This window comes from Pseudonocardia sp. 73-21, assembly GCF_001899645.1.
In the GTDB taxonomy this organism is placed as follows: Bacteria; Actinomycetota; Actinomycetes; order Mycobacteriales; family Pseudonocardiaceae; genus Pseudonocardia.
In genome coordinates this window covers 16,849-74,519 of record NZ_MKVV01000053.1, presented here as the reverse complement: position 1 = coordinate 74,519, position 57,671 = coordinate 16,849, and the positions used below count along the sequence as shown (strand labels likewise).

Genomic DNA, 57,671 nt, shown 5'->3' with positions numbered 1-57,671 from the left:
CGCAACATCGCCATCGACAGCGCCACTGTGCCACCCGTGGTGTCGACGTAGCACGACCGCTCGGCCAGACCTCGCAGTTGCAACTGTCCGACCAGCATCTCCTCCGCATCACGTACGGCGACCTCCGGATCGTGCACCGCACTGAGACACACGGTCTCGAACGCGATCCCGTCGACGGCCAGCTCCGCGCGCAACTGCTCCACCTGCTGGGCGGGAATCTGCGGGTTGGTCACGCCGATGACGACGGACGGGCGTGCGGCGTCGAGCAACCAGTTCGCCACGCTCATCGACCCGGTCCGGCGCCCGCGTGCGTCGTACCGGGTGCGGAAACCGATCGGCAACACGACGACCTCACGTGACTCGACGCCGGCGAGCCGGTATCCACGACGCCGTGCGCGACGACGAGCCGCGTGCAACCGCCATCGGTAGGCCGACAGGCACAGGGCGAACACCGCGAGAACGGCGAGCAGGCGCAGCAGCGGGTTGCGCCACGACGGGAGCGTCGCGCCGAAAAGGTCCACGGCGACATCGGGAGCGACCGGGGCCAGCAGGACACCGATCAACAGCGTGTTCAGGTAGCGGGTCGCGCCCTCGGCGAGCTCACGGGCCGGCCGCAGCCGCGAGGTGAGCCGGGCCAGCGCTGTCGACGCCTCAGCCGCTTCCGCCGCACCGGTGTCCATCGTCCTCATCGCTCCACCGGACACTCGTCGCTGCGTCGGGACACGTCGTTACCCCCGCTCGCGACCATGCCACGATCTGGCGGCGCAGGGCCACAGCCGCACCGGTCGGGGCACGCCGGGTGTGCAGGCCTGCCACCAGCATCGCCAGCAACCGTGCGCGTTCCGACGCGGTCAGCGGATCCGCTCCGTCGCCCCTCGTCAGCACGAGAACGCCGCCAACGTGACGGCCGGGGGGTCAGTAGTCGGTTCCACACCGCACACTGACGGACAGCCCGGGACCGGCTACACGTCCACAACTGCCTCGGCGCGGCTCGTCGCCCCGTACCGCAGTTGGGCCAGTTCGACGTAGCGGGCGAGCGCGATCCGCCCGTCAGGCATGCGCAGCCGGGGCGCCGGGGCGATGGGCCGTGCCGCGCCGGGCAGCAGCCGCCCCGCACCCGAGTCGAGGATCTGTGGGCCGCCGAGCAGCGGACGCGGGCGCGCAGCCGGGAGCGTCGGTGCGGTCGGGAGAGCGTGGACGCCGGCGGCGATGCTGGCCTCGACCAGCTCGGCGACCAGCGCGGCCTCCCCGAGCCGCGCCGCGAGCTCGAACGCCTTTTCCGTGCCGAGCGCGATGCTCGCCGCCCACGCAGCGCGCTCGGCCGTGCGGGGGAAACGAAACCGAACGGCGTCCAGCGCAAGGACGGCCGGCAGGATGTCGTCCAGCGCAGCAGCGACGGCTTCGTGGCCCGCAGCGGCGGGGGCGGCCTGCAGGCGCGCGAGCGAGCGGTTGATGTCGCACCGCGCGGTCTCGGCGACGAGGCCGCTGCGCTGGAACAGCTCGCGCGCGGTCGTGTAGCTGCGCTCAGCGCGCTCGTGGCGCCCGGAGTCGGCGTAGACGTTCGCGAGGTTCATCTCGCAGTCGGCGGCCTGCGGTTCCAGGCCCAGTTCGCGGTAGCGGTCGCGGGCGAGCGTGAAGAGCTCCTCGGCCTCGCCCAGGCGTCGCTCGTCGGCGTGCAGGGCAGCGAGGTTCACCTCGCAGTGCGCGACCTCCCGCGGATGCCCCAGACGGGCGAACTCCGACCGCGCATGCTGCAGGGCCTGCTGCGCGGCGACGGCGCGACCGGCGGCGCGGTGCACGACTCCGAGGCTCAGGTCGCACCCGGCGACGTCGCGGTCCTCGTCGAGCCCGGACAGCGCTTCCCGTGCGACCCCCAGCGCCTCCGCCGCCTCCGGAAGACGACCGGCTCGCAACCGCAGGTTGCCCAGTGCCAGGTCGCAGCGAGCCGCCTCGGCGGGTTCTTCGCCGTCGTGGAAGGCGTCGCGCGCGCGCACGAGATGGACCTCGGCCTCATCGAACCGGCCGGTGACGTCGCACAGGTCGGCCAGGTTGAACCGGCAGCGCGCGGCGTTACCCGACCGGCCCAGACGGTCGAACGCCACCAGCGCATCGACGTAGGACCGCTCGGCCAGCTGGTAACGACCGGTGTTGTCGTAGATGTTGCCCAGCATGTTGTCACAGTCAGCCACCTCGTCCCGGGCGCCCAACAGCACGAATGTGGCCCTCGCGCCGGTGTAGGCCCGCTCGGCGGCGTCGAGCCGTTCGGTCTCCCAGAACACCCGGCCGAGGTGCAGGTCGCAGTCGGCCAGCTCGGCGTCCATCCGCGCGGCGGCGAAGTACGCCCGGGCGGCCAACAGGGAGGTCTCGGCGTCAACCCAGCGCTGCCCGGCCACCCGCACCTTGCCGGTGCCCAGCAGGCTACCGGCGGCCTCGGCCGCCGCCCCCAGCCATTCGAACGTGCCGTGCGCGGTGTCGTAGGCCAGTTCGGCCTCGGCCAGGCGGTCGGTGACGAAGTAGACGTCGGCCAGGAAGACCGCGGCCATTGCGGACTCGTAGGGCAGCTCGTGTTCGTGGAAGGTGCGCAGGGCGTCGGAGAAGGCGCTCTCGGCCGCGTCGAAATCGCCGGACTCCCGGTGGCGCATGCCGATCATCATGTCGAGGCGCGCGGTCCGGAGCGGGTCGCCGGCCAGCTCGGCCTCGAGGCGCTCCCAAGTCAGCCGGGAGATCTCAGGATCGGTCACGGTGCCACCGCCAGAGCACGGGAGGGTGCGACGTGCGTGCCCAACGCGGCCCACAGCAGCGGTGTGTCGACGACGTCCCCGCCCGCCTGCCAGGCCGCGAGTCGCTCCCGCTGCCAGTCCCCCAGCGCGCCGACCGGGTCGTCGTGGTCGTGGCAGCGGTCGACCGCCTGCATCAGCCCGGCCGTCGGTCGCTGCGCCGTCGCGGCCAGTTCCGGTCGCACGAGCCGGAACGCCTCGAAGGACGGCAGTGACCACCGGGTGGCGGTGACGAGCTCGGCGCCGGCGTCGAGGCAGGCGAGCACGAGGCCGAACGGCTCGGCGAAGCGGTGGTCCCCGCCGCTGCTGCACCCGATGATCGCCACCCGCTGCGGCATCGGCCAGATGCGATGTCCGGCCGCCCGGGTGTCGACCGGCCACCCGGACTCCGCTGCGCCGGCGGTCGCGGTGCCGTGCAGCAGGTCCAGCGCCGTGAACGGGCGGTGGTTGCCGATCGCGCGGGCCAGCCCGTAGACCGCGGACGAGTCGGCGAGATACAGCGCGGCCGAACCCGGTTCGTCGTCGGCCGCCCCGGCGTGGCCGAAGTAGACCAGCCGCGACGCGGGATGCTCGCGCAGTCGACGACCCAGGGCCGCTCGCCCGGTCGCGCCGTGCAGTGCGTCCGGCCGGTCGTCGGCACGCAGTCGTCCGTCGACGACGCGCTGGTCGCACCATCGCGCGAGCGCAGCCACGCCCGCCGGATCGGCTCGTTCGTCGAGCACCGGGCGGTAGCGTGGCTCGGGTGGGCGCGGCTCGAGCAGGTACACCACGGGCTGGTGCGCAACATCGGCCCAGCGCCCCGGCGAACGTCCACGGCCCGCGAACAGGGTCGCGGGCGGGTCGTGGCACACGTCGGCGACCTCCACCAGCCGCCGACCGTCCGGCAGCACCAGCAGCTCCCACGGGACCTGCGCCAGCCGCGGGCTGGGGATCACCCGCAGCCGGACATGGGCGGCGGTATCAGCGGCGGTCAGCCGGCGGGCCAGCCGCCCGGGCAGCACGGCAGCCGAGAGCGCCGTCGACAGCACGGCCTCTCGTGCCGGGTCGGCGAACGCGCCCGTGCCGAGTGCCCGCTCGGCGGCGGCCCGGCCGTCCTCACCCGGACGCCGCCCAGGCAGCGCCGCGTGCAGCTCGTCGAGGACCGCACCGAGATCGTCGCGATCGAGCGCGGCGAAGTCGGCGACCCGGGGGTCGTCGGGACAACGCCACGTCAGGTAGGTCGTACCGTGGTCGGCGGCGCGGAGGACGAGCTCCACCGGCCCTGCTAGCGGCTGGCCCGGCGGATGGATTCCTCGGCCTCGGCGCGGCTGTCGAAGGCGGCGATCAGCGTGCGGTCCATGGCCGCACTCCAGTCCATGGGGCGCACCCCGACGGTGTAGTTCTCGACGTGGGGCATCTCGGCTCCGATCAGCGGGACTGGGTGGCGATCCGGATGATCCATATGATGAGGAAGAAGATCGCGAAGAACAGGTAGAGGAAGGCAAGGCCGATCGCCGCACCGCTGGCCGCTACCACCTTCTTCGGGCTGCTCAGCTCCGGCCATGGAGTGGCCCCGAAGGCCGTGACGCCCCAGGTGGCGACGCCCAGCAGTGCGAGCAGCGCCCCTACGACCAACCCGCCGGCTCCGTTGAACATCGCAAGGACACCCAGGACGACGGCCCCGCCGCCGCCCCAGCGCAGTCGGATCGGGTCGACGGGCGACCGACCCGCGACGGTCAGAGGTAGCGACATGGCGATCCCTCGGTCCGATGTGGATAAACACGAAGCGTCCTGTGCTCGTCGTCACATCCGGGCGCGGTGTTACGCCGACGCGAGTCATGCCGACGCCAGCACCCACGCCTGCTCCGCGGCCGCCCGCACCCGGGCCGGATCAGCCGTGAACAGACCGGCGGCACCAGCAGACATCAGTTGCAGCCGCACCAGTTCGGCGACCGCTCCATGCAACCGGGCTGCCACCCCCGAGCGTCCAGGCCCCGAAACCGCCCGCACCACGATCCCCAGCACGAGCTCGTCGCATCCACCGTCCGGCATCGCGGATTCGACGTCGTCGAGCTCGTCCAGCGGCTGCGTGTCGATCCGGTCGCGGCGCCCGAGCGGCTCCTCGATGTAGCGCTCCCACCAGGTGACCGGACCGGAGCCGTCCCGCGCCGGCACGCGGCGACCCGCCCGACAGGCCTCCTCCACCAGCGGCAAGGCCGCGACCACCCGACCCAGGTGGTCCGCGACTTCGCCGCCGAACTGGTTCGCGGCCAGCGCCGCGAGCCGCTGCAGCAGACCCCGCTCGTCACCGAGCAACGCCAGTGATCCGGCTTCGTCGGCGAGGTTGCGCAGCAGGGCGCGGTGGTACGCGTCGGGCAGGCGGCGCCCCTGCTCGCTCGCGTCGAGCCGGTCGGTGCGGGCCTGGGCGCCCGCGTCGGCCCGCCGGCGACGCGTCCACTCCTGGGCACGCCTGCGGACGTGGGCCCGCACGGCCCCGGGCGGGTTGCGCAGACCGGACGGCTCGTGCCGCGCGAGGAACCGGTCGGCCTCGACGAGCATGTCGAGTACGAAGTCGCGGCACGGGCACTCGCCACCCACGAACAGCGACCCGCAGCCCGCGACCCGCACGACGACGTCACACGCGCGGACGCGACGCAGCCGGTGCAACGACGCACGCATTCGCCCCGACTCGAACCACACTGCGTCGACCACCTCCCGCATGAGTCCGTCGGGCAGGCCGGCCAGCCCCGGATAGGGGTCGGGGGACGGCCGAGAGGGTGAGCTCATGCCGAAAATAGTCGTGTCTAGGTATTCGGCGTGTCAAGAAGATAGTCGGTTCGATCGATGGCGGGCATCGCATCGTTCGTCTACGGTGATCACATGCCGCTGCTGCCCGCGGTCGTGCCCGACATCCCGGAGAGCCGTGCCGAGGTCGCCGCGGCACGGCTGGCCCGCAAGATCGCACCGCTGTTCGGCGTGCCGTGGCCCGACGGGCCGTTCGGCCGCCGCACCTGGGTGTCCGACTACGCCCGCGTCACCCTGTCGGAGATCAGCCGGGGGGCGCCGCTACCCACCCGCGCCGACGCCCAGCGGTTGACGACACCGCATGCAGGCGCGTGGCAGGTCGTCGAGCGGATCGGGCTGGCCGGGCCGCGCGCCAGCCTGCCCAACGAGATCGCCAATGCGACGCTCAACCGGTTCGGACCCGACACCCGTGCAGCCGTGGTGCTCACCGCGGTCAACCGGCTGCTCGATCCGGTCACCGACGCGATCGGCACCGCGCTGGCCCTGCTGGTCGATCCGAACGGGTCACCGCTGCCGACCCGGCTGCGCCTCGCCGCCTGGACCGGCCTGGTCGTCGAGACCTTCCGCTCGCAGCCCGCGTTGCTCGCGGCGGGGATTCACGCCCGCGCCATTCAGCACGAGCTCGTGCAGTCCTGGCAACTCCCGTTGGCCGCAGGGCTCGGCGACCTCCCGCTGACCCGCTGCGAGGTCGGTGCCCCCCTGGCCCGTGGCGCCACCACCACCCAGCCGTTCCTGCTCGACGTGGCCGACCACACCTTCGCCGCGTGTCAGCCGGCAGAGCCCCCCGACGGCGACGATGAGCTGTCCGCGGAGCTCGCCGGTCGGCTGCGCGATGCCGAGGCCGTGGACCTGCTGCTGCGCCGGCTGCTCGCTGCGGGCACCCCCGCCGACGCCAGCCATTTGTGGCTCAGCGAACGCGAGCCGGGCCAGCTGGCCGTGGAGGCGCTGCTCTTCCCATCCGGGCTGGTCGACCAGTTCGTCCGGCACGCGACTCGCGCGCAGGGCGCCCCCGGGCCCGGGTCGGAGCCGCCGCAGGTCCTGCCCGCGATCCCGCACGCCTCCGACGTCCAGGGCCTGCCGCTGCTCACGCGGCGGGCGCTGGTGCTCGGGTTGTACACCGTCCTGGCTCACCTGCAGGTCTCCCCGCGCGGTCGTGATGCCTCCCGCCAGACGATCGGACCGGTCCTCGAACAGCTCGCCGCATTGGCCGATGCGGTGCTCGACCCCGACGACCCGGTCGCCGCCCTCACGGCCTGCCGCACAGCTGACATGCGCGTGCAGACGTTGCGGCCCGACCAGCGCAACGACCTGCGGGCACCGCTGACGGACCTGCTCGCAGGATTGGATCGCTGCGAGAACCTGCTGGCGCGCGGGCTGCTCGACCGCGGCGCGGCAGCCGAGGTGATCTCCTCGGCGTGTGTCGAGTTGCTCGCCGTGCGGCGCACCAACGCCCAGCGACCCGACGCCGGTCTCCCGTCGCCCGCGGCGTTGGACCGGCGGCTGCACCGGGCGTGGGCGGCCTTCCACGAAGCCCTGGAGGTCCCGAGGTTCCACCTCGACTCGCCGCTTCCCCGGCTTCCCGGCCTCGCGGGCTACCACCTGCAGAACTACGCTGCCTTCCTCGCCGCCTCGACCGACGAGGCCGACCTGCGCACCGCCATCGGGCTCTTCACGTCGGTGGTGATCCCAGCCCGGTCCGAGTTCGCGATCCGCACCGGGCACTCCGCACCGTTGCGCAACGCCCTGCAGGTCGCCACCCGCGCCTCGACCGGCCTCGCCGAGGCGGCACGCGCCCGCGGGGAGATCGCCCAGGCGATGCGATGGGCCCAGCAGGGACGGGCCTGGATCTGCCGGGCCCTCACCGCCACCGAGACCGGCAGGCTGCTCGACGGCGAACCGCCGACCGAGAACGCGTGCCGGTTCGCGCTACTGGCCGCGCCGGCGTTGCTGCTGGCCGCCGAACTGCGGGTACCGGATATCGACCCGGCAGACCTGACCACGGCCGCCCAGCTCGTCGAGCTGGTGCGGCGTTGGGAGGAGGCCACCGTCGGCGGCGGCGAGCATCACACCCGCCACGCCGAAGTCGTCACACTCGCTGCCCGGCTGGCGGCCCTTGGCGTCTCACACCCGTGAGCTGACGAGCCAGACCACGTCCGCCCACGGCCCGTTGTAGGTCCGCCAGGTGCGTGCCGCCGACCCCGCGTCGTCACGGCCGTCGCGCTGGGCCAGGGTGCGGTGGCTCTCGACCAGCCCGTCCTCCGGCCACGGTCGGGCCGGGCAGACGAGCGCCGGCGGCAGCGCCGCCGCGTCCGTCCGCGCGACACACCTTCCCGACTCCTCGGAGCGGACACAGGCCGTGCCCGGTTCGTGTGCGGCGACGTCGCCGGCCACGGCGGCCTGCCCGGGCCCGCAGGCCACCACCGCCGCGACCAGGCGCGCGACCGGTGGTCTGTTCCCTGCGGCCCGCAGGTGCGCGGTCAGCAGCCGGATCGCCGGATCGCGCCGGCTCCACAGTGGCGGTAATGCCGCCGTGAGCCGCCGGACCGGGCCGACGACGCCGTCGCCGAGGCGCGCCTCGACCACCGCGACGAGCGCGGGGTCGACCGGGCCCGGGTCGTCATCCACGGGCCGGGTCGCGAGCTCGGCGCGCAGCCGCCAGATGCCGTTCAGCAACTCGTCCAGATCATCCTGCTCGTCGACCGGACGGACGCCACGCAACCACGCTGCCGCCGCAGCTGCGGCAGGCGCCCGTACCAGCGACGCGACGATCCGGCCGGCCAACTCGGTGACGTTCGGCTCCGACGGCTCCACCTCGACGACCCCGACCGCACGCCGGGTCCGCGGATCGAGCGCCGTGGACGGCTGCGGCCGCCACCGCGCGCGGCGCAGCCCCCGGTCCAGCGCCGTGACGCAGCGGCGGGCGCTGTGCCCGCCAAGGTACTCCGCGATCTGTTCGAGGAACCACGCGCTGTCGGGCTCGTCCACACCGCCGCGGTCCAGCTCCCGTGAGGGGCGGGTCAAGCCCAGCCGCAGTAGTCGGGCCAGCTCCGGCAACGCGGCGCCGACCTCGGCGACCGGCTCCACGACGGATCGGCCCCCGGCCTCGTCCAGCGCCACCCGGTAGCCGGCGACGGCCACCAGGAAGTCGGCGCTGCCGAACACGGGCATCGGCGGCACCTCCCCGCCTACCGCGCGGTGGCCGGCAGCGAAGGCCGCACCCCGGTCCAGCACCGCACACGCCCGCCGCCCCACATCCGGCACCCCGGCTGCGGCCAGGGCCGCCACGACCATGCGCTGGAAGATCCGCGGCTCCGCCGGTCGCTGTGCTGCGACCTCGGCAAGACCCCGATACGTGCGCCCCATCAGGGTGACGGTCTCGGCGTCGTGGGCGCGGCCGACGAGCACGGCGACCTCGACCGGCAGGTCCGGATCGGCCGTGATCTTCGCATAGCGCTGAGCGGCGTGCTCGACGTTCTGCTGGACGCCCGGAGCGTCGGACAGGGTCGCCGCTGCGAGATGTTCGGCTCGCCAGGACGGTACCGACACCCGACGCGCTGCCAGCCTGACCTGGAGCGCCACGATCTGCGTGGCCATCTGCTCGACCAGTTCACCGCGAGAACCGACCTGGTCGATCAGACGCTCGAGGACCTCCGGGTCGAGCATGGCCAGGACCGCCGCCGCCGCGTCCGCCGGCTCGCGTTCGGGCCGGCCGGGCACCTCCTGAGCGGCACTCACGGCTGCTCTCCGACCCGCACCCGGACCGCGGGCAGCACCGTCGGATCGGCGGAGCTGGCGATGGCGGCCCGGAGCACACCCTCCCCAGCAGGCTCGAGCACGGTCCAACGACCGCGGCCGTCATCGAACATGACGGCCAGCGGTGCGCCCGGAGCCGCCACGCGGCGCGCGGTCACGGTGACCAGGCCACCCGCCGCGGACCACTGCAGCCGGGCCTCGACACCGGCGGCCTGCGCCAACGATGCGGGCAGCTCCCACGATCCGAGCACTTCCGGTTCCTCCGGCTCGCCTCCGAACGGGTCGTCATGGTCGTAGCGCACATCGCCCATGGCAGGGGTGGGAGGACCGAGCGCGGCGATACCGGCCACGATGTCCTCGACCCCCAGCCGGGCCCACAGACCACCTGCCCAGGCTCCGACAGCGCGCATCCGGCTCGGCTGCTCCACCCCGGCCAGGACCACCGCGCGGTAGGGCGCCCACGTCTCGGCCAGGTCATCGACCTCGCTGAGGCCGAGCCGCAACCAGCGCACCTGAGGCTCGTCCCCGATGACCAGCCGGGCCTCCGGGGCCAGGCGCGGGCCCAGCAGCTCCCCCAGGTCGGCGGGCAGGAAGGCCGCGGGCAGGTCGGCGGCCACGAACGCCGGGGGGCCGTCGGGGTCGTCGATCACGAACCCGGCTCGCAACCCCCGTCGCAGCTGGGCCTCGCGGGTGGGCTCCACCGTGATCAGCGTGACCTGCAGTCGGCGGCTGTCCGGCAGGTAGTCGAGCCGGACGTGACCGTCCCAGGTGGTCGGTCCCACATCTGCCTCCTCCCGCAGTGCGGGCCGGACTGTAGCGCGCCGCGTGGGCGGTCCGTCAGCCCCTCGACGACATCTGGCGGTCGCGGCGCGACGCACCGGCCTGCGGGTGTCGGGCCGGTGCACGGGGTGATCCCGCGCACCGCGCCGGCCCGGCCCGACCCGAGGAGGCAGCCGTGCGTGGTGACGACGACGACAACGTCCTGTAGCTGACGGCCCCGTCCGTCAGTGGACGGCGCGGGAGGGTGGTGCCCCACCCTCCCGCGTAACCCCACCGGAGCCGGGGACGACGACCCGGGCAACGGACCAGGGACAGGAGCACGATGGAGCAGCTGGATGTGAGCGCGCTCGGCACGCGCGCCTGGGGACGGCTGGCCGACGCCCTGGACGGCCGGGATCCGGCGGGCCTCGACGACGCCGCGGAGCTGTTCGGCGACGCGCTGGCAGCGGGAACGGGGCACCCGGACGAGGTGTGCTGGCACTACGGTCTCGGGCTCGCCGCCGCGGCCGCGGCCGAACAGACCGCCGATCTCCGCCGGTGGGACCAGGCCCGCGACGAGATCCATCAGGCGTGGCGGGCACCGGCACACCTCGACATCGACCGAGACGAGGTGGCGGCGGACCTGGCCTGGGTCCTGGTTTCCCGGTTCGACGCCGCCGGTCACGATCCCAGCGACCTCGGCACGCTCGTCGCCGACCTCGACGCGATCCGCGCCGACGTCCCGGGCGTCGTCATGCTGCGGGGGATGGCCCGCCTGCACCGAGCCTGGGCCGAGGAGAGCGTTCCGGATCACGAGGCCGGGCGCGAGCTGCTGGCTGCGGCGCTGCCTGCCGTCGACGACGGCGCGCCGCTGCTCCTCCAGGCCCTCGCCGACTACGCATCGGCGTGCGACGACATCGGTGACGTCGATCCAGGCCTCGACGCGCTACGTCGCGCCCGAAGCTTGATCGACCCCGGGCAACCCGCGATCGAGCTGGATCTCATCGAGGGCCATCTGAGCTACACCCGATGGGTACTGGCCGATGACGAGACCGCCGGCGACGTCGCGCGGGAGTGCCTGGAGCGGGTGTGCGAAGGCGAGGATCCGCCCCCAACAGCGCTGCTGCGCTGCGCCGAGCTGTGGTCCGACCGGGGCAACCGCACCGGGTCACTGCCTGATCTCGATACCGCCGTGCGCCGCCTGGACGCGGCGGTACTCGCCGTGGACGACAGCGATGCCGGTATGGCCTGGCTGACCCTGGGCATGACCCACCAGCGGCGCGGGGAGCTCGGGGCAGACGTCGACCACGCCCGGGCCGCGTCGTGCTTCGATGCGGCGCTGCGACACGGCCTCGACGACGCTGACCTGGTCCTCGATGCGCACCGCTGGCGCCTGGAGATGCTCGACGAGGTGCTGCGCGCGGGGCCGTCGGACGAGATGGTGGCGGCGGCGATCACGGCACACGAGGAAGGGATCGAGGCCCTCGACACCGCCGGCTCCGCGGGCGAGGGCCTGCGGGCCGAGCTGGCGATGGCGATCTTGCGCACGGAGATCGACCTGTTCAATCCGGCGCCCCACACCTTCGATCGTGACCGCATGCACCGGCTGCTCGCGACCGCCCGGCGCCATCCCGAACCGCACGAGGAATGGCAGTCCCTGGTCGGCATCGCCAAAGGATTCCTGCAGATGGTCGACGACCTCATGGCCGGACGGGCGGGCGGGCACGGCGACTTCGGCGTCGGCGCCTTCGCCAGAACGGCCCGCGAAAGCGGGCACCCCGATGTACTCGGACCCGACCTCGCGCGAATGGCGGCGCTCGGGTCGGTACTGGACGCGAGCCGGACCGGTGACCTCGGCAAGCTCGACGCGGCGGCTCTGCTGGACGGGAGCGACGGCGACACGACCGGCGGCTTCCTCGCCGCGTTCGCCGAACTGGGAAAGCTGAACCGCAGGGGCGCCCCCGCGGCCGAGCAGCTCGCCGCCCACGACCGGCTCATGGAGGCGGTCCACGCCATGGCCGCGGCCGACCCGCAGGACCGCTGGATCAGCGAGTACCAGCTCCCGTTCTTCCAGGCCATGCGCGAGATGATCGCCCCGTCCGGAAAGCCGCTTCCGGTGCAGCCGCCGCGCACGCTGCGCGGTCCTCTCGCCGACCTGCTCGACAGCGTCACCGGCACCGCCGCCGCCGGTGCGGCGATCGCCGCCGCCGCCGACGATCCCGGGCGACAACGCGACGAGCTGCTCGCCCTGGAGTCCCGGGTCGCCGGCCTGCCGACCGGAAGTCCGCAGCACGGCATGGCCGCACACACCCTCGCCATCTGGTGGCTGCACCGGGCCGAACGCACTCACCGCCCCGACGACATCGAGCACGCCGTGCGGTGGTGCGAGGCGGCGTCCGCGTTCGACGCCGGCCCGGAGAACCCGCTGTGGGTGCAGTCGGCGATGCAGGCCGCCCAGGCCCGCCGGCTGCGGGGCACCGCCGAGGACCGGGCGCGAAGCCGCGAGCTCGGGCTGGCGGCGCTGCGCGGCCACGCCTGGATGGTGCTGCTGCAGTCCGGTACCGAACACGCCGTCACGATGGCCCGCAGCGCCGCCGCCGACGCGCTGCGCATCGCCCGCTGGTGCGTGCACGACCGGGTCGCCGACGACCTCGTGGCGGCCCTCGACGCCGGCCGCGGGCTCGTCCTGCACGCCGCGGTGACCACCCGCGGCGTCGGCGAGCGGCTGCGTCTGGTCGGCCGGGACGACCTGGCTGACGAGTGGACCCTCGCCGGCGGGGACGATTCCGTCGAGCTGCTCACCACGCCCGACGCCGCCCTGCGCGGTGACCTGCGCCGGCGCGTCCTGACCGCGCTCACCGCCACCGACTCGGGGCTGTTGGACCCACCGTCGACGCCGCAGATCCGCGCGGCTCTCCAGGCTCAGGGCAGTGCGGCACTGGTGTACCTCGTCCCGGCCGACGGTCCCGAACCCGGACTCGCCGTTGTCGTGCCGGCGGCCGAGCCCGTCGAGGTGCTGGAGCTTCCCGACCTGGGGACCGGCCCCGAACTGCGGCACTACGGCGAGGCCTACACCGCGTGGCACCACCCCGAGGAGCCGCAGCCCGCCGAGGACCGCCGCGCATGCTTCGAGACGTGGCGGGCCCGGCTGACCGACCTGACCCGCTGGGCCTGGCGGGTCGCGGGCGCCGAGCTCGCCGAGCTCGCCCACCGGCTGCCACCGGGGACCGGCGAGGACCCCCCGCATCTGGTCCTGGCGCCGTTCGGCACGCTCGCACTCGTCCCCTGGCATGCGGCGGCCGGGCCCGAGGGCAGCGGCGACCTCGCGGACGCAGCCGTCGTGTCGACGACGCCGTCGGCCAGGTTGCTGTGCCAAGCGGTGACCCGACACACAGGCGTCGACGGCGCCCAGCTCGTCATCGGCAACCCGTCGGGCGATCTCAGGGCGGCCGGCGCCGAAGCACGCGCCTTGGTCGCAGCGTTCTATCCGGAGGCGACCTACCTCGGGCAACCCGGCGACGGGGTTCCCGACCCGGACGGGACGGGCTCGGCCGTCGAGGTGCTCGACCGGCTGCGCGACGGCTCTCCGTCGCTGTCGGTCCTGCACCTGGCCTGCCACGCCCGCGCGGAACCGGCTGCACCCGGCCGCTCGAGCCTGCGGCTCGCCGACCGGTGGCTCGAGGTCGACGAGATCCTGGCGGTGCGTCCCACGCAGCCCTTCGAGCTCGACACCGTGCAGTTGGCGGCCTGCTCGACCATTGTCTCGGGCGCCGATTACGACGAGGCGTTCAGTCTGGCCACTGCCTTCCTGGCGGCCGGAGCGCGCACCGCCTACGGCTCGATGTGGACGGTGCCCGACCGCTACACCTCACGCCTGATGTTCATGGTGCACCACTACCGCCGCGTCGAAGGCTGTACACCCGCGGTGGCCCTGCACCGGGCGCGGCGCTGGTCGCGTGACCCGCACCGGGTGCCGCCGGACGGAATGCCGCCCGCCCTGGCCGCGAGTTGGCGCAGCGCGCTCCCCTCCGACGACCCGGTCGCCTGGGCCGGCTGCCTGCATGTCGGGGCGTAACGCGGCATGTGCTGCGACCGAAGGGCGCAGTACGTCGACGACGCGGGGAGGCCGGCCGATGACTGAACAGTGCCGGACGTGCGCCACCCCGCTCGGGAGCGGCGACCGTTCCTGCCCGGCGTGCGGCGCGCCGGCCGGCGGACGCATCGCCGGCGGACAGGGCCGGCGGGTCCTGCTCGACAGCCCCGTCGGTGCCGTCGATCCGCCGCCACTCCGGAGGCCGTCCCAGCAGCCCCGGCGGCCGGCTTCGGTCGCAGCGACGACCTCCCGGCGCGCCGGTGGCGGTCCAGTCGCGACCGGCACCGTCACCGGCCCGGTCGACCGCACCGAGGTGTACGCGGTCGGGCCGGTGCAGCGCGGTTGCGCCGCCGGTGCTGCCGCAGTCGCGGCGCTGGCCCTGCTGGCGTTGCTCGTACTGGGTGGCTCGCACCGCGGCTCCGGGCTGTGGTTGCTGCTACCGACCCTGGTCGCGGCGGTCGTGCTGTCGGCGGTGCCATTTGTGCTGCCTTCACAGCGGACCGTGACCGAGATGCACCGCTTCCGGCTCACGGCGGTGTCGGGCACCGTGACCGCCTGCGAACTGCTCGGCTCGGCCACCGGCGAACCGCTCGGCTCCGGCGACGCGGTCGAGATCTTCGGACGCGCAGGTACCCCGGTCCGTGCAGCAGAGATCGTTCGAGGCGCCGAACGGATGCACGGCCGAGCCCCCCTGGCCTACCACGTCGCACGGCACGCTCCTGCCACCGCACTTGCCCTGTCGGTGATCTCCGCGCTCATCACGGGGGCGCTGGTGCTGACGGCATGACCATCGAGACCGCTGACCGAGGAGACGCGATGCCCCGCCCCCTGATGGGCCCACAACAGCAGATCGGCCGGTTGGCCCCCACTGCAGCGGCTCGACACCGTCCCGCATCGGGTGGACGGCTGCTGACATCTCCCCGTTCGGCGCGCTACCTGGCCGCGATCGCGCGGCTGGACGCCTCCGCGACCCTGCTGCCCCTCGACCTCCAGGAGATCATCGACGAGCTGCACCGCGAGTTCGACGAGACGTGGTCGGCCGTGCCGCAGGGCTTCGTCGCGCACTGCTACCTCGGAGCGCCCTACGAGGCACATACCGTGACGGTCGACGGCGCCATCATCGAGCACTACCGGGCCGGCGAGCCGCTGCCCGGGCCGCTGGAAGGGGCGCGCGCCCTGGCCCGCACCGAGCACTACCGCGTGATCGAGGTCTATCCCGACAAGCTCGTCTGTGTCCGCGCTGACGGTGCCGTCGTGACGGTGGGTGAGTAGTCATGGCCGAAGCAACCAGTGGGGACGTCGCCCGCGTCCACAATGCCGTTCTCCAACTGGGTCGGGAACTCGGTCGCGTCCAGCAGCTGCAGGTAGGCCTATCCCAGACCGTCGATCAGGTCGCCAGCACACAGGACATGACCCGCTCCGAGCTGACGCAGTTGCGTGCGCTGTTCGACGAGTATGTGCGCCGCGACGAGCTGGCCAAGAACCTGCAGCTCGCGCAGACCCGGATCATCGCGGTCCGCGGCGAGCTGGAGACCTCCTACGGCCACTACGCCACCGTGCGTCGCCTGGCCACCGGCACGCTACAGGCGATGGACACCGGCACCGTCACCCAGGACGCGATGCAGGCCGCGTCCGAGGAGTTGATGATCACCACACCGCGGTACTGGCTCGCACCCGCGCTGGTCGGGCTGGCGGCCTGGATCCGCGACGACCGGACGCTGGCCGAGCGGGCCCTGGCCGAGGCGCTGCGGCGCGACAACGACAAGACCTCCTTGTTCTTCGCACTCGTGCTGCGCCGCCACGGCCGCGACGACGCCACCGCCCGCTGGCTGCGCCAGTACGTCGCCCGCCAGGATCCGGCCGCCCTGTCGCACGAGTTCACCGTCGTGCTCGACGCGGTCGCCACCGGGACCCTCGGCCCGGTCGCGAAGCCGTCGGTGATGGAGCACATGTCGGGCTGGTACCAGCGGCTGACCGCCGACCCGGAGACCGTCGCCGCCCAGGTCACCCGCTGGCGCCAGCTGATCGACGGGATGCGTACCCCGGTCGATCCCCGCTTCACCGTGCTTCCCGCCGTCAGCCCCACATGGCCGGTCCTCAAGGCCGTCTACGAGGGGGCCACCGTCCACGGCCGGGCCGAGGCGCACTTCCGCGGCATCTTCGAACGGCCGCTGCGGCCCGCTCCGGGTCTGCAGGAACGCGTCGACGCGATCCTCGACAACCTGGTGCGCAGCTACGACGAGGAGGAGACGCCACACCGCAAGCGGGAAGCCGAACTTCAGGCGATCATCGACGCCGACGGTGATCGGACCGCGGCCACCGCGGCGGTCGCAGCCGAGGCAGCGGTGCACGAGGAGTCGGTCGACTTCCTCACGTTGCTGACCAACGCCGGATTCTTCCCCGACCGGGTAGGGGCGTCGGACGGCACCCAGCGGATGGCGATCGCACTGGCCAAGGACTGGGTCGTCGCAGCGGACGGGCAACTGGAAGCACAGAACGTCGCGGCATTCCCGACCTCCGTGGAGCTCACCGTCGAGGGCTGGACCGGCCGGATCGACGGGGACGCCACCGAGCAGTCCCTGGTCGACTCGCTCACCATCCACATCGACGCAGAGACCGACAATGCCCTTTCGAAGATCAAACTCGACGGCGGGCCGCTGCTCGGACTGATCGTCGGCGGCGTGGCCCTCCTGCTCGCTGTCATCACCTTCGTCCAGGGCGGGTCGGGATTCGGGGTGTTCCTCCTACTCGTCGCGCTCGGCCTCGGCGGCTTCGGTGCCTACAGCTACAGCCAGCTGGAGCCGCGCCGGGAGCACGTCCGCCGGCTCGGCGAGCAGCGCAAGGCCACCGGGGCCGCACAGGTTCGTGGCGCGGTCGCCGAGGTGCTGGACTGGCGAACGGCATGGGATCGCGAGGTCGACCGGGCCGAGGCCTTCCGCCGGTACATGAACGCACTGGTGCGTGACTCGTTCATCGCCTCCGCACCCGACCGCAGCAGAGAGGTGGTGGCGTGATGCCCCGACCGATGACCGGTGGTGACGACGCCGCAGTCCCGGAACGTCCCGCACTGGGAGACCCGGAGCGCGGTGAGGAGCGCGACAGGTCCGGCCGCGAGCTCGCGATGCGGCTGCCGGAGTGGGACCTGGTGCCTCCGACCGAGTTCCTCGACCGGTCGCGACCACGCCCCCGGCCCCGATGACGGCCCTCGGCGCACCGGGTGACTACGCGGTGTGGGCGAGCTGGCTCGACGCCTTCGGCCGCGGCGAGGACCTGCCCGACATCCACCTGACACCGGTCGACGAGCGCATGGGTCCGCACATGCAGGAGCGGTTGCTGCGCCGCGTCGTCGCCGCGTTCGAAGCCCGGGCGCAACGGTGGAGCGACACCCTCGGCCGCCATCTCGCCTCCGGTGCCGTCGGAAGGCCTGCCGAGCTGGCCGCCGCCCTGGTCGCGGCGCGTGGGCGGCTGCGTCCGCTGCACCGGCTGGCCGCCGACCCGCGGCTGCCCGACGCCGTGCGTACGTCACTGGCCGGCGCGCTGGCGCAGTTGCTGAACAGTACCCAGGACAGCCTCGAACGCTCCGCCCGAGACCACCCGGCCACCGCGCAGCAGCTGCTGTCCATCGTGCGCGCCAACACCCTGCTCGCGGGGCATCCCGTCCCGTCCCGTCCGGCCGGGCAGGCGCTGCCGCCCGTCGGTCGGCGGGTCATCCTCTAAGGAGATCGCACCCGTGCCCAACGGCGCCGAGACCACGACCAAACTCGAGTCCTACCTGCTCGCTCGCATCCCGTTCGTGTCGGTGCGCACCGTCGAGCGGGCCCGGGTGCAGGAGATACTCACCTCACTCGCGACCGACCGGCAACTACCGATGCTCGTGCACACCCTCAGCCAGGGGCTCCGCGACCTGCGCACGGGCAACGAGGTCTTCGACGACAAGTCGCTGTTCGGTGCCCTGGAGTTCACCGGCGCCCAGTTCCAGTCACGGCAGAACCTCACCGTCGTGTTCACCGATGTCCAGAGCCTCGGCGACGACAACGAGACCAGCCGCCGGTTCGCCGACCTGGCCGACCTCGCCGAGCAGCGCGGCGGGTCGATCGTCGTGATCACCGCCGACCCGATCTGGCCGCGCCTGCAACGCCTGGGCATGTCGGTCGCGCTCGATGTGCCCGACCTCGACGAAATGCGCGCTGAGATCGGCAGCTTCCTCGACGGCTATCGCGGTCAGATCGACATCGCCTGGGGCGAGGCCGACTACGCCCAGGCCGCATCCATCCTGTCGGGTGTCACCAAGATCGAGGCCACCAACATCCTGGCCACGCTGGTCGTCAAGCGCTCGGTTACCAAGGCCGATCTCGCCGAGCTCTCGCGGGCCAAGGACTCCATCTTCAGCGACCTGTCCGGTCTGGAACGGGTGTCGCTGCGCGGCACCGACCACGAGGTCGGTGGCCTCGCCGGGCTGCGGACGTGGCTGGATCGCCGACGGCCACTGCTGACGATGGACCTGCGCGACCGCGGCATGCGTCCACCCAGGGGGGTCCTGCTGATCGGCGTGCCCGGTTGCGGCAAGTCGCTCTCGGCCAAGGCGGTCGCGGTGGACTGGGAGCTGCCGCTCTACCGGCTGGACATGGCGGCGATCTTCGGGCAGTTCGTCGGCCAGTCGGAGAACCGTCTCAAGGAGGCGCTGGCCACGGCGGACACCGTCGCGCCCTGTGTGTTGTGGATCGACGAGATCGAGAAGGGACTGGCCGGTAGCGGCAGCGACTCCACGGGAGTGACCACCCGGCTGGTGGGGCAGTTCCTGTACTGGCTCCAGGAGTCCGCGGCCCGGGTGTTCGTCGTGGCCACGGCCAACGACGTGCGTGCGCTACCGCAGGAGCTGCTTCGCAGCGGGCGGTTCGATGACATGTTCTTCGTCGACCTGCCCGATCCGGACGAGCGACGCGACATCATCGGGATCTACCTCCGCAAGTACTTCCGCGCGCCGGTGGCAGATGGTCTCGTCGACGAGCTGGTCGCCCTCAGCGACGGGTTCGCCGGGTCCGACGTGCAGGCAGCCGTGGCCGAGATCGGGCACGAGGCCCTTCGGGTCGGAGACCACAACGTGGCCGAGGACTACCTGCGCGAGGCGTTCCGCAACGTGCTGCCACTTTCACGTTCAGCACCCGAACGGATCGACGAGGTTCGCCAGCTCGGCGACCGGGCGCTGCCGGCGTCCGGCCGGCCGAGCAAGCCCGGGGGTGTCGAGCCGCAGCGTGCGCGCCGCATCGTGCTCGGCTGACAGCGTGCGCACGGCAGCTCTACTCGTTGTTGCCGGTCTTGTCGTTGCCGGCCTCCTCGGCGCCTGCACAGCTGCGCCCGTCGCCGGCCACCCGGCTCCCGTTGGTGGATCCGGTCCGCCCGCTGCCGTCGCGACGTCTCCGGCAGGTGCACCTGCACCGTCGTGCGTGGATGAGGTCGTGGGACACCTGGACATGCGCGCTCTCGCCGCGCAGCTGCTCGTCGTGGGATCACCGTTGGCCGATCCGGTGGATCCCACCCTCGCCGCGGTGCGCCGGCTCGGCGTCGGCGGAGTCATCCTCACCGGCCGGAGCGCGGCGGGCGTGCGGGTCGTGGCGGATCGCTCCGCCGCACTGCAGGGCTCGGTCCCGAACGGACGCCCCGGCCTGCTGGTGAGCGTGGACCAGGAGGGCGGCCAGGTGCAGACGCTGTCGGGGCCCGGCTTCGGAACGATCCCGAGCGCCGTCGTCCAGGGTGGCTGGGCGGCCGACCGGCTCACCGGTGCCGCCGAGAGATGGGGCAGCCAACTACGGGCGGCCGGAATCAATGTCGATCTCGCGCCGGTCTCGGACGTCCTGTCTCCGCGGCTGGGTGCACGCAACCTGTCGGTCGGCATCAGCGACCGGACGTTCGGCACCGCTCCTGACGACGTGGCCTCCGGCGTGGTCGCGTTCGTCGACGGGCTGGACCGAGCCCGGGTCGCGGCGACCGTCAAGCACTTCCCCGGACTCGGACAGGTCGCGCCCAACACCGACACCAGCCGCGATGTCCGCGACACGGTCACCACCTCGGACAGCATGTCGCTGGAACCGTTCCGGCGCGCCATCGCCGCCGGGGTACCGGCTGTGATGGTGTCCTCGGCCATCTACGCCCGCATCGACGGCGCCGCACCCGCCGCGTTCTCCCGGGCGGTCATCACCGACCTGCTCCGTGACCGGCTGGGCTTCACCGGGCTCGTCGTCTCCGATGACCTCGGACGCGCCGTCGCGGTCGCGGGCGTCGCCGTCAACCAACGCTCGGTCCGGTTCGTCGCGGCCGGAGGTGATGTGGTGCTGACGGTCGATCCGCGCGCCGCAGCACCAATGATCGACGGGCTCTCGCGTCGCGCTGCCGGCGACCCGGCGTTCGCGGCGACCGTCGTGGCCGCTGCCCGCCGGGTCCTCGCGGTCAAACAGCGCCTCGGCCTGCTGCGGTGCTGACCCGAGATCGTCCTCAGCAGGCTGACTTCGTCGTCGTCCCCGACGGCGGCGAGTTGATGCGGCCCCCGGAGCTGAGATCGACCACCGGCCAGGCGGACCGCCAGCAGATCCGACCGACCTGCAGGTCGGAGGGGGCATCGGCGATGTCCTGGGTACTGGTGAAGGACAGCTCGACGGTGACGGCGTCGCCCCCGGACGGCGTGATCGCCGAGACCTCCACCGCTTGGTCGTTGGTGCTGCGGTAGGCCTGCAACCATGAGCTGAGCGGCTGGTGCTGGGCCCGCTTCGGATCAACGGACGAGGCCCACGTCGGATAGTCCCTGGCGTTGATAGCGGTGAAGTACCGGTCGAGCAGCGCCATCACGGTCGGGGCCGACGGTGCCGCGGCGGCCCCCGGATCGAGGGTGACGATCCCGGACGCGGAGAGGACCGTTGACGCGGCTGTCGTCGGAGTCATGTCGGACGTGGTGTCGGGCACGACGGTTCGGGCGGCCGTCGGCGGTGCGGCGAAGGCCGCGGTGTTCGCCGCACCGGTCCCCGGAGGCGTCGACGTGCGGGCGCCACCCACTGCCGCCCAGATGACCCCACCAACGAGTACCAGCACCGCGACGGCGACGCCGGCTACCACCGCGGGCCGCGTCAGCGATGTCGCGCGCGACGGTGCCGGCCGTGGCGGTGGGGTCGGCGACACGGGCCGGGGTGGCGGTAGGTAGGACGGAGGTGAGTTCTGCTGGGTGACCAGGTCCCGGTCCCCGGCCGGGGGCGGGAGCCAGCCCGCCGGCTCGCGCGGCGGCGGATCGACGACCGGCGGCGGGAAGGAGGGGGGCGGCAGCCAGGCCGGAGACCCCGTGCTCCCGCCTCCGGGGCTCGGCGGCGCTCCGGTGCGGTCGGCCTCGGGACGCGGATCGACGACCGGCGCGCCCGGTCCACCGGTAGGCGGATCATCCGACACACCCGGCGTCGAGGGGACGGGGTCAGCGGCCACGCGACGCGGCGGGCCCCACAGGGGTCGCGAGGTCCCGCGTTGTTGGCCTGCCGGTTCGGGCTCGACGCTCACGTCGTGGGTCCTTCCGCCGTGTGAGGACTGGCCTTGCTCGACCCTCCGGCCGGTCCCGTCGAGACTGTCGTTCCAGGACCGGCCGTCATTAGCAGAAGCCACACGTCAGTGTCTGACGGACGGCGGTGGCACCGGGGTCAGGACGACCGGTGGACCGTCGGGATCGTGGTCCTCGGTCACCGCGACGAGATGGTGTCGCGGCAGGGTCGGGAGGACCCGGACGGTCGACATCCCCGCCCGGTCGACCAGCAGGCCGGCCTGCGAGGTCGGCAGCCGGCCGAGCAGATGCGTCTGGGTGTTGGTCAGAACCTCCTCCAGATGGTGCCCGAGCATGGACGGGGCCTGCACGGCGACGTGGACGGCCGTGCCGAACTTGCGGGCCTGCGCGAACAGCCCGGCCAGCGAGTTCCCGGTCATGAGATGCGCCTCATCGCAGAACACGGAGACGGGTCTGCGTCGTGCGGGCGGAAGAACCCCCTGTGCCGCGACCGCCGCGGTGAGCCGCGACAGGAACATGCGGGTGACCAGGCGGGCCGTCTCAGTTCCCAGCGTCCCGAGCGGCAACGCGACGATCACGACCGCGCCGCGGGCCAACTCGGCCTCCAGCGCACGCTTCGGGGCCGTCGCGAACAACGCTCCGGCCGGACCGTGCGTCAGCGGTGCGAACTTGCCGGCGATGTACTGCACGTGGCTGGGCCCGCCTCCGCTGCCGCGGCTGTCGCCCCGCCACACAGCGTCCTCGTGTTCGAGATCCGCGCGCAGCTCGGGATCCGAGACAGCCCGCATGAGCCCGGCGCGCCATCCCGCCTGCGTGACGAACCGCTCGACGTCTACCAGCGTGGGCCGCTCGGGCAGGGCTGCGTGCAGGCCGCGCAGGGTCAGCGCGATGGCGCGATGAAATGTGGGCCCGGCGAAGTCGGCCGGCCAGACCTCCCGCACGGCCGAGAGGACGTGGGCGGCGGAGCGAGCCGGGTCAGGGTCGAGCAGGTCGAGCGCGGCGGAGCCGGAAAGCCGGGGGTCGATGTGCACCAGCAGCTCGGGCGGCACAGCGGCGGCCAGCTCGGTGGCGACGTCCCCGTGCGGGTCGACGAGGACGACCGATCGGCCGGCCGCGACGTCGTCGAGCGCAAGCCGCAGGATTGCGGTCGTCTTGCCGCACCCGCTGGAGCCCGCCAGCAGGACATGGCGGCCTCGCTGTGCCCAGTCCAGCCGCCACGGGGCCCGGCCGCCACCGGGGCGGGCCACCCGGCCCATGACCGCGCCCGTGGACGGGAGCGGTCCGGCCACCGGGCGGCCCTGAATCCTGCGCGGGTGCGCCGCCGTCGCGACGAGGCTCATCGTGAGCGCCGCGATGAGGGGATGCACGGCGGACGGCGGGGCCGCGGTCGTCCAGGCGTCGGTGGTGCTGTGCGTCACCGCGTGCCGTGCGGCGTCGAGCTCGCCGCGGTTCAACGGGATGCGCCAGCTCGACACGGCGGGGCTGCGGGCCAGGCACAGGGCCTCGGCCCGGGCCAGCAGCGTCGCGCGGAGCGGTTCCGCAGTGATCAGCCGAAGCCGGAACTCGACCCGACGCTCCCGCCGCGGGGAGCCCTCGTGGTCGAGCGCGGGCGGCGCCAACCCGAGGTCCGGGCCCACGTCGCGGGCCGGCGCCACCAGCATCGACAGCGCCACCGACCCGGACATGGCGCTCAGCCCCTCGACGAGGCCGGCGAAGAGCCCGTCGAAGGCGTCCCCGCCCTCGGGCAGGACCGGATCGGCGTCGGCCAGCTCCGCAATGTGACCGGCGGCCACTGAACGGTAGGCCCGCAGCCGCACCGCGGGCAGTGCGGCGAGCGGCCGCCTGCGGCTGATCGGACGAACCAGCTCGGCGATCTCGGCGGCGGCACCGGCCTCATCGAGCTGCCCGAACGGATCGTGCAGGACCACCGCCACGGTGTGCTGCAGTGGGCCGCGGGCGCCGGGCCGCCACAACCGTTGCTCGACCACCGGCCGGAACGCGGCCGCGGGACTCCATGCGCCGACGGTGGCGACGACCTCCTTCCAGGCCACCGTGCTGATCGCGTGGCGATCGGACCCGGGCGCGACGGCCCACACCCGTTCGACCCGGTCGTTCGGGCGGAACGTCTCGCCCACCGTCGTCCGCGTACTCGCTGTGTTCACGGCGCGGTCTGACGGACGTGTCACACGTCGTGTCCTCGGCGCGCCGACGCACCGCCCCGGGAGTGAAGCCATCCACCACTCCCGAGGAGACGCCATGACCATCGACGTGACCGACGCCCAGCAGCTGCTGCGGACGGCCGCCGCGCGTGGGGAGCTCGCCGCCCCCCGCGACGAGCTGGACACCCGGACGTTGCGGGACGCTGCGTTTGCTCTGGCGTACCCGCTGGTGTTCGAGCGCCACACCCGCTCGCTGGAGCGCCGCAAGGGCCACGGCCGCTGCGCGAGCTCGATCGATCGACTGTCGTCCGACTGCCTCGACGGGTTTCACGACGACGTCGCGGCCGTCGTGCGACGGCTGTTGGGCCAGGCGGTGCCCATCCGGAACCTGGAGGGCTGGCTCGTCGCGAACATCGGCGGAGCGTCGATCGACGCCCACCGACGCCGCCGGGGCGCCACGGGTGCGCTGCAGCGGGTGCGCGTGCCGGGGTGGCTGGCGACCGCCCTCGGGAACGATCCGTGGTCGGTCGAGCTGGCCGCCCGGATCATCGAGTGGGTCGGCCTGCCGGCGAGCGCGGGCGGACAGACATGGCCGGTCGGCGCCTGGACGCTGCTGCGCCGCTCGTTCCGCGGTGACTCGGCGGGCGACAGCTCCACCGGTCGCGTCGACGCGGAGATCCGCGAGGTGCTCGGCGTCATGCGGCGCACCAAGCCTGCCTGGTTCGCCGACCGGATCGAGGGCCCGCTCGGGCACAAGCAGGCCCCAGTGGCTGCCGGCGACCCGGCGTTCCACGTCGCGCTGCCCGGCGCCGATCTCACCGACCGCGACGACCGGCAGCTCGCCGCGCTGGCGATCGAAGCCATCGAGGCCGGGCTGATGGCGGGCGGCGACCCAGTGGCCGTCGTCCGGGAGATCGTCGCCACGGTCTTCCTGGGCCACCGGGCGTGCGCGGCCGAGCTGGCCGAGGTGCCGCAGGCGGGCGCCGACCGAGACGAGATCATCGCCTCGCTGCTCGCGGACGACGCTCAAGCCCGGCGGATCGCGACCGACGTCGTGGCCGCCCTCGGGTTGCAGTGACGCCATCGGCCGGGGATCACGCCCGGGGCGCGCGCTGCAGCTCCTTCAGGACGCGGCTCTCGACACCGCACTGGAAGCGCTTGAGCCGGGCCGCGCTGGGGGTGATCCCGAGCAGCTTGAAGATGTTGTGCGTCATGACCGCGCCGATGGCCATCAGGCCGCTGCTGAAGTGCGAGGACGGGTGGCTTCCCACGTACAGCTCGTTCGTCCGGGCCGTGACGAGGCTGGCGCCACCGCCGTTGTCGCTCACCACGATCTCGGCGTTGTCGCCGAGCTTGGTGTCGATCCGGAAGGCGTATCCGCCCGTCTCGGCAACCGTGATCCCCGAAACCATGCTCCGGGCAAGGCTCTTCGCCCCGCTGCGGCAGTAGGCGTTGCGCAGCGCACCGGTCACCACGTCCGCCGTGGCGGGCACGGAGAACTGGACGCCGCTCATCGCCGCACCGGCGTTGCGCTTGTTCCAGATGACCCCCCCGACCAGGGCCGCAATGATCAACAGAACGACGAGAACACTCACGTGGAACTCCAGGGGGTGGATTCGATGGTTCGGAGGAGGAGGTGAACCGAAGGCTCGGCTCCCGGGCGCACTGACGGACCGTTGGGGATCCGGCGTCGGCGGCGTGCCAGGTGGTTCCTCGCTCGTGATCGTCCGAATGTCACCGCGGATCCGGGATCTCGTACAACTCCGTACACCCGCCGTCACCGGTCGACTCAGCTGCGTAACACCGACTGAGCACGGCGCGACGTCCGTACCAGTCCAGCTCCCCACTGCGGCGCCAGACCGGCCGCGACGATTCCGCGGTGCTGTCCGTCAGGGGGATGCGTGTCGCCAGGAGGCAATCGATGACGCGGAAGTACGACGAGGTGAGTCCGTGAGTGGACCGAAGTGCAGCGGCTACACGGTCGAGACCGCACAGGCTCGTGAGGCACGCGCCTACGCGGCTGCGCTCGCGGCCTACGAGCGGACACGTGCGGCACTGGCGCGGCTGCGCACCGAGGCCCTGGCCCTCCAGGCGGTGTTCGGGAACGGAGTACCGGTCGTCGCCGGGCTTCCACCCGGCGTACGTGCCGGTCGGACCAGTGTGGACCTCGTCGAAGCCGAACGGGCCGCCACCGCCCGGCTGGGACGTGCTGAGGACGAGCTGCGGAGGATCACCGCCGAGCTGGGTCGCGAGCGCTGGCTCGCCGACGCGCCCCCGGTCGTACGGGACCTGCGCACGGTCGTGTCGGCGGAGGCCCAGCTGCGCCGCAAAGTGGCCGCACAGCCGGATGGCTGGCGGTCGACACATGTGGCCGATCTCGCCGAGATTGCGCGCGCGTGGCCGCTCGGCCAGCCGAAGGACGTGCTCGACGCCGCGACGGCCACCGTAGCCATCGCGGCGGGGTCGTCGGCGGCGGCGCTCGCCGTGGCCCGTGCCCGGGACCGCCTGGCGTCGTTGCGCTCGGCCGAACGCGCCCGTGTCGATCGTTCGGCGGAGCTCGACCGCCTACGGGCCGAGGTCGAGTCGGTGCGGCAGTGGCAGGACGACACCACGACCCGAACGCTGCTGGCCCGCATCGATGAGGCCGCCACCGCGTTCCCGCAGGAACTCCCTGCTCAGGTCCAGGCCTACGTGGCCGCCGCCCATGCCCGCCGGGATCGCGACGAAGCGAGCACCATCCTCGCCGACGTGCTCACCGAGATGGGGTACCAGCTCGGTGGGTCGTTCACGACCCGCCTGCACGGACCGACCGAGGTGCTGGTGGGCCGGCCGGGCTGGAACGACCATGCCGTTTCCGTGCGCCTGGACGACGCCGGTCGCGTGCACACCCACGCCGTGCGGGCGGCCGACGCCGACACCGGAGCCGACGCCCGGGTTGACGCGGAGTTCTGCTCGGACTTCGACGCCATGGTGGCGCGAGCGGGACGCCGCGGCCTGGGCCTGGCACCGGTTCGTCGCTTCGCCGCCGGCGAGCGACCGTTGCGCGCCGTCGATGGCACCCGCGTCCGGCAGGTCTCGTCCGGCAGGTCGCGGCCGGTCACCCGGCAGCGCGAGGCATGAACGAACCCGACTGGCTGCGCGAGGTCGACACGGTCCTGTGCGTCGACGCCCAGATCGTCGTCGCCGGCAACGTGCGGGACCGCTACCTGCTGACCGGCCCGGACGACCAGCTCGACCTGGTCGACCTCGCGGGCGCCCTGTCGCGTGTACTGGTGCGGCGCGGTTACGCCGCCCTGCTGCGCTACGTTCCCGGCCTCGGCGCCACCGTGATCGCCGGAGACGCCGGCGACCTGCTCCGCCGGGCGGCCGTCGAGGGCCGGACCACACTCGGGCCACCCGAGCTGGCCGAGCTGGTGGCCACCGTGGGCGAGCACCGCGGCGCACCGGTCGGCCTGCTGATCGAGTACGCCTCGCAGCTCACCGCGTCGGACGGCACCGCGGATGATGCCACCCGGCAACTGCTGACCCGGGCACGGCACCACGCGCTCACCGCGGTCCCCGCCGGCCCCCCGCGTGACGGGCGCCTCGGCACCCCCTACAACACGATCTTCTGGGCCGTCGACCGCGAGCACGACCTGCCGACGTGGTTCACCACCGGCACCCCCTCGATCCGGCTGGTGTCGATACCGGATCCCGCGGCGCCGCAGCGGCTCGCGGCCGCTCGCGTGTGCCTGCGGCGTCTCGACGGCGGGGAGGACCCGCACGCCGTCGAAGCGGCGGCGCACGAGCTGGTCGCCGCCACCGACGGGATGCGGTTGCGAGCGGTATTGGGCACCGCCGAGCTGGCCGTGGACCAGCGGATTCCGCTCACGCGCGTCCGCGACGCCGCCCAGGCCTACCGGACGGGCGTGGTCGAGGACCCCTGGCGGCACCCGGACACCCGACGTCGCATCGCGGCGGGTGAGAAGCAGCTCGCCTCAGCGGTGCTCGGCCAGGAGCCTGCGGTGCGCAAGACGCTCGACCTGCTCGTGCGCTCGGTCATGGGTCTCAACGGCGCCCAGGCCGGCGGATCCGGCGGGCGGCCGCGCGGCGTGCTGTTCTTCGCGGGGCCGACCGGCGTGGGCAAGACCGAGCTGGCCAAGGCGATCACCCGTCTGATCTTCGGCAACGAGGACTCGTACCTGCGCTTCGACATGAGCGAGTACTCCACCGAGCACAGCGAGGCCCGGCTCGTCGGCGCACCACCCGGATACACCGGCTTCGACGCAGGCGGGCAGCTGACCGGCGCGGTCCGCGCCCGGCCGTTCCGGGTGATCCTCTTCGACGAGATCGACAAGGCGCACCCCGCGATCCTTGACAAGTTCCTGCAGGTGCTCGAGGACGGTCGCCTCACCGACGGTCGGGGCAGCACCGTCCTGTTCGCCGACACACTGCTCGTCTTCACCTCGAACAAGGGCGTCCTGACCCGCAATCCGGACGGCTCGACCACCGAAAACGTCACGGTCGACATGCCCCGGACCGAGGTCGAGGAACGGGTCCGCTCGGCGATCGCCGAGTACTTCCGGCGCGACCTACAGCGACCTGAGCTCTTCAACCGGCTGGGTGACGGGATCGTCGTGTTCGACTTCATCCGGCCCGAGATCGCCGAGGATCTACTCGCGCTGTTCCTGGATCGCGTCGCCGAGCGGCTGCACCGCGAGCACGGCCTGCGCCTGGAACTCGCCCCGCCCTCAATGGCGGCGCTGCGCGCCCACGCACTGGCCGATCTGCGCAACGGTGGACGGGGCGTCGCCACCGCCGTGGAGACGGTCGTGGTGAACCCGCTCGCGCGGCACCTGTTCGCGACCCCGCAGACCGGGTCGACCGTCGTCATCGAGAACATCGCCTGCCACGACGGCTCGTGGCAGCTGGCGGTGTCCTCATGAGCAGGCGACCGGAATGAGGATCAGCCGGGTGCACGCACCGGTCACCGTGCTCGGGCCGGGTCAGCGGGTGGGTGTCTGGGTACAGGGTTGCACCCTCGCCTGCCCGGGCTGCGCATCCCGTGACACGTGGGACCCGGCCGGTGGACGCGAGGTGACCACCGCCGACCTGCTGGGCACGGTCGCCGAGCTCGGGGCCTCCTGCACCGGGCTGACGATCAGCGGCGGCGAACCCCTGCAGCAGCCGCTCGCGCTCGCCGACCTGCTGCGGGCGGTACGGGCCGACCCCCGAACCCGCGGGTGGGACGTTCTCGTCTTCACAGGGTTGCTGCCCGAGGAATGGGACGCCGACCAGCGCAATGCCATCCAGCGGGCCGACGCCGCGGTCGTCGGCCGCTACCGCGCAGGCGAAGCAGGCGCCGAGTGGCTTCGAGCGTCGGCGAACCAGCGGCTCCTGACACTGACCGACATCGGCAGGCAGCGATTCGTCAACCCGCACGGTGCGGGTGGCGGCCTCCAGCTCGTCGTCGACGAGGACGGGCTGACGATGATCGGCCTACCCCGACCCGGCGATCTCGGACGCATGGAACGCGAGTTGCACAGACGAGGCGTGACGCTGACGGGGGTCTCATGGCGGAGCTGACGGGTGGGTTGGCCTGTCCGACCTGCGGCGAGCGTTATCCCGCGGGGGCGGGCTTCACCAACTGCCGCACTCATTTCACCGTGCTGCTACCGGTCGACGACGAACCAGCCGGGCCGGTGCCCGGTCAGGAAGCCGCTGCCGTAATCGATCCTGTCGATACCTCCGTGTGCGACGGATGCGGCGGCCAGCGGAGGCCGGGAAGTGACGAGTGCGACTGGTGCCCGCCCGTACCGGGCGCCGAGAACGTTCACTCTGGCCCGCTGCACCTGGCGGGGCCGTGGGGCTCGCTCGAGCTGGGACCGGCGCCGTTACGGATCGGGCGGTCCAGCCCCGACCGAACCGTGGCCACCGCCCTCGCTGACCTCGACACGGTCTCGCGTGACCACGCCGAGATCGTGGTGCACGACGGGCAGGCCTGGCTGCGTGACGCCGGCTCGGCCAACGGCACCTACCTCAACGGACGCCGCCTGGTTCCGGACACCCCTGTGCAGCTGACCCCTGGCGACACGATCGGGCTCGGTCTGTCGGTGCAGATATGCCTCGGAGAACACCCATGACCGATCCGCTCGCTCCCCCCACCCGGCACGAGGCCGCTGCGCCGGCCACTCGGCACGAGGCCGGACCTCCGCCGACCCGCCATCAGAAGATCGACTACGTGAAGGGCCGCCCCACCCGACTCGAGGCCGCGGGACCACCGGCTCTCGGTGCGGTGACCCGTCTGCCACCGGAGCTGGCCGCGTTGCTGACGGATGTGCGCGGGCTGACGCGATCGGGGCAATCCGAACCGTTCGAGGGCACCCTGGTGTCCGACGGTCGCCGGGTGTTCGTCAAGGTCTATTTCGAGCACTCCCCACCGGAGACCGCACTGCTGGACCTGCTCGCCGAGGGCGACGAGCGCCGGGTCACGCGGGTCCTCCGATACGGGAGCTTCATCGACCCGGTCAACGGCGCGCTGCGGTGGTGGGAGCTGCAGCCCTTCCACGGTCGGGGCACGCTCGCCGACCGGATTGTCACGACACCGCCCCCGGAGCGACCCGGGCTAGCGGGCGAGGTCCTGCGTGAGCTCGCCGAAGCGTTGCACTACTGCCACCAACAGCTCGATCACGCGCACCGCGACGTCAAACCCGCCAATGTGCTGGTGCGCCGAACCGACCCTCTCGAGCTGGTGCTCGCGGACTTCGGCTCGGCCCGCCGGCAGACCGTGTCCCGGCACTTCTCCCAGGTCCGCATGACCGAGCTCTACGCCGCGCCGGAATCGCTGAACGGGCACCTCGGTCACGAGCAGGACTGGTGGGCACTGGGCATGATTGTCCTCGAGGTGCTGCTGGGCACCCATCCCTACGCGGGGCTCGACGACCGCACCGTCCGGGACCGGCTCACCAACTACGACGTACCGCTCGACGACGTGATCGATCCCCGGTGGCGGCTGGCGCTGCGCGGCCTGCTCACCCGCGCCCGCGAGGACCGCTGGGGGGCGGCGCAGGTGCAGGACTGGCTGCGGGGCGGCGACCCGGCGGTGGTCTCGGCGGCAGCGCCAAGCCGGGCGCATCCGCCACTCGACGTCGACGGACGGGTGGTTCCGGACGCCGAGACCCTCGCCGCGCTGTTCGTCGACGATCCCGAATTCGGGCAGGACTGGTTGCTCCGCGGTCGCGAGCAGCTCGCCGACTGGATCAGCCGCGACGTCGGGGACACGACGTGGTCGGTCCAGCCGCTTCGTCGGCCGATCGCCGACAGTCCCGCGGCCCGACGGCTGATGGCCTCCTTCGTCGCGCAGTTCGCCCCCTCGATCAGCCCGCCCCGCTTCCGCGGCCATGCCGCGGACGTCACCGGCCTGATCACGCTCGCGACCACCGCGACGGCCGAAGGGCCCCACTCGCGTTCCGGCGAGATCCTCGCCGAAATCGTGGCGGGCCGCCTGATCGGCGTGTTCAGCCGGCACTGGTGCACGGCAGACCACGACCCGGGATGCGGCGAGACGGGATGCGCACGACTTCAGGGCCTGGCCCGTGGACCGCACCTCGCGACGATCCCGGCGAACATCGACGGCCTCCTCGGCTCCTACGGTCGAGACGCCGCGGTCGGCGCTCCTCCAGTCGCCGACGTGGCACACCGCGGCACCGCACTCGCGCTCGTGCACCAGCTCGATCCCGATCGCGCCCGAGCCGACCTGAAGAGGCTCCGCCGCATGAGTGGGCCTGCGCCCGACTGGTGGACGTCGCTGCGCGACGACGCGACGCATGGCCACGGGCCCCTGGACGGCGGAATCGCCCTGGCCCTCGCGACCGTCACCCTCGCCCAGGCCCAACGGCAGCAGCATGCTGCAGAGGCCCGGGCGACCGCCATCGAGCAGGAACACCGCGACCGCGAGACCGAGCGCCGGCGCGCTGAACGCGAACGAGGCCGGCTCGAACGGCAGAACACCCGCCGCGCCCAGGCTCTGCGAACCCACCGGACCCTCACCCGGTGGAGCGTCCCCATCCTCGGCGGCGGCGTCTTCCTCGGCCTGCTGGAACTGCTGCGGCTGATCGATCCCGCCACGCACGACGCCCTCTACGCGCAGGTGCTGCACGACCCCACGTTCTTCCTCGCCCGCTTCTACCACTACTGGTACGAGGTCGCGAACCGCTGGGCCTACCGTCCGCCCTTCGCGGCGCTGGCCGATCCGTTGACCCAGCGCACCGTGCCCTGGGCGCGCTACACGGTGCTGGGCATCGGCTTTGCCACGCTGACCGCGATGTGCCTGTCGGGGAGACTGCGCCGTTCCTGGTCGCTCGTCGCCCGTGCGTTGTTCGTCGCTGTCCTGGTGGTGAACGCCGCGCTCGTATGCCTGCTCCTGCCGGAGGTCGTGGGTGTGGTCGGCGGGCTCGCCTTCGGCGTGCTCGGGATCGGTATCGCCATCGCGGCGGGCGTACTGCTGGTGCTCGTCATGGCGGCTGGATCATGACGACGGTCTGGGAGCCGCTGGCCGTGCTCGTCGTCATCGGGTTCGGGATGGCACTGCTGATGCCGCTGCTGCGTGGTCGCCCGATCAGATCGTGGCGGGACCTGCGGCGACTCGGTGGCGACCCCGAGACCACGACCCCGTGGCACACCTACGGCTACGTGATCCTCGCCCTCCTTGCGCTGGGTGACGCCAAGGACGTCTACTCGTTCCTGGGAAGCACGCCCTGGTTCGCGGGCGCGCTGCTCGGGGCTCTCACCGGGCTCCTGGGCGGCCGAGCGCGGGCCTGGCTGTTCACCCCGTTGATGTGGTTCGCCGTCGTGTCGAAGGTGACGGAGCTCTTCACCGCCTCATCGGCGGAGAAGGCGCTGGCCGCCGCCGTTCTGCTGCCCCTCGTCATCGGGATCGCGGTCGGGATCGCCGCCTTCGGCGAGGCACGCATCCCGGTGCTGTCGGCGAAGGCGTGCGCCGCGGTGACCTTCACCGGCTTCGCGGTGGCGCCGCTCGACCTCCCCGTTGTCGGCGGGACCGCCGACCCGGTTCGGGTCGCGGCCACGATCGGCGTCGCCGTGCTCGCCGCCCTGCTCTTCGTCCTGCCGGGCGCGGGCGTGTCGTTCCTGCTCGGCGTGGGCACGTCGCTGCTCGGTCTCTACGGGGTGGTCCGCCTCTCCGGCCCGGCCGCCGGCTTCATCGTCGCGTTCCTCGCGGTCTGGGGCGCCGTGGCCGCGCTGCGTGGCCGCATGTCATCCCGTCGTATCCGCTCCTGAGGAGAAGATCGTGCCGCTCACCGACCAACAGATCGCCGTGGTCCTGCAGGGTTTCGTGCGAGCCGCAGGTCCGGTGCTCGACCAGCTCGCCACGACCGGGGTATTCGCCGGGTCCGACGGTGCCGGCTCCGGTCTGCTGGACCGCACGCGTCGGCGCATGGCGTCGATCGGCCCTGGCGCACCCACCTGGAACACCCTCCCGGTAGCCGAGCGCACCGAATGGTGGGTGATGCGGGTCGGCGCGCTCGTCGCGCTCGCGGGATCGACACCGGAGCTGCTGGGACCGCTGCAGGACCGGATGGGTGCCGCGGCGGCAGTCCAAGCCGCCGGCCGAGGGCTGCTGTTGTGCGGCATCGCCGGCGAGTACGGGGTCACCGATGACGCCCACCAGGAGGCGCTGCTGGCCCGTGTCCTCTGGGGGCGGGAGATCCGCCCCCCGGCCGATGCACCGTCGACGACGAAGCCCGCGCCGTCGCTGGCGGCCGGCGGTGGTGGTGTCAGCGACCTCGTCCGTACTGTCGTCCGGATCGGACGTGATCTCGGCTCGCTGATCGGCAGCGTCACCGACGAGCTGGATGGGCTGGCACCTCGACGCCGGCGTCGACTGACCGATCGGCTCACACCGGTTGCGGCGCTGCGCACGTTCTCCGACATGCGGACGCGCCTGCGCGAGGACGCGAGCGCCGCCGTGCGCGTGCTCTCGGCCCCGACCGCGCTTCGGCCGTCCGTCAGTGTCGACCATCGAGACGAATGACCAGGAAGGAACGCCGAACACCATGGGCATCTTCACCCGCAAGCAGCCACCTCCGCGGAGCGCGGGGAGCCCGACCGGTCCACGGACCATCGGGCAGCTGTACCCGGACTTCTACACCGCCGCCCTTCGCGACGCAGGCAAGCCGATCACCGACGGCAACGTGCTGGCTCTCGCCGGCCTGACGGCCTGCAACCTCGCGCTCAACGCTGACCAGTGGTTCGACGTGATCGGCGACGACGGCGTCAGGCAGGAGTGGGCTGTCCGTTTCAACCGTCCGGCGGCGGCCGGCGACCACGATCTGGTCCGCATCCCGGACGCCATGGTCGACTTCCTCTGGCAGTGGGACGGTCGCTTGCACCGAGTCCTGGGGGACTTCGTCTCCTCGATGCATGACTCCGCCGTCTCCGCGAGCCGGAACCACGGAGACGTCCTACCCCGCGACATGTGGAGCGCCGCCTGATGGCTGTGACCGAGAACCGCTACTGCGGCAAGTGCCGCAAGGACGTCAGAATGACACGGTGCGAGGTCTGCAAGGGCCGTGGCGGCTCCGCGACCACGCAGTGCCGCAAGAGCTGCAACATGCACGGCTGGCTCTGCCCGAGCCACGGCAAGAACTACTGACGGCACGGATGATGACACGTGTCCACGCCGCCGCACTCGTCGCGATCCTCGTGGTTCTGGGCGGAGGCGTGGTCGCGGCAGTCCGGCTCGACGGTTCGCCGCCCGCGACGTCGGCGGCCCCGCCGGTCCCGGTGGAGACCACGCACGTGGTCTCCATCCCCGCCGACCGGTCGACCGAGGTCCAGATCGACGATCGCTGGTCGATTCGCGTCCCCGCCGGCGGGGCGGGACCGGCACCGGCGACCCTCGCAATCGAGCCGGTCGGCGGCGAACGCGTCCGACCAGCCGGCGGCACGTCGCTCTCGGCGGCGCGTCTGGTGCTCTCCAGCGGTCAGCCCACGGCGCCCTGGACGTTCGTCTACCACCTCGACACGCCGCTGCCGCCCGATCGCCTGCTCTACCTGCTCGACGACGCCGGCGACGGCTCCGCCTACGGTGCTCCCGCCGTGGACGCGACCGTCCACGAGGTCACCCCGGCGCGTGTGCACCTCGCCGCATTGAGCCCCGACCGCCGGACCGCCACCGTCACCGTCGACCACCTCAGCTTCAAACAGTGGCTGACCGATGCCATCGGTGACCTCACCCACGACATCGGCGCGGTCTTCGACCAACGCACGGACGCCCCCACGTGCAGCGGGCCCCGCCCGGTCTGGCTGACCGATGCGATCTACGTCGACGACCAGAACGCACCCATGCGCGTCTGCACCGGGCACGACCCCCAACAGGCCACCGTCGCCACCGTGAAGGTGGCAGACAACCGAGGTGGTGCGCTGCTGTTCGCCTCGCCGGTACGACCGACGTGGACCTACCAGAGCGTGCTCGGTGACGGGGTGCCCGGCTGGCTGGACGAGCTGCGCACCGCGGCACTGGGCAAACTGGGAATCCCCGCATCGCTGGCCGACCGCACCTGGCTGGTCGCTCCGGGCCAGCAGGTGCACGTCGGGTTCGCGCAGGCCGCGCTCGCACCGTCGGCGAACCCGACCGTGCTCCGTAGCCGCTACACCCCCGAGACAATGGCCTTCGGGCTCATCGACACGCTGCTCTCCCGCCAACTGGGCCACGCTTCGCCCACCTGGGAGTACGAGGCTCTCGCCTACTGCACACAGGGAGCCGCAGCCGACGCAGCCGACGGTTCACCGTCCGTCCGCACCGCACTCGTGGTGGCCGCGAAGCTCGCCAAGTGCGCCGTGGAGAACGTGCGACCGATCCTCGACCAGCTCCGAGCCGCCATGCCCGCATCGGCTTGGGAACGGCTCTCCCCCGCGATCATGCGCACAGCGGACGTCGCGAAGGGAGCACTCGGCCGGCTGCTGCTCATCGCCGAGGCGACCTACATCGTCACCGACATCGCAACCACCATCGCCCTCGACCCGGACGCACTGAAGATCAACCTGTTCGTCACCGGTCCCGGCAGCGCTCCGACCGGTCTCACGGCCCAGCGCAAGAACTTCAGCGGCAGCCTGATCGTGGTGCTCGGCTGGAAGCCTCCGCGCAGCGGCCCGGTCACCGGCTACCAGGTCACAACCAGCGGCACGATCGCCAGCGGCACCCGGACGGTGCCCACTCCCACCCTGAACGACCCGGACAACTACTGCTCGCCCACGATCACCTACTCCGTGCGTGCCATCGGCACCGGAGGCACGCTGAGCCCTGCAGCCACCGTCACGATCAACGATCCGGTCGACTGCACACCGGCCGTCGTGCTCGACGCCGCCCGGCGCAACGCCGACGGCTCCGTCACCGTCACCGCGGACTGCCAGTCGGCAGGCCGTAGCCCCGACGCGACCAGTCCCATCGTCCTGCTGGTGGGCAGCACGGTCGTCGACCCCGGTACCCAGCAGTGCCACCACGCCGCCACAGGCCACGACGTGCACACGATCACGGTCGCCCGTGCGCCTGCGGGCGCCGTTGCCGCCCGCACCACGAGCCCGACCGGGACCAAGACCAGCAACGCGTTGCCGATCGGACCGCCCTGACCGGCGAAGCGCCGTTGCAGTATTAGCTGACGACGGCCAACCGGCCAAGCGCCTCCGGGTAGTACGCCGAATGGATGATCCGACCGAGAGGATGTCGCATTCGCAAGGCGTGCGGCGAAGTGTGTTCCAGCACGGGATGCTCCGGCTTCTCGTTCGTTCAGCTCGATGCCGGTGGAGGAAGACTGTGGGGCGCTTCGTGCGGTCGGTTGAGGAGGTTGCCCGGACGTTCGGTTATCACCCGCTGTCCACCGGCCTGACCGAGCTCCTCACGACGATGCGCTTCGACCGCCTGCTCGTCATCGGCGGCGCGATCCCCGACGTCGTCGCGTCGGTAGGACAGCTCCGTACCGCGGCGGAGGCCGAGCTGCCGATGGGTCTCTACTGGTTCTCCGGGGTGGACTCGACGATCGTCATGATGGTGAACGTCGGTGTCGGCTCGGGTGACAGCGCGATCGTCGACGTCGATGCCCTCACCGAGGACTCGCCGCTCGCCGCTGCCTACGATTGGGCAGAGACCCTTTGGGACGACGGCTCAGTCGTTGCGGCGCCGCGCTTCGGGGTCGGCCAGCCGGTCGTTACCCGCGCCGGCGGCCGGGACACGGACGTGCGCAGCCGCAGGTTCGTGGCGGGCACGTGGCGCTACGAACTGCGACTCGATAACCGGTCCCAGTTCCTTACCGAATCGGCGCTCGACGAGGCGCCCGAGTACGGCGGCCCAGCCGAGTGGATCCTCGGGCCGGCGTCGACGATCGACCGGTTCGGTGCCACGCTGACACGGGGCAAGCTCGCTGCGTCCTTGACGGACACGATCTTCTCCTTCCGTGCCACGCGGACGGTGTTCCGCCCGTACCAGTTCAAGCCGGTCTTGCGGCTGCTGCGCACCGGCGCCGCACGCATCCTCATCGCTGATGAGGTGGGCCTCGGCAAGACGATCGAAGCGGGCCTGATTTGGACGGAGCTCGAGGCCCGTCGCGCCGCCGATCGCGTCCTGGTCATCGCACCGTCCTCGCTCGTCTCGAAATGGCGGGACGAGATGGAGCAGCGATTCGACTTCAGGCTCGGCGAGCTGGACACGAAGGCCCTCGACCAGTTCCTCGACCGGCACCAGAAGGGCAAGCTGCCCAACCGGTTCGCCTACGTCACGAGCCTTGAGCGGCTGCGGTCGTGGAAGGGCCTCGAGGAGTTCGATGAGGATCCCCCCCAGCTCGACCTGATCATTGTCGACGAGGCGCACCAGATGCGCAACGTCGAGACGAAGAGCTACGACCTCGGCATGCGCCTGAACGACTGGGCCGATGCCCGGGTTTTCCTCACCGCGACGCCGGTCAACCTCGGCTACAGCGACCTGGCGAACATGCTGGAGCTGCTTGCACCCGAGGACTTCGACGATCCCGGAATCCTGGAGCTGCGGCTGGAACCGAATGCGGTGCTTTTCCGCGTCGAGCGACTGCTCCTCGATCGGGGCGCTGCGGGTGCGGACCGCCTCGCCGTCCTTGATGAGCTGAAGACCATGAAGTTCGGTGCCGCACTGATGAGCAGACCGGACTACCCGGTCCTCCGGGAGATCATCGGCCGCGACGTCCTGCAACCTGCTGACGTGGTCGAGGCCCGTCGCTATCTCGCCGATCTGAACGCGTTGTCGTCGGCAATCACCCGTACCCGCAAAGCGGAGATCGATGAGAACAAAGCGCTCCGCGAGCCGCACCACGAGGTGGTCGTGTGGAGCGACGCCGAGCGTGCCTTCTACGACCAGTACCTGCAGTGGTGCATCCGGCGAGCGGAGGACGTCGGCATGCCCCTCCACTTCGCGATGCAGATGCCGCTGCGCCTCGCCAGCGCATGTCTACCCGCGGCGCGCGACGTCGTCATGGGACAGTTCGACGCGTGGGCAGCAGTGCAGGATGAGGACGATCCGAGGGCACCCACGACGGCCCGGTCGTCGGTGCCCCCACACCGGGAGCTCATGGCTGCCGCACGCAGGCTGCCGGACGGTGAGGACTCGAAGTTCGATCGGCTTCTGACGATCGTCGAGGGCCTCCTCCGCCAGCGGAAGCAGATCCTGCTGTTCACCTTCTCCCGTCCGACGCTCGCCTACCTGTGGCGCAGGCTCGCACCACACGCACGGGTCGCGGTCCTGCACGGTGGCGTGCCCCGCGAGGAGCGCCGCGAGGTGATGGCCGGGTTCCGCCGTGGCGCGTTCGACATGGTCCTCGCCAATCGCGTCGCGAGCGAGGGCCTGGACTTCGAGTTCTGCTCTGCCGTTGTCAATTATGACCTCCCGTGGAACCCGATGGAGGTCGAGCAGCGCATCGGGCGCATCGATCGCATCGGGCAGCGCGAGCAGAAGATCCACGTCGTCAACTTCGTCAACGACTACACCATCGACGAGAAGATCCTCACCCGCGTCCTGGAGCGCATCGGAGTCTTCGAGAACGCCATCGGAGCACTCGAGCCGATCATCCAGTCGGAACTCTCCTCCCTGCAGAAGGCGGTCTACAGCTTCGAACTTGATGCCGAGCAGAAGCAGGCGAAGGCGGACCAGTTCGTCACGGCTGTCGAGGCGAAGAAGGCCGAAGCCGAGAAGCTGGCCGGCGCTGCCGCCGACCTGCTCGTCAGCAACGACGTCGACGTGACCGGGCTCGAACGGGAGCTCGTGCGCGGCGGCCGGTACGTCGGCCAGCGCGAACTGGCGCACCTCCTGCACGACTGGGCGGCGACAGCGAACGCGCCGGGGATCGCGACCGTCGACGAAGTCCGGGTCACGTTGCGGGGCAACACGGTGATGGCCGATCAGCTTCAGGATGTGGCCCGTCGGGGGCATCGGATGCACGCAGAGGTGGCCGACCTCGCGCGGTCGCTGCGTGAGGAAGCTGACCTGCCGCTCGTTCTCGACCAGGAGAACGCGCGGACATCAGGAGGGTCTCTTCTCACTGCGAACCACCCGCTCGTGCTGGCGGCGATCTCGGTACCAGGACACCGGCAGGCGAGGCACGCACACATCCGGGTAGCGGACCGGGACGCCATCGCCCCTCGGGGCCGGTACGCGGTCGTCCTCGCCCGCGTCGAAGGGGCCGGCGATCGGGCGACCCGAGAACTGTGGGGGTCGGCCGTGGACCTGAGCAACCAGCGGGTGGTTCCGGAAGCGTCGGACGCGCTGTTGGCCGCACTCGCACGCGGGGAGTTGTGGCCGGCGGACGATCCCGCCGACGCCGAGGAACTGGAAGCCCCGATCATCCGAGCCACCGACGTGCTCGACGAGCGGCACACTGTCGAGCAGCAACGACGGATCGACGAAGCGGACGCCCTCACCGAGGGGCGGCGGCTGAGCCTGCACGAGCAACTCAAGCGCAAGCTCGCCGTGATCGACCGCAGGATGCAGACCGCGCGTGACCGCGGACGCGGCGCACTCCACCTCTTCGAAGGACAGCGCAAGCGCGCACAGGAACGGCACAGCGAAGCGATGCGCACCCTCGAGCAGAGGCGTTCGGTGGACCTGAGCCTGGAGTACCTCGCCGTCTGCTACCTGGAGATCACCCGATGACCCACGGCGATGCGGCCATCATCACCGACGAGCGCGCGGCCGATTTTCGCTACCGCGAGGCGCTGCGGAGCGAGCGACGGCAGCGGCTCCCCGTGGCTCACGGGGGCCACCGCCAGGCTCCGGGGCCTAGGCCTGCGTCGGCACCGGTACATGGCCTCCTCGGTCGCGTCGCGCTGGCGGAGCCCACCGACATCGTCGACGGAACCGACTTCTACATCGGCAGCCACTATCACGACCGAGACGGTCTCGTCGTGTTCAGCTGGGCGGCGCCGATCGCAAGCACCTTCTTCACGCACTGGAACCAGCACAAATTGTGCTCTCAGATCACGTCGCGGAGAACCCTTCTCCGCCGCCGTGGCGACGAAATCATCGACTACGTCGACGATCCCGGACCGGCCCGGGGCCACACGGAACCGTTCGCGCGGCGCAGGCTAGCGATCCCGAAGGCACCGACTCGCCGTCCGCTGCCGCGGCGCAACGCCGAGGCACCCCCTGCCCCCGAGCAGCGGCATCCCCTCGAGAACGAGGCGGAGACCGCGACCTCCCTCAAGAAGGCGTCGGTGGCACCGGCGATCGCGCCCGCGCGAGAGCCCATGCGCGCAGAGCGGGCCGTCCTCGCCGCGATCTCGGCACCCCGGAAGGAGCGTCTGACGAGCATTCTCGCGACGCTGCAGCCGGACCAGTACGAGATGGTCACCGCCGCTTCGGACCGGTCGCTCGTCATCGAAGGGCACCCAGGAACGGGTAAGACCGTCGTCGCCGCGCACCGCGCAGCCTACCTCGTCCACCCGGAGCAGGAGCCACGCCCGCTCCGCCGGGTCCTCGTTATCGGTCCTACTGAGCACTACGTCCAGTACATCCGCGGAGTGCTGGCTGAACTCAACGGCGGCGCCGGCGTCGTCGATGCGATGTCGCTCGATAGCGCCATGCTCGACGTTCGCGGGATCTCGGCCAGTCTGGACAACACCCAGCCGATCGACCAGCGGGAAGTCGACCACGAGTTGTACGACCTCGCCGGGAAGGCCGTGCACCTGCTGCGTGAGGAGGGCCACCTCAACGAGCCGATCTCGCACGCTGCCAGCGTCGAGAAGACCTATAGTGCTCTCCGTGCCAACCGCGTTGGCATCACCCACCTGACGCAAGACCTGGGGCGCGCGCTCTTCCTTCGAGCACTCCCCGCCTTCACCGCCGCCCAGACGATGCGCAGGTACCTCCAGATCCTCGCCGCCTGCGGCGGAGCGGTCGCCGGCGCAGGGCCGTACTCGTACGACCACGTCGTGGTCGACGAAGCACAGGACCTCAGTCCCCTGGAGTGGGCGGTCCTCCGCTCCCTGAACCCATCAGGACACTGGACCATTCTGGGAGATCTGAACCAGCGGCGTTCCGATCTGAGCCATCCGGACTGGACTTCGGTTTCCCGGTCGCTCGCGGTTGACGACATGCCTATCGTGGCCCTCCGCCGCGGATACCGCACTTCGGCGGCGATCATGGAGTTCGCGTCGCGGCTCCTGCCTGAGACTGAACGATCAGTCGTCTCCCTCCAAGCTGGCGGCGAACCGCCCAGGGTGCGGAAGATCGCGGCCGAGCGGCTGTACGCGCAAGTCGTCGATGAGGTGTCGACCCTCCATGACCGGCATCCTGAGGGCACGGTGGTCGTCATCGGCGTTCATCCGCCGGAGTCGATCCGCGCGCTGCGGAAGGCCGGGTTCCGCAACGACCCGCAGCGCCCGAACACCATGGTCAATGATGTGCGGCACGTACGCGTGCTGACCCCGCAGCAGGCGCGGGGGCTCGAGTTCGATGCCGCTGTCGTCGTCGAACCGATGAACTTCCCGAGACCCGTCGGGCGGCACGGCCTGCTCTACACCAGCCTCACCCGCGCGAACCGTGAACTGGTGGTGCTGCACACCGGCCGGATCCAGAGGGAGCTCCGGACGTCGGAACCAGTTGTCGAGGCGCCGGTCCTACGACAGAACCCAGCGCCGAAGAGGGCAGCCGGCCCCAGCAGAACTCGGTTCCTGATCGTCGGGTCCGAGGACGACAACGACCAGGTCGCTGTCCGCGAGATGTTGCGGTTCGCGGCCGAGAAATACGGGAATCCGGCGGACGTCAAATTCTTCACCCAGGACGACGGTCGAGGTCTGCGGCAAGAGGAACTGGACTCATTGCGATCGATGATGGGGGATACGTCGTCGACGAACGTGCTCCTAGTCTTCTACCGCGGTCTGCACCCGATTGGCAGAAGAACTATCCTCGACATGGCGAGGAATGCTAGAGTGCCGGCCTGGCAGTGGAGTTCAAAACTGAGCATGCCGATCCGGCCGGAACACCATCAGTACGTCAACTTCTGGTGGGCGGCGATCCACGATGGTCTCGTACGAGCGTTGGCTGCGGACGCCGACATCCGGAGACGGAGCCGCGCTCTCCCACTCATGAGATTCGTCGATGCGATGGAGGATTACAACACTGCGGCGAAGGTGCCGGCCCACGTCCGCGGATCCAAACCGCTCCGCGACTTGCTCAGCAGCAGGTACCACCGACGTCGGGTCAACCGCACTGCCTTTCGGCACGTGTGGACGAGGATCAACGGCACAGGTCCTTCGAGCGTTAGCCTCGATCTTTCGTAACGTCCGTACTGTGATCTTGAATCGCTGCTGTTGATCTTCTTGGTCGTGGTGCTGGGGATGGGCGTGCGGGGATCGCCGGCTGAGCATTGTCTGCCCTGACTTCGTCCCACAGTCAGTGCTGGTACGTAGAGGGTGGGGCCACTTCAGGCATCGGCGCCGCTCTCGGGCTGCTTGATGACCGGCTCTGCGGCGCTGACCCGCACGCACCCAACGGTGTCGGCCCACGAGCACAGCTGCCGGCCGGGCACTGGCGCGGTGAACGCGCCGCGACCGACATCCTCGTCCTCGCCCGGAAGGGACGCGCCTTCCGCTCGTTGAACACGCTGATCGTCAGACAAGGTGGCGAACACGTCCTCGACGGCAGCGTCCTCACCCTGGCCGCAGCCACCCAAACCTGGGCCGAGCTGACCGGCATGACGGTCACCAAGCTCGCACCTACGATCACCCGCTGAACCCCGCTACGCTTCACCACCTTCACCCACGTGTTGCGACGATGGCCGGAATCCGCCGAACCGCCAGGGGGTCAGATTTCAGGATCCGGCGACACGAGCCCTCAAACTCGGTCGCCACGCGCCAACCTTCTTGAAGAATCGCGAGCGCGCTGCGCTGCGGCCGATGCGCCGTATCGACGGACCATGAGCGGGCTCCGCCACCCGGCAAGCTTCTCGACGTCCGTCTCGTTCGCGCCATTCGACAAGAGGTCGTTAGCCCAGGTGTGCCGGAACATGTGCGGATGCACGGGCGGAAGGTCAACTGCCGCACACCGCCGCACCAGCATCTCGGCTATCCCGCCGCCGGACATCCTCCATCCACCGCGGTTGCCCGAGCGGATCGACAGGAACAGCGCGGGTGATCCAGCGGCTGCGTGCCGTTGCCTCGCCCTCAGGTACTTGCGCAGAGCAAGTGCTGACTTCGCGCCGATCGGGACGAGCCGCTCGCTGCCTCCCTTGGTGCGGCGGAGCCGGACGTCGTTCGTCCGAAGGTCGACGTCCTCGACGTCGATGCCAGCCAGTTCCCCGCGTCGGCACCCGGTGTCGATGAGTACGCGGAGAATCGCCGCGTCGCGTCGGTCGACGAACGTCGAGCCGCGTTCGACGGGCCGCAGCAGCTTCACCAGGTCCTCGTCGTGGATCACCGGGACGACCTTGTCCTTGGGACTGGGCAACGCGACGAGGCCGGCAGGGTTGGTGTCCATCGGAATGTCCGGCTCGCTCACCAGATATGCGAAGAACTTCCGCAGCGCGATGAGCCGCACCCGACGGGTCGCGTCGCTGCGCCCCAGCCCGTCAGCGAGATGCCGCATCCATCCGTCGACGTGCCGCCGCTGCAGCTGCTCGATCGCGACGACGTCGGGATGTTCGGCTCCGAGCCAGGCCGAGAACTGGACGATAGCCCGCCGGTAGACCTCCCTCGTCTTGTCTGACACCGTGCCGAGCGTGAGATCCCACTCCTCGGCCAGGTCCATCAGTTCGTTCATCGCTGGCTCCGTCGGTTATGTTGGCAACGAGCGCTGTGCGGAACTGACGAGAGGCATGCGAACGACGTGAGCTTTCCTATAGGCGCAGATCAGGCTGTCAATCTGCCTCTCACCGGCGAGCGTACCGTGCCCGGCATCGCCGAGGAGAACTACTGGTTCCGCCGCCACGAGGTGGTCTACGAGGAGCTGGCTCCGCGCTGCACGGGCGCGACGGTCCTGGAGGCAGGCTGCGGCGAGGGTTACGGCGCCGACCTGCTCGCCGGCGTCGCCCGTCGTGTGCTGGCGCTGGACTACGACGCCCAGGCCGCCGCCCACGCCGCCCGCCGCTACCCCCGCATCGGGGTGGCGCGCACGAACCTGGTGGCGCTGCCGGTGCCGGATTGCGCGGTCGACGTGGTGGTCTCGTTACAGGTCATCGAGCACCTGTGGGACCAGGACGGGTTCCTGCGCGAGTGCCGGCGCGTGCTGCGGCCGGGAGGCACGCTGTTCGTCTCGACGCCGAACCGCATCACCTTCTCCCCCGGCCGTGACACCCCGCTCAACCCGTTCCACACCCGCGAGCTCTCCGGCGCCGAGCTGGGCGGGCTCGTCGCCGACGCGGGCTTCGCCGATGTCGAGGTGCTGGGCCTGCACCACGGCCCCCGCCTGCGCGCTCTCGACGCGGCGCACGGCGGCTCGATCGTCGAGGCCCAGACGGCGGTCGTCCTGGGTGACGGCATCTGGCCCGGGGCACTGCTGCGCGACGTCGAGTCGGTGCGCTGCGCCGACTTCGACCTCGGCGCCGACGAGATCGACGCGAGCCTCGATCTCGTGTTGTCGGCGAGGCGAGCATGACGGCGCACCGCACAAGCGCAGCCCCGGCCGCGCCAGCGCCACAACGGGTGTGCGCTCGCCACGACGCGTGTGCGGTGGGCACGTGAGCGGGCCCGTGGGGACGTTCTGCCTCGTACTCCACTCGCATCTGCCGTGGCTCGCGCACCACGGGCGGTGGCCCGTCGGGGAGGAGTGGCTCTACCAGGCGTGGGCGCACTCGTATCTCCCCGTCGTCGACGTGGTGTCCCGGCTGGCCTCCGAGGGGCGGCAGGACCTGCTGACGCTCGGCGTCACGCCGGTGCTCGCCGCCCAGCTCGACGACCCGTACTGCCTGCGCGGTCTGCACGACTGGCTCGGCGGCTGGCTGCTGCGCGCCCATGAGGCCGCCCCGCGCCTGCCCGACCTGGCCGCCCACGAGCACCGCGCCGCCGCCGCCGCGCTCACCGACTTCGAGACGCGCTGGCGCCACGGCGCGTCGCCGGTGCTGCGCGGGCTGGCCGACGCCGGGGCGATGGAGCTGCTCGGCGGCCCCGCCACCCACCCGTTCGGCCCGCTGCTGCTGCCGGAGGTACGTGCCTTCGCGCTGGAGACGGGGCTGGCCGACCAGACGCTGCGCACCGGGACGCGGCCGGCCGGGATCTGGGCGCCCGAGTGCGGCTACACCCCGGGCATGGAGGACGGCTACGCCGCGGCGGGCGTGCGCCGCTTCCTCGTCGACGGGCCGGCGCTGCGCGGCGTCACCGCGTTCGGCCGCACCGTCGGGACGTCCGACGTGGTGGCGTTCGGCCGCGACCTCGACGTCACCTACCGGGTGTGGTCGCCGCGCTCGGGCTACCCGGGCGGCCGCGACTACCGCGACTTCCACACGTTCGACCACGCCTCGGGCCTCAAGCCGTCCCGCGTCACGGGGAAGTCGGTGGCGCCGGAGGCCAAGCAGCCCTACGACCCCGAGCGGGCCGCGGCCGCCGTCGCGAGGGACGCCGCCGACTTCGTGTCGGTCGTCCGCGAAAGGCTCGCCGGACTGCGTGACCAGCACGGACGTCCGGCGCTGACGGTCGCGGCGTTCGACACCGAACTGTTCGGCCACTGGTGGCACGAGGGCCCGGCGTGGCTGGAGGCGGTGCTGCGCGCGCTGCCCGAGGCGGGCGTGCGCGTCACCACGCTGCGGGGCGCCACCGACGCCGGGCTGGTCGGTGCACCCGTGGACCTGCCGCCGTCGTCGTGGGGATCGGGCAAGGACTGGCGGGTCTGGGCGGGCGAGCAGGTGGCCGACATCGTCGCGCTCAACGACCAGGTGCAGAAGACGCTGGTGTCCTCGACCGCTCCGGGCCGCGCCCGCGACCCCCTGCGCGACGCCCTCGCGCAGGAGGCGCTGCTGGCACTGTCGAGCGACTGGGCGTTCATGGTCAGCAAGGACTCGGCGGCCGGTTACGCGCGCGACCGCGCCCGGACCCACGCCGGGCACGTCGAGGAGCTCGCCGGACTGCTGGCCGGGGGCCGACGCGGAGCGGCGGCCCGGCGCATCGCGCACTGGGCCGCCACTCCGTTCGGTTCCGTCGACTCCCGGGGACTAGCGGGTTAGCGCCTTCGTCCCACTGCCCGGCACCGCCTGGGCGGCCGCACCGCTACCCGTCGCGGCCATCGAGGCCGCGGTGGCCGGCGCGGTCGGCACCGGCTGCGGGTTCGGGTCGCACTGGGCGTCGGACTTGCCGTTGCCCGCGACCCGCTTGGGCAGCGCGCCCGTCGCGATGTAGCTCGCCACCACCGCGTTCTCGCAGTCGGAGTCGCCGAAGGTGCCGGCGTGCGTGGTGCCACCCACGCCCTCCAGCAGCGACGACTTCGGGAACTGCTTGCGGATCTCCAGCGCGCCCGAGTACGGGGTGGCCGCGTCCAGGGTCTCGCTGACCAGCAGGATCGGCGGGGCCTTGCTCCCGTCGATCTTCACCGGGGTGCCCGCCTTGGCCGGCCAGAACGTGCACGGCGCGTTGAACCAGGCGTTGGACCAGGTCTCGAACGGCGCCTTCTTGTAGACGGCCGCGTTCTTCTGGCGGAACTGCGGGTAGCTCGACCACGTCGCGTCGACGCACTGCACACCGAGGTACATGGCGTAGCCGTTGTCGTCGAAGGGCGGGCCGCCGTAGAGCGCGATCAGGCCGTCCGCGTTCTTGTCGTTGACCCAGCTCGAGAACGCCGTGGCGATGTCCTCCCAGCCGTACACGTAGTAGCCGGCCTGCAGGAAGATGTCGTTCCACTCCGACGAGCCGATCTTGCCGCCGGCCGGCGTCGTGCGGAGCGCCTGGTACTGGTCGTCGTACTGCTTCTCGACCGCCGCCTCGGTGGTGCCGAGGTGGTAGATCGAGTCGTACTTCGCGACCCACTCGAAGTAGATCTTGATGTTGCGCTCGAACGCGATGTCCTGGTCGTAGTTGTCCTGCTCCCAGACACCGCGCGGGTCGACGACACCGTCGAAGACCGCCCGCCGCAGGTTCTGGGGGAACAGCGTCGCGTAGACCGACCCGAGGTAGGTGCCGTAGGAGAAGCCGTAGTAGTTGATCTGCTCCTGGCCCAGCGCCTTGCGGATGCTGTCCATGTCCTTGGCCGAGTCGGCCGTGGTCAGGTGCGGCAGCAGGTCACGACCCTTGACCGCGCACGCCGCACTGTAGGAGGCCGACTTCTTGAGCCAGGCCGCCTCGTCCTTCGGGTTGTCCGGGATGTAGTACGGCCGGTTGTAGCCGGCGTAGTCCGGGATGCAGCTCAGCGCGGGCTTGCTGGAGCCGACGCCGCGCGGGTCGAACCCGATCCAGTCGTAGGACTTGCCGGCTCCGTTCAGCGTCGCGCTGTCGCGCAGGACCGAGTAGATGAGGCCGGATCCACCGGGGCCACCCGGGTTCACCAGCATCACGCCCTGGAAGTCCGTGGTGGTGTGCTTGAGCCGCGAGACCGCCAGCTGGATCTTCGTGCCCCTGGGGTTCGCGTAGTCCAGCGGAACCTCGACGAACCCGCACTCGGCGCCGCGCGCCTTCAGCGTGTTGTTGGTGGTGCAGGGCCCCCATGTGACGGGAGCCGGTTGGAAATCCGGCGTGGCGGACGGCCCTGTCGGGGCCGCCTGCGCCAGTGGCGCGGTGACGATGCCGGCTGCCAGCAGTCCTGCTGTGACGAGCGCGATGACAACTCTGCGCATTCATGCCCCCCTGTGGGCCGTTGCCCGGATGAGTGAAATCCGGGTGAGTCTTGACCACCGGGTGGCGCAAGGACAAGACCATCCGGCCGATCAGGGGATGCGCGCAATGGTCAGATCCAACGGATGCGGCACCACCCCCACGGAGCCGGGCAGGGAGATGTCCCGCAGGTAATCGAGCATCTGTGCACGCACCTGCGGCTCCATCGCCGAGGTGCGGGCGCCCACGAGGAAGTCGAGGACGTCCTCCCCGCCACCCAGCAGCGCGTCCCGGACGTCCAGGTGGCCGACGAGCGTCTCGGCGCGGACGTCGAGGCCCCGCAGGTCGAGCTCGGCGCGCACGTCCCCGGCGAACCACGGACGGTGACCGCCCCACGGGCACAGCAGTTCCGTGAGGACGCACAGCGGCTCCAGCGGCGCGGTCGCCGCCACGAGCAGCCCGCCGGGCCGCACCATCGACAGCGCGTGGTCCAGGGCCGCGGACAGGTCGTCGACGTAGTAGAGCGAGTGGACGAAGTGCACGAGGTCGGCCGGCGCCCCGGCGTCGTGGTCGGCGAAGTCGCCGATGACGACGGTCGGGATCAACGCCGAGACGGCCAGCGCCGCGAGCCGCCCGGCGAAACCCACCGCCGACGCCGCGTGCGGCTCCACCCCCGTGTAGTGCACCCGCCGGCCGTCGGACGCGAGCGCGGCGGCCAGCACGGCGTCGACGGTGCCGTCGCCGACCCCGACGCCCACCACGCGCACCGGGTCGATGCCCGCCAGCAGCGGCGGCAGCTCGCGGGCGAGCCACGCCTCCAACCGCGGACGCTGGTCGCTGGCGGCCTCGTAGGCGGCGTGGGTCAGCGCGTAGCGCTCGCCGGACAACGCGGGGAGCGGCGCCGTGCCCCGCACCTCCTCGCGCAGCCGGTCCAGCGGACGGGACGAGCGCAGAGTGGTCACGGCCCAACGTAAGCGCATGCTCCGTTCGCGGCGCGGCGAATCGGGAGCTGTGGTTGGCTCGGGTGATGACCCGACCCGACACGGCCCAGCGCAGCCTCGACCACTGGAGCGAGGCGGGACGTGCCGAGATGCAGGCGTTCTACGCCCTCGCCACGGAGGACTACCGGCAGCTCGCCGGCGCCCGCGACTGGGCCGCCGACCTGGGCGGGCACGCGCGCGACGGGCGGGTGCGCCTGCTCGACGTGGCCTGCGGGAGCGGCAGGTTCCCCGCGGCGCTCCTGGCCGCGGGCCTGCCCGCCTCCCCCGCCGTCATGGTGGACCTGCTCGACCCCTCCGCGTTCAGCATCGCCGAGGCCCGGGCCGTGCTCGCGCCGCCGTTCGTCGTGGCCGGGGAGCACGAGGTGTTCCTGCAGGACTTCGACGGGGTGGGTGGGGACGGAGGCGCTGCCTACGACGTCGCCTGGGCCACGCACGCCCTCTACGCCCTGCCGCCCGACCAGCTCGCCGCCGGCGTGGCGCGGATGGTCGCGGCGCTGCGACCGGGCGGGTTCGGCGTCGTCGCGCAGGGCTCGTCGCTCTCGCACTACCTCGCGTTCTACGAGGCCTACCGGCCGGCGTTCGCGCCCGACGTCGTCCCGTACACCGACGCCGAGGGCGTGGCCGACGCGCTGCGCCAGGCCGGGGCCGACGTCGCGGTGCAGGTGCTCGACTACCGCACCGGCTCCGCCGACCGAGCCGTCGTCGAGGGGTTCCTGCAGCGCTGCGCGTTCGACGACACCGTGGCGCTGGAGCAGATGGAGACCGTCGAGCCCCTGGCGTCGTACCTGGCCGGGTGCCGGGCGTCCGACGGCTCCTACGAGTTCCGCCACCAGGCGCACCTGCTCACGTGGGAGAACGCGTGACCAACCCGTACCTCTCCTCCGCGACCGCGGCCGGCACCGCGTCCGACGTCGCGGTGGAGTGGGACCGCGGCAACGACCAGTGGTGGGACTGGTACATGTCGCTCGCCGACTCCCCCGCGCCCGTCGGCCCCCTCGTGGACGTCGCGGAGGCCGACCCCGGCCCGCTGCCGTCCGACGACGAGGTGGCGGCCGAGCTGGCCGTCCCGTACCCGGTCACCGACACGCAGGTCGCGTCCTTCCGCGCCGAGTCGTTCGTCAAGCTGCCCGGGGTGCTGACGCCCGGCGCCCTTGCGCGCCTGCGGGCCCGGTTGCGCGAGATGCTCGACGACGTCGTCGATCCGTCGGTCGGGTTCCAGAGCCTCGAGATGATGTGGCTCGACGACGCGCTGGTGCGGTCGGCCGTGCTCTCGCCGCGGATCGGCGGGATCTCGGCCGCGCTGCTCGGCGCCGAGCGGGTGCGGCTCTACCACGACAACGCGCTGTCGAAGGAGCCCGGCGCCGGGCGCACACCCTGGCACTACGACGCCCACCACTTCCCGCTGGACTCGCCCTCGGTGCTCACGGCCTGGATCCCGCTGCAGGCCACGCCCGTGGAGATGGGACCGCTCGCGTTCGCCCGCGGGGCCGAGACGTGGAAGCTCGTGGCCGACGTCGCGTTCGACAAGCACGGCACCTCCTACGACCGCGGCGTCTCCGACGCGTTCCGGCGCGACGGCGTGCAGGTCGAGGACCGGCCGTTCGCCGCCGGCGAGATGAGCTTCCACTCCGCGAACTGCTTCCACACCGCGGGCGCCAACCGCACCACGTCGCCGCGGATGGTGCTCGCCACCACGTACTTCGCGGACGGGGTACGGGTGATCCCGGCGCCGACGATGGTGAGCGGCGACTGGCGCACGTTCATCCCCGGCGCCGAGCCCGGCGCGGTGGTGGCGAGCGCCCGCAACCCGATCCTGGCCCCGCCGACACCCTGACCCCGCGAGTCGGCGGTTCCGAGCCCGCGAGTCGACGGTTCCGAGCCCGCGAGTCGGGGTCTCGCCGCGAGCGGTCAGGCCCCGGGGGACGCCTGGCCCGCGGTGGTCACCAACGCCGTCGTGCGGGTGTCGAGGTAGGCCGCGTAGGAGACCTCCGGGGTCAGGCCGCCCTGCTCGTACCCGCCGGTGACCCCGATGACCTCGTTACCGTTGCGCACCCACGGCCCGCCGCTCGTGCCGTCGTAGAGGCCGTGGGCGTCGAGCTCGAGCTGCGTCGGCGAGAACCGGCTGGTCGTGCCGGAGCGGACCAGCGGCTGGTCGCTGCCGTCGGGGTAGCCGATGGCCGACACGGCGTTGACCGAGCCGGGGTCCACCACGAGGTGGAAGCCTCCGGTCAGGCTCTCGATCGGCACCCCGTCCGCGCGGTGCACGATGAGCACGGCGACGTCGACGGACGGGTCGCCGTGGGCCAGCCACTCGGGGTCGACGGCGGCCGCGGTCACCGTCCACACGCCCAGCGGCGCGTGGCCTCCGGCGTAGCCGGGCACGAACTGCATGCCGGTGCGGGCCGGCGTGCCGTCGCCGGTGGCCACGCAGTGCCCGGCGGTGAGCACCTCGTCGCCCGTGGGCGTGTCGAGCACGGAGCCGCTGCAGAAGTGGTCGGCCAGCGCGTCGGGCGTGCCGCCGAACAGGGCGCCCGCCGCCGTCCACTCCGGGGCGGGCGCGGAGGCGGGGACGGCCACCGGCGCCACCACCGCCGGGGCGCAGGCCGCCGTGGCCAGGAAGGCGAGCAGGACCGCACCGCCGACGTTCACACGCACCGCCCCATCATGGCGCGTCCCTGGCCTACCCGCGGGTAACCCGATCGGGCGCGTTTGGGATGATCTCGCGGATGCGGGTGCTGATGGTGAGCTGGGAGTACCCGCCCGTCGTCGTCGGCGGGCTGGGACGGCACGTGCACGCGCTGGCCACCGAGCTCGCCGCCGCCGGTCACGACGTGGTGGTCCTGTCCCGCCGGCCTGCGGGCACCGACGCGCACACCCATCCGACGCTCGACGAGACGGTCGACGGCGTGCGGGTGATCTCGGTCGCCGAGGACCCCACCCACCTGGAGTTCGAGCGCGACATGGTGGCCTGGACCCTCGCCATGGGCCACGCCCTGCTGCGCGCGGCGCTGGTGCGCCTGGGTGGGTGGCGTCCCGACGTGGTGCACGCCCACGACTGGCTCGTCGCGCACCCGGCCGTCGCACTGGCCGACGTCCTAGGGGTGCCGCTCGTCGCCACCGTCCACGCCACCGAGGCCGGGCGCTACAACGGCTGGCTGTCGTCGCCGCTGAGCCGGCAGGTGCACTCGGCGGAGTGGTGGCTGGCGAACCGGGCCGACGTGGTGATCGCCTGCTCGTCGGCCATGCGGGACGAGATCGCGGAGCTGTTCGACCTCGACGCGGAGTCGGTCCTGGTGCTGCACAACGGCATCGCGCCGCGGGAGTGGCGGGTCGGCCCGAAGCGGGTCGCGGCGGCCCGGGAGAAGCAGGCGCCGCGGGGCGAGCCGCTGCTGCTGTACTTCGGCCGCCTGGAGTACGAGAAGGGCGTGCACGACCTCGTCGCGGCCCTGCCGCGGATCCGGCGGGCCCACCCCGGTGCACGGCTCGTGGTGGCGGGCACCGGCACGGCGGCCGACATGCTCGTCGAGACCGCGCGCACCCACCGGGTGCGACGCAGCGTCGCGTTCCTGGGCCACCTGCCCGACGACGAGCTCGCCGCGCTGCTCGCCGCAGCCGACGCGGTGGTGCTCCCGAGCCGCTACGAGCCGTTCGGCATCGTCGCACTGGAGGCGGCCGCGGCCGGTGCGCCGCTCGTGGCGTCGACGGCGGGCGGGCTCGGCGAGGTGGTGGTGGACGGGGAGACGGGCGTGACGTTCCCGCCCGGCGACGTCGCGGCGCTGGCCACGGCGGTCGGGCGGGTGCTCACGGACCCTCGGGGAGCCGCCCGGCGGGCCCGGACGGCCCGGGCCCGGCTGGGCGTCGACTTCGACTGGGCACACATCGCCGCGGGGACGGCGCAGGTGTACGCCTCGGCCCGGACGGGCGGGCCGCAGGAGCTGGGTCGCCCGAAGATCCCGACGGGCAACGTGTTCGGACGGGCCTAGCTCAGGCCGCTTCGCTGTTCATGATCTCCGCGGCGGCGTCGGGGTACTCGGCGACGAGCTGCTGGATGAGGTCGTCGCGGTCCTCGGCGATGGCCTCGTTGACGGCGGCGGTGTACTGCTCGTCGAGGGCGTTGAGGCGGCGGACGGTGGTGTCGTTCACGGTGGTGCCTTCCTGTTGGGTTCCTCCTAGTACTACGCCTCGTAGAGGATCTGTGTTACCAAGTTTGGCCCAGGTCACATCGATTCAGAACGCTCCAGGCGCAGCTGCACGGCCTTGGCCGTCTTGCGGGCGATGTCGCTGATCGCGGCCCGCTGCTCGGCGGCGGCCTCGTAGTCGGCGAGCCGGTTGCGCACGACGCGCGCGGGCGCCCCGACGGCGATGGAGAACTCGGGGATGTCGCCGCGCACCACCGCGTGGGCGCCCAGCACCGACCCGCGCCCGACCCTGGTCCCCCGCAGCACCGAGACCTTCGTGCCGATCCACACGTCCGGCCCGATCCGCACCGGCGTCTTGACGATGCCCTGGTCCTTGATCGGGACGGTGACGTCCTCGGTGCGGTGGTCGAAGTCGGTGACGTACACCCAGTCGGCGACGATGCTGGCGGCGCCGATCTCGACGTCGAGGTAGCAGTTGACGGTGTTGTCCTTGCCGAACACCACCTTGTCGCCGATGCGCAGCGACCCCTCGTGGCAGCGCAGGGAGTTGCCGTCGCCGATGTGCACCCAGCGTCCGATCTCCAGGCGCCCGAAGCCCGGCCGGGCGTGCAGCTCCACGCGCCTGCCGAGGAACACCATGCCGCGCAGCACCACGTGCGGGTTGGCCATCCGGAACCGCAGCAGCCGCGCGTAGCGGACGAGGTACCAGGGCGTCCACGCGCGGTGGCGGATCACCCAGCGCAGCGAGGCGAGGGTGAGGAAGCGGGCCTGCTCGGGGTCCCGACGACCGGCCCGCCCCCACCGGTCGCGCAGCGGCGACCCCCACATGCTGGTCATGGCGTGAACCCTATTCGTTTGCCCGGGACCGCCCGCCGGGTATGCAGGTCGGTGAGCACCGAACCCGAACACCTCGACCGCAACGTCTCCCGCCGCGTCGAGCACCCCACCGACGCGACGGTCGAGGACGCGCGGTCCTACCGCTCCCCGTCCGCCGTGCCGGAGGCCGATACCGACAGCGGTGGTTCCGGCGGCGCCGCCGAGCGGGCCGGCCGCGATATGGACGGCCCCGACGAGGACGACGAGCCGACCCGCTCGGAGTAGGCCCGGCTATCGTGCCCGGGTGAAGGTCGTCGTGGTCGGGAGCGTCAACCTGGACGTCGTCGCCCGCGTGCACCGGCTGCCCGGGCCCGGCGAGACCCTCGCCGCCTCCGCTCTGGCGCGCCATCCGGGCGGCAAGGGCGCCAACCAGGCGCTGGCCGCCCGGCGCCTCGGCGCCGACGTCGCGCTGGTGGGGGCGGTGGGACGCGATCCCGCCGCGGACGAGGCCCTCGCGCTGCTCGCCGACGGCGGCGTGGACCTCACCGCCGTCCGACGCGTGCCCGATCTCCCGACCGGCCACGCGCTGATCACCGTCGACGACGAGGGCGAGACCACCATCGTCGTGGCCGCCGGGGCCAACGCCGATCCCGTGGTGGAGCCGGCTCACGTCCGTGACGCCGACGCCGTGCTCTCCGTGCTGGAGGTGCCCGACGAGGCGGTGGCCGCCGCCGTCGCCGCCGCCACCGGGCTGGTCGTCCTCAACGCGGCGCCCGCCCGGCCCGTCGCGCCGGAGGTGCTGCGTCGGGTGGACGTCGTGGTGGTCAACTCCGCCGAGTACGCCGAGCTCGACGGCCTCGACACCGCCGGGGCCGTGGTGATCACCCACGGCGGCGACGGGGCGGAGATCCGCCGGGCCGGCGTCGTGGTGGCCACCGCCACCCCGCCGCCCACCACCGTCGTCGACGGCACGGGGGCGGGCGACTGCTTCACCGCGGCGCTCACCGTCGCCCTGCTCTCGGGCCGCTCCGACGCCGAGGCGCTGCGCTACGCCTGCGCGGCCGGGGCGCTCGCCGTCTCCCGCGCGGGCGCACAGCCGTCGCTGCCCACCGCCGCCGAGCTGGAGGCCGTCCGGTGATCCCGCTGATCATCGACACCGACCCGGGCGTCGACGACGCCATGGCCCTCATGCTGGCCTGCGCGTCACCCGAGGTGGACCTGCTGGCCGTCACCACCGTGTTCGGCAACGTGCCGCTGCCCGGCACGACGGCCAACGCCGGTCGCATCCTGACGCTGGCCGGGCGTCCCGAGATACCGGTGGCGCCGGGCGCCGCCCGCCCGCTCGTGCACGTCCAGGCGGAGCGGGCCGAGGAGTGGCACGGCGACGACGGCCTCGGCGGCCGAGCGGCGGGCCTGCCGCCCGGGCCCGCACCGGATCCCCGGGGAGCGCTCGGCACGCAGGTGGAGGTGCTGCGGGAGGCGTCCGAGCCGGTGACGATCGCGACGATCGGCCCGCTCACGAACATCGCGCTCCTGCTCGCCACCCACCCCGAGCTCGCCCCGCGGATCGGGCGCATCGTGTGGATGGGCGGCTCGCTGAGCGGCGGCAACGTCACCGGCGCGGCCGAGTTCAACGCCCACTGCGACCCGGAGGCGGCGCACCGGGTGCTCACGCAGGCCGACGTGCCGGTGACGATGGTGCCGCTGGACCTCACCCACCAGTGCCCCGTCGGCCCCGCCTGGCTCCACGCGCTGGCCGCCGCCGGGCCCCGCTGCGCCGAGCTCGGGACGGTGATCACCCACTACCGCACGGCGTACCGCGCGCGCTACGGCGTGGACGCGGTGGCGGTGCACGACGCCGTGGCGGTGCTGGAGGCCGTCCTGCCCGGCACGCTGCGCACCACCCCCCACCCGCTCCAGGTGGCCTGCGACCTGGGCCCGGCCCGTGGGGCCACGGTGCCCGGCGGCCCCGGCCCGGCGGTGGCGGTGGCCCTCGACGCCGACACCGAAGCGGTGCTGGCGGCGATCCTGGAACGCCTGAGCACACTCGGCTGACCCGTCCCCGCGGTGACCAAGGCGAGAAGGTCGCCGATGGATCTCCGCGAACGACAACATGGCCTTGATCAACGTGATGGACCGCCGTGCGTGGCCGGCCGAGCCTCCCCCGCACGCGGTGATCAAGGCGTAGCGGTCGCCAGTGGATCTCCACAGACCACCATTCCGCCTTGATCAGCGTCCTGGGGCTCGGCGCGACGACGACCACGGTGCCGTGACCAGCGGATGGGATGGGGGCCCCGCACGAGGCGGGCACATGTGACCGTCGTCGGCGCGGCCGACGCACCTGATGTGATGCCACGCGTTGCGCCCAGGAGGAGGCGGAGATGGACGGCCGAGGAGACCGCGGTCCGCGCGCCATCAGCGGGCCGGTGTGGAGTTGCGAGCGGATCAGCGCAGGGGCGGCAGGTTCGAGAGGATCATCTCGGCCATCCGGCGCGCGCCGGCGCAGGGGTCGGCGAGCTTGCGGCCGGCGGGATTGGTTCCGGTCGCGACGCCCTGATAGTCAGCGATAGCGGTGTAGATCCTGCAGCCGGTCAGCGTGGTTCCGTCCGCACGGTATGCGGGATGGCCGGACACCTCGGTGGGTTCGAAGACAGCCAGACTGTCGCGGACGATGAAGAGGCCATCCAGTACTGGGATGGGCGACTCCGTCCTCACCTGGAGTCCGCCTGGATTGGCCGGGTCCACTGACGACGTCCAGGTGCAGGTCTGCGCGGCCCCCTCGGTTCCACCAGGCTTCGCAGTTGCAGGTAGTAGGTTCAGCTCGATCAACTGACGCTCGGTCAGCAGGTCACAAGGTGGGATTCCGCGCGCGTCGAGCGGCGAACGGACCGCCGGCGTGTAGCGCGGCGGCGGCTTGTCACCGCTCACAGGAACCCCGGGGGGCGACAGCGCGGGCACCGACGCCGGAGTGCCTCGCACCGGCGCCGCACAGGCCGCCAGCATCAGCACCGTCGCGACGACGACGTAGGGGCGGATCCGACTGGTCATGCGTGCCGGGCCGCGTTCGCCCGCTCCACCTCGCGATAGGCCGCCAATTGAGCGACGAGGGCGTCGCGGGTGGCCTCGATCTGATGGGCCCAGCTCGCGACGAAGGTCTCCGCTCGCTGACCCATCACTGCTCCCTGCCGGGCGACGTTCTGGCTCACCGGGTCATACCCCGGAGCGACGAAGGAAAAGCGGTCCGCCTGATACAGCGATGCGCGCACGTCGTTGGCGATCCGCTCCATCTCCCGGATGCACTCCTCCGCTCGCTCCGGATCCACGACGTACCCACCCGCCGCCTGCACCGACCCGTTCTCCTCGATCTTCGCCATCCACAGCCGCCACTGCGCGCCCATGATCTTGTCGTCGAGGCTGGTTCCGCCACCACCGTCGGGAAGACTGGCCATACCTCCATCGTCGCAGCCCACCCCCGGATCCGTGGGCGTTTCGCGAAGGTCGATCACGCCAGCCCCTCCTCGATGGCGTACCGGACGAGTGCCGCCCGGTTGGGCAGGCCGACCTTGCGCAGGATGTGCTGCACGTGGTTCTCCACCGTCCGGGGCGAGAGGACGAG

General features: G+C 72.0%; 50 protein-coding genes (1 of these 50 running past the window's edge). 29 read left to right on the top strand and 21 right to left on the bottom strand.

Translation table 11 applies throughout. The features are described 5' to 3' along the window. The 6 genes from BGP03_RS17095 to BGP03_RS17070 form a co-directional block, all read right to left on the bottom strand. On the bottom strand, positions 1–689 hold the 5' portion of the coding sequence (locus tag BGP03_RS17095; protein ID WP_298800704.1) for a hypothetical protein. The gene continues 127 nt to the left of window position 1, outside the view; only the first 689 of its 816 coding nucleotides appear in the window; the start codon lies at positions 687–689; the stop codon falls past the left edge of the window. 273 nt (positions 690–962) lie between these two features. Beyond that, complete coding sequence (locus BGP03_RS17090) at positions 963–2,741, bottom strand: tetratricopeptide repeat protein (protein WP_298800703.1); 1,779 nt, start codon at positions 2,739–2,741, stop codon at positions 963–965. Continuing rightward, the gene (locus BGP03_RS17085; RefSeq protein ID WP_298800702.1) at positions 2,738–4,033 is read right to left on the bottom strand and encodes a CHAT domain-containing protein; all 1,296 of its coding nucleotides are present in this window, start codon (positions 4,031–4,033) and stop codon (positions 2,738–2,740) included. Before BGP03_RS17085 ends, BGP03_RS17090 begins: the two co-directional genes overlap by 4 nt. 8 nt (positions 4,034–4,041) lie before the next feature. After that, on the bottom strand, positions 4,042–4,173 hold the full coding sequence (locus tag BGP03_RS17080) for a hypothetical protein (RefSeq protein ID WP_298800701.1): 132 nt from the start codon (positions 4,171–4,173) through the stop codon (positions 4,042–4,044). Between the two features lie 11 nt (positions 4,174–4,184). After that, positions 4,185–4,508 (bottom strand): hypothetical protein, encoded by a 324-nt coding sequence (locus BGP03_RS17075; RefSeq protein ID WP_298800700.1) that lies wholly within the window; start codon positions 4,506–4,508, stop codon positions 4,185–4,187. Between the two features lie 84 nt (positions 4,509–4,592). Continuing rightward, the gene (locus tag BGP03_RS17070; RefSeq protein ID WP_298800699.1) at positions 4,593–5,543 is read right to left on the bottom strand and encodes a hypothetical protein; all 951 of its coding nucleotides are present in this window, start codon (positions 5,541–5,543) and stop codon (positions 4,593–4,595) included. 93 nt (positions 5,544–5,636) lie between these two features. Here BGP03_RS17070 and BGP03_RS17065 point away from each other — a divergent pair, with 93 nt between their 5' ends. Beyond that, positions 5,637–7,694: a hypothetical protein gene (locus tag BGP03_RS17065; RefSeq protein WP_298800698.1), complete on the top strand. Its 2,058-nt coding sequence runs from the start codon at positions 5,637–5,639 to the stop codon at positions 7,692–7,694. Here BGP03_RS17065 and BGP03_RS17060 read toward each other — a convergent pair. Both BGP03_RS17060 and BGP03_RS17055 read right to left on the bottom strand, forming a co-directional pair. Then, positions 7,683–9,296, bottom strand: a complete 1,614-nt coding sequence (locus BGP03_RS17060; protein ID WP_298800697.1) for a hypothetical protein — start codon at positions 9,294–9,296, stop codon at positions 7,683–7,685. The two genes, BGP03_RS17065 and BGP03_RS17060, sit on opposite strands and share 12 nt — an antisense overlap. Then, complete coding sequence (locus BGP03_RS17055) at positions 9,293–10,096, bottom strand: hypothetical protein (protein ID WP_298800696.1); 804 nt, start codon at positions 10,094–10,096, stop codon at positions 9,293–9,295. Before BGP03_RS17055 ends, BGP03_RS17060 begins: the two co-directional genes overlap by 4 nt. Before the next feature lie 320 nt (positions 10,097–10,416). Between BGP03_RS17055 and BGP03_RS17050 the strand changes: the two genes are divergently transcribed. From BGP03_RS17050 to BGP03_RS17020, 7 genes are all read left to right on the top strand, one after another. Then, a complete protein-coding gene (locus BGP03_RS17050) occupies positions 10,417–14,148 on the top strand; it encodes a CHAT domain-containing protein (protein WP_298800695.1) in 3,732 nt (1,243 codons plus the stop codon). Between the two features lie 331 nt (positions 14,149–14,479). Beyond that, positions 14,480–14,953, top strand: a complete 474-nt coding sequence (locus BGP03_RS17045) for a hypothetical protein (protein ID WP_299736713.1) — start codon at positions 14,480–14,482, stop codon at positions 14,951–14,953. Between the two features lie 29 nt (positions 14,954–14,982). Then, positions 14,983–15,438, top strand: a complete 456-nt coding sequence (locus BGP03_RS17040; RefSeq protein ID WP_298800693.1) for a hypothetical protein — start codon at positions 14,983–14,985, stop codon at positions 15,436–15,438. Positions 15,439–15,575: 137 nt separating this feature from the next. Further along, complete coding sequence (locus tag BGP03_RS17035; RefSeq protein ID WP_298800692.1) at positions 15,576–17,180, top strand: hypothetical protein; 1,605 nt, start codon at positions 15,576–15,578, stop codon at positions 17,178–17,180. 181 nt (positions 17,181–17,361) lie between these two features. After that, the gene (locus BGP03_RS17030; protein WP_298800691.1) at positions 17,362–17,883 is read left to right on the top strand and encodes a hypothetical protein; all 522 of its coding nucleotides are present in this window, start codon (positions 17,362–17,364) and stop codon (positions 17,881–17,883) included. A gap of 13 nt (positions 17,884–17,896) precedes the next feature. Next, positions 17,897–19,444 carry an AAA family ATPase gene (locus BGP03_RS17025; RefSeq protein WP_298800690.1) on the top strand — a complete coding sequence of 516 codons (1,548 nt, stop codon included), beginning with the start codon at positions 17,897–17,899 and terminating at the stop codon, positions 19,442–19,444. Positions 19,445–19,622: 178 nt separating this feature from the next. After that, the gene (locus BGP03_RS17020) at positions 19,623–20,642 is read left to right on the top strand and encodes a glycoside hydrolase family 3 N-terminal domain-containing protein (RefSeq protein ID WP_298800688.1); all 1,020 of its coding nucleotides are present in this window, start codon (positions 19,623–19,625) and stop codon (positions 20,640–20,642) included. Between the two features lie 13 nt (positions 20,643–20,655). Here BGP03_RS17020 and BGP03_RS17015 read toward each other — a convergent pair whose 3' ends face one another. Together BGP03_RS17015 and BGP03_RS17010 are read right to left on the bottom strand one after the other, a co-directional pair. Continuing rightward, entirely contained in the window at positions 20,656–21,099 is a 444-nt protein-coding gene (locus BGP03_RS17015) for a hypothetical protein (protein ID WP_298800687.1), read from the bottom strand. A gap of 705 nt (positions 21,100–21,804) precedes the next feature. Continuing rightward, positions 21,805–23,832 (bottom strand): hypothetical protein, encoded by a 2,028-nt coding sequence (locus BGP03_RS17010; protein WP_298800686.1) that lies wholly within the window; start codon positions 23,830–23,832, stop codon positions 21,805–21,807. A 121-nt stretch (positions 23,833–23,953) separates the two neighbouring features. On the opposite strand from BGP03_RS17010, the gene BGP03_RS17005 reads away from it, so the two are divergent. Then, positions 23,954–24,934: a hypothetical protein gene (locus BGP03_RS17005; RefSeq protein ID WP_298800685.1), complete on the top strand. Its 981-nt coding sequence runs from the start codon at positions 23,954–23,956 to the stop codon at positions 24,932–24,934. Positions 24,935–24,950: 16 nt separating this feature from the next. On the opposite strand, the gene BGP03_RS17000 is transcribed toward BGP03_RS17005, so the two are convergent. After that, positions 24,951–25,451: a hypothetical protein gene (locus BGP03_RS17000; protein ID WP_298800684.1), complete on the bottom strand. Its 501-nt coding sequence runs from the start codon at positions 25,449–25,451 to the stop codon at positions 24,951–24,953. 355 nt (positions 25,452–25,806) lie between these two features. Here BGP03_RS17000 and BGP03_RS16995 point away from each other — a divergent pair, with 355 nt between their 5' ends. From BGP03_RS16995 to BGP03_RS16940, 12 genes are all read left to right on the top strand, one after another. After that, a complete protein-coding gene (locus tag BGP03_RS16995) occupies positions 25,807–26,976 on the top strand; it encodes a hypothetical protein (RefSeq protein ID WP_298800683.1) in 1,170 nt (389 codons plus the stop codon). After that, positions 26,973–28,781, top strand: a complete 1,809-nt coding sequence (locus BGP03_RS16990; protein ID WP_298800682.1) for an AAA family ATPase — start codon at positions 26,973–26,975, stop codon at positions 28,779–28,781. Before BGP03_RS16995 ends, BGP03_RS16990 begins: the two co-directional genes overlap by 4 nt. A gap of 13 nt (positions 28,782–28,794) precedes the next feature. Beyond that, the gene (locus BGP03_RS16985; RefSeq protein WP_298800681.1) at positions 28,795–29,421 is read left to right on the top strand and encodes a 4Fe-4S single cluster domain-containing protein; all 627 of its coding nucleotides are present in this window, start codon (positions 28,795–28,797) and stop codon (positions 29,419–29,421) included. Further along, on the top strand, positions 29,409–29,978 hold the full coding sequence (locus BGP03_RS16980) for an FHA domain-containing protein (protein WP_298800680.1): 570 nt from the start codon (positions 29,409–29,411) through the stop codon (positions 29,976–29,978). Before BGP03_RS16985 ends, BGP03_RS16980 begins: the two co-directional genes overlap by 13 nt. Beyond that, complete coding sequence (locus BGP03_RS16975; RefSeq protein WP_298800679.1) at positions 29,975–32,368, top strand: protein kinase; 2,394 nt, start codon at positions 29,975–29,977, stop codon at positions 32,366–32,368. The genes BGP03_RS16980 and BGP03_RS16975 overlap by 4 nt, the downstream gene beginning before the upstream one ends. Beyond that, positions 32,365–33,132, top strand: a complete 768-nt coding sequence (locus BGP03_RS16970; RefSeq protein ID WP_298800678.1) for a hypothetical protein — start codon at positions 32,365–32,367, stop codon at positions 33,130–33,132. The genes BGP03_RS16975 and BGP03_RS16970 overlap by 4 nt, the downstream gene beginning before the upstream one ends. Positions 33,133–33,205: 73 nt before the next feature. Further along, complete coding sequence (locus BGP03_RS16965) at positions 33,206–33,886, top strand: hypothetical protein (RefSeq protein WP_299736706.1); 681 nt, start codon at positions 33,206–33,208, stop codon at positions 33,884–33,886. Between the two features lie 22 nt (positions 33,887–33,908). Then, positions 33,909–34,346: a hypothetical protein gene (locus BGP03_RS16960; protein WP_298800676.1), complete on the top strand. Its 438-nt coding sequence runs from the start codon at positions 33,909–33,911 to the stop codon at positions 34,344–34,346. Then, the gene (locus BGP03_RS16955; protein WP_298800675.1) at positions 34,346–34,507 is read left to right on the top strand and encodes a hypothetical protein; all 162 of its coding nucleotides are present in this window, start codon (positions 34,346–34,348) and stop codon (positions 34,505–34,507) included. Before BGP03_RS16960 ends, BGP03_RS16955 begins: the two co-directional genes overlap by 1 nt. An 8-nt stretch (positions 34,508–34,515) precedes the next feature. Beyond that, positions 34,516–36,483 (top strand): hypothetical protein, encoded by a 1,968-nt coding sequence (locus BGP03_RS16950; RefSeq protein WP_298800674.1) that lies wholly within the window; start codon positions 34,516–34,518, stop codon positions 36,481–36,483. A 184-nt stretch (positions 36,484–36,667) separates the two neighbouring features. Then, on the top strand, positions 36,668–40,024 hold the full coding sequence (locus BGP03_RS16945; protein WP_298800673.1) for a helicase-related protein: 3,357 nt from the start codon (positions 36,668–36,670) through the stop codon (positions 40,022–40,024). Then, positions 40,021–42,651, top strand: coding sequence for an AAA family ATPase (locus BGP03_RS16940; protein WP_298800672.1), 2,631 nt, complete (start codon positions 40,021–40,023; stop codon positions 42,649–42,651). The genes BGP03_RS16945 and BGP03_RS16940 overlap by 4 nt, the downstream gene beginning before the upstream one ends. Positions 42,652–42,794: 143 nt before the next feature. Here the strand turns inward: BGP03_RS16940 and BGP03_RS16935 are convergent, their stop codons facing one another. Together BGP03_RS16935 and BGP03_RS16930 are read right to left on the bottom strand one after the other, a co-directional pair. Beyond that, on the bottom strand, positions 42,795–43,001 hold the full coding sequence (locus tag BGP03_RS16935) for a hypothetical protein (protein ID WP_299736703.1): 207 nt from the start codon (positions 42,999–43,001) through the stop codon (positions 42,795–42,797). A gap of 203 nt (positions 43,002–43,204) precedes the next feature. Then, on the bottom strand, positions 43,205–44,128 hold the full coding sequence (locus BGP03_RS16930; protein WP_298800670.1) for a tyrosine-type recombinase/integrase: 924 nt from the start codon (positions 44,126–44,128) through the stop codon (positions 43,205–43,207). A 126-nt stretch (positions 44,129–44,254) separates the two neighbouring features. Here BGP03_RS16930 and BGP03_RS16925 point away from each other — a divergent pair, with 126 nt between their 5' ends. Next, positions 44,255–44,962, top strand: a complete 708-nt coding sequence (locus BGP03_RS16925; RefSeq protein ID WP_363093939.1) for a class I SAM-dependent methyltransferase — start codon at positions 44,255–44,257, stop codon at positions 44,960–44,962. Positions 44,963–45,044: 82 nt separating this feature from the next. Further along, entirely contained in the window at positions 45,045–46,523 is a 1,479-nt protein-coding gene (locus BGP03_RS16920; RefSeq protein WP_298800669.1) for a 1,4-alpha-glucan branching protein domain-containing protein, read from the top strand. Here the strand turns inward: BGP03_RS16920 and BGP03_RS16915 are convergent. Both BGP03_RS16915 and BGP03_RS16910 read right to left on the bottom strand, forming a co-directional pair. Then, the gene (locus BGP03_RS16915) at positions 46,512–48,122 is read right to left on the bottom strand and encodes an alpha/beta hydrolase (RefSeq protein ID WP_298800667.1); all 1,611 of its coding nucleotides are present in this window, start codon (positions 48,120–48,122) and stop codon (positions 46,512–46,514) included. The genes BGP03_RS16920 and BGP03_RS16915 overlap by 12 nt on opposite strands. Before the next feature lie 90 nt (positions 48,123–48,212). Then, positions 48,213–49,061 (bottom strand): methyltransferase domain-containing protein, encoded by an 849-nt coding sequence (locus tag BGP03_RS16910; protein WP_298800666.1) that lies wholly within the window; start codon positions 49,059–49,061, stop codon positions 48,213–48,215. A 65-nt stretch (positions 49,062–49,126) separates the two neighbouring features. On the opposite strand from BGP03_RS16910, the gene BGP03_RS16905 reads away from it, so the two are divergent. Then, on the top strand, positions 49,127–49,963 hold the full coding sequence (locus tag BGP03_RS16905; RefSeq protein ID WP_298800665.1) for a class I SAM-dependent methyltransferase: 837 nt from the start codon (positions 49,127–49,129) through the stop codon (positions 49,961–49,963). Beyond that, positions 49,960–50,934, top strand: a complete 975-nt coding sequence (locus tag BGP03_RS16900) for a phytanoyl-CoA dioxygenase family protein (protein ID WP_298800664.1) — start codon at positions 49,960–49,962, stop codon at positions 50,932–50,934. Before BGP03_RS16905 ends, BGP03_RS16900 begins: the two co-directional genes overlap by 4 nt. Positions 50,935–51,008: 74 nt before the next feature. Here the strand turns inward: BGP03_RS16900 and BGP03_RS16895 are convergent, their stop codons facing one another. Next, positions 51,009–51,755, bottom strand: coding sequence for a serine protease (locus BGP03_RS16895; RefSeq protein WP_296367935.1), 747 nt, complete (start codon positions 51,753–51,755; stop codon positions 51,009–51,011). 71 nt (positions 51,756–51,826) lie between these two features. On the opposite strand from BGP03_RS16895, the gene BGP03_RS16890 reads away from it, so the two are divergent. Beyond that, positions 51,827–53,083, top strand: coding sequence for a glycosyltransferase family 4 protein (locus tag BGP03_RS16890; protein ID WP_298800663.1), 1,257 nt, complete (start codon positions 51,827–51,829; stop codon positions 53,081–53,083). A gap of 1 nt (position 53,084) precedes the next feature. On the opposite strand, the gene BGP03_RS16885 is transcribed toward BGP03_RS16890, so the two are convergent. Together BGP03_RS16885 and BGP03_RS16880 are read right to left on the bottom strand one after the other, a co-directional pair. Continuing rightward, positions 53,085–53,243: a hypothetical protein gene (locus tag BGP03_RS16885; protein ID WP_296367931.1), complete on the bottom strand. Its 159-nt coding sequence runs from the start codon at positions 53,241–53,243 to the stop codon at positions 53,085–53,087. Between the two features lie 74 nt (positions 53,244–53,317). Beyond that, entirely contained in the window at positions 53,318–54,076 is a 759-nt protein-coding gene (locus BGP03_RS16880) for an acyltransferase (RefSeq protein WP_296367928.1), read from the bottom strand. A 51-nt stretch (positions 54,077–54,127) separates the two neighbouring features. On the opposite strand from BGP03_RS16880, the gene BGP03_RS16875 reads away from it, so the two are divergent. From BGP03_RS16875 to BGP03_RS16865, 3 genes are read left to right on the top strand one after another with little or no spacing between them, the layout of a single operon-like run. Further along, positions 54,128–54,340 carry a hypothetical protein gene (locus BGP03_RS16875; RefSeq protein WP_298800662.1) on the top strand — a complete coding sequence of 71 codons (213 nt, stop codon included), beginning with the start codon at positions 54,128–54,130 and terminating at the stop codon, positions 54,338–54,340. A 19-nt stretch (positions 54,341–54,359) separates the two neighbouring features. Then, positions 54,360–55,193 (top strand): ribokinase, encoded by an 834-nt coding sequence (locus BGP03_RS16870; protein ID WP_298800661.1) that lies wholly within the window; start codon positions 54,360–54,362, stop codon positions 55,191–55,193. Further along, on the top strand, positions 55,190–56,110 hold the full coding sequence (locus BGP03_RS16865) for a nucleoside hydrolase (protein WP_298800660.1): 921 nt from the start codon (positions 55,190–55,192) through the stop codon (positions 56,108–56,110). The genes BGP03_RS16870 and BGP03_RS16865 overlap by 4 nt, the downstream gene beginning before the upstream one ends. Positions 56,111–56,500: 390 nt before the next feature. Here the strand turns inward: BGP03_RS16865 and BGP03_RS16860 are convergent, their stop codons facing one another. The 3 genes from BGP03_RS16860 to BGP03_RS16850 are packed head-to-tail and all read right to left on the bottom strand — an operon-like array spanning position 56,501 to position 57,638. Beyond that, the gene (locus BGP03_RS16860) at positions 56,501–57,103 is read right to left on the bottom strand and encodes a DUF3558 domain-containing protein (RefSeq protein WP_298800659.1); all 603 of its coding nucleotides are present in this window, start codon (positions 57,101–57,103) and stop codon (positions 56,501–56,503) included. Then, the gene (locus BGP03_RS16855) at positions 57,100–57,561 is read right to left on the bottom strand and encodes a PE domain-containing protein (protein WP_296367917.1); all 462 of its coding nucleotides are present in this window, start codon (positions 57,559–57,561) and stop codon (positions 57,100–57,102) included. Before BGP03_RS16855 ends, BGP03_RS16860 begins: the two co-directional genes overlap by 4 nt. Further along, on the bottom strand, positions 57,558–57,638 hold the full coding sequence (locus tag BGP03_RS16850) for a hypothetical protein (RefSeq protein WP_299736746.1): 81 nt from the start codon (positions 57,636–57,638) through the stop codon (positions 57,558–57,560). Before BGP03_RS16850 ends, BGP03_RS16855 begins: the two co-directional genes overlap by 4 nt. Positions 57,639–57,671: the final 33 nt, after the last annotated feature.

Bases quoted from the DNA above. Each gene is read 5' to 3' on its own strand.
- BGP03_RS17080 (WP_298800701.1), bottom strand. From the start codon at position 4,173: ATGCCCCACGTCGAGAACTACACCGTCGGGGTGCGCCCCATGGACTGG.
- BGP03_RS17075 (WP_298800700.1), bottom strand. From the start codon at position 4,508: ATGTCGCTACCTCTGACCGTCGCGGGTCGGTCGCCCGTCGACCCGATC.
- BGP03_RS17070 (WP_298800699.1), bottom strand. From the start codon at position 5,543: ATGAGCTCACCCTCTCGGCCGTCCCCCGACCCCTATCCGGGGCTGGCC.
- BGP03_RS17065 (WP_298800698.1), top strand. From the start codon at position 5,637: ATGCCGCTGCTGCCCGCGGTCGTGCCCGACATCCCGGAGAGCCGTGCC.
- BGP03_RS17050 (WP_298800695.1), top strand. From the start codon at position 10,417: ATGGAGCAGCTGGATGTGAGCGCGCTCGGCACGCGCGCCTGGGGACGG.
- BGP03_RS17040 (WP_298800693.1), top strand. From the start codon at position 14,983: ATGCCCCGCCCCCTGATGGGCCCACAACAGCAGATCGGCCGGTTGGCC.
- BGP03_RS17035 (WP_298800692.1), top strand. From the start codon at position 15,576: ATGACCCGCTCCGAGCTGACGCAGTTGCGTGCGCTGTTCGACGAGTAT.
- BGP03_RS17030 (WP_298800691.1), top strand. From the start codon at position 17,362: ATGACGGCCCTCGGCGCACCGGGTGACTACGCGGTGTGGGCGAGCTGG.
- BGP03_RS17015 (WP_298800687.1), bottom strand. From the start codon at position 21,099: ATGACTCCGACGACAGCCGCGTCAACGGTCCTCTCCGCGTCCGGGATC.
- BGP03_RS17005 (WP_298800685.1), top strand. From the start codon at position 23,954: ATGACCATCGACGTGACCGACGCCCAGCAGCTGCTGCGGACGGCCGCC.
- BGP03_RS16990 (WP_298800682.1), top strand. From the start codon at position 26,973: ATGAACGAACCCGACTGGCTGCGCGAGGTCGACACGGTCCTGTGCGTC.
- BGP03_RS16985 (WP_298800681.1), top strand. From the start codon at position 28,795: ATGAGGATCAGCCGGGTGCACGCACCGGTCACCGTGCTCGGGCCGGGT.
- BGP03_RS16980 (WP_298800680.1), top strand. From the start codon at position 29,409: ATGGCGGAGCTGACGGGTGGGTTGGCCTGTCCGACCTGCGGCGAGCGT.
- BGP03_RS16975 (WP_298800679.1), top strand. From the start codon at position 29,975: ATGACCGATCCGCTCGCTCCCCCCACCCGGCACGAGGCCGCTGCGCCG.
- BGP03_RS16970 (WP_298800678.1), top strand. From the start codon at position 32,365: ATGACGACGGTCTGGGAGCCGCTGGCCGTGCTCGTCGTCATCGGGTTC.
- BGP03_RS16960 (WP_298800676.1), top strand. From the start codon at position 33,909: ATGGGCATCTTCACCCGCAAGCAGCCACCTCCGCGGAGCGCGGGGAGC.
- BGP03_RS16955 (WP_298800675.1), top strand. From the start codon at position 34,346: ATGGCTGTGACCGAGAACCGCTACTGCGGCAAGTGCCGCAAGGACGTC.
- BGP03_RS16950 (WP_298800674.1), top strand. From the start codon at position 34,516: ATGATGACACGTGTCCACGCCGCCGCACTCGTCGCGATCCTCGTGGTT.
- BGP03_RS16940 (WP_298800672.1), top strand. From the start codon at position 40,021: ATGACCCACGGCGATGCGGCCATCATCACCGACGAGCGCGCGGCCGAT.
- BGP03_RS16930 (WP_298800670.1), bottom strand. From the start codon at position 44,128: ATGAACGAACTGATGGACCTGGCCGAGGAGTGGGATCTCACGCTCGGC.
- BGP03_RS16915 (WP_298800667.1), bottom strand. From the start codon at position 48,122: ATGCGCAGAGTTGTCATCGCGCTCGTCACAGCAGGACTGCTGGCAGCC.
- BGP03_RS16905 (WP_298800665.1), top strand. From the start codon at position 49,127: ATGACCCGACCCGACACGGCCCAGCGCAGCCTCGACCACTGGAGCGAG.
- BGP03_RS16890 (WP_298800663.1), top strand. From the start codon at position 51,827: ATGCGGGTGCTGATGGTGAGCTGGGAGTACCCGCCCGTCGTCGTCGGC.
- BGP03_RS16880 (WP_296367928.1), bottom strand. From the start codon at position 54,076: ATGACCAGCATGTGGGGGTCGCCGCTGCGCGACCGGTGGGGGCGGGCC.
- BGP03_RS16860 (WP_298800659.1), bottom strand. From the start codon at position 57,103: ATGACCAGTCGGATCCGCCCCTACGTCGTCGTCGCGACGGTGCTGATG.